Here is a 57,248-nt window from a genome sequence, read left to right on the forward strand (position 1 = left end):
TCGCATTCGTCGACATGAGCAGCCTGACCACGGCCGACCTGGCCGACCCCCTGCATCCCAATGACTCGGGCTACCAGAAGATGGCCGACGCCTTCCACCGCGGTGTCCAGTCCGCTGACAGCGCCGGGTGGCTGAAGAACCCCGCCCCCGCGCCCGCCCGCGTGCAGTCCGGCATCGCCGGCAAGTGCATGGACGTCAACGGCGCCAACACCGCCGACGGGACCGCCGTCCAGACGTGGAGCTGCGGCGACAGCGCCAACCAGTACTGGTCCGCCTACACCGACGGCACCCTGCGCTCCCTGGGCAAGTGCCTCGACGCCGCCGGCGGGGCCACCGCCAACGGCACCAGGGTACAGACCTGGACCTGCCACGGCGGTGCCAACCAGGTCTGGCAGCCCTACAACGGCGGCTACCGCAACCCCGCCTCCGGCCGCTGCCTCGACCTTCCGGGCTCCTCCACGACCGACGGCACACAGCTCGTGCTGTGGGACTGCAACGGCGGCTCCAACCAGAAGTGGACCACTCTGACCGCCGGATGAACCCCGCGCCCGGGATCCGAGCCCTCTCCGGGCTCGGATCCCGGGAGAACATCGGTGCCGGGCAGCAACCTGGTCGAACTCTTCGCCGTGGCTCCCGTCACCACCTCTGCTTCCCCCTGGCGGAGGGATCTGCTCGGTCCGCCGGAGTGGGTCGCTCGTCTGCCCGCCGGGCGCGGGCGGGGGAGGAGGCCAGTACCGGGGGTGTGAGCTTGGAGGGCTTCTCGAAACCGAGTGTGGTTTCGAGAAGCCCTCTCAGTCCTGGACGGTGCCGTCAGCCGAGGCGCCACTGCTGGTTGGTGCCGCCGTTGCAGTCCCACAGTGCGACCGTTGCGCCGCTGGCGGTGGAGGCACCGGTCACATCCAGACACAGGCCTGACTGGACGCTGGTGATGGTGCCGTTGGAGTTGAGGTTCCATTGCTGGTTGGTGCCGCCGTTGCAGTCCCATATCGCGACTTTGGCGGCGGCCGCGGTGCCGGTCGCGTCGAGGCACTTTGCGCCGCTGTAGACGGTGAGCTGCTTGGTCGACGTGCTGGTCCAGGTCTGGTTGGTGCCGCCGTTGCAGTCCCAGATCTGCGTCTGGGTGCCGTTGGTCTGCGAAGAGCCGGGTACGTCAAGGCACTTGCTCGAGCCGGTGGCGTGGACCGGACCTGTGGTGGTCCCGCCGGAGCCGTCGAGTCCGAAGAAGGTGATGGCCCTGCCCGCCATACCGCTGGCGGGCAGGGAGTGCCCGACACCCTGGAAGCTGTGCGCCTCGACCGGTGCCTGCGCGCCGGCGGAGCCGTAGCGGGTGCGGGTCCAGCCGGACTGCGGGGAGTCGGTGAAGACCGGAGTCTGGCTCACCCCGAGCACATTGGTCCACTGCTTGATCTCTTCACCGAAGTTCACGTAGTTCAGCGCTTCGTCCTCGGTACCGTGCCACAGCTGCATCCGCGGCCGGGCGCCGGTGTACCCCGGGTAGGCGCCCCGGACGAGGTCGCCCCACTCCTGCGGGGTCTTGGTGATCTTGCCGGTGGCGCAGTCGCTGTTCCAGCCGGAGCCGTCGGTGGTGGCGAAGCAGCCGAACGGCACACCCATGAATGCCGCACCGGCCTTGAACAGATCGGGGTAGTCGCCGAGCAGGACATTGGTCGTCATCGCGCCGGACGAGGCGCCGGTGACGTAGACCCGGCCGGGGTCGGCGTTCATGTTCTGCAGGGTGTACCGGACCATCTGGGCGATGCTCGTGGGGTCGCTGCCCCCGTCATGCTTGAGCGCCTGGGGCGAGGAGACGTCGAAGCACTGCCCGCTGACGTTCGCGTCCGGGTAGACGACGATGAACCCGTACTGGTCGGCCAGGCGGGCGAACTCCGTGTTGGAGTAGAAGGTGGGGGCCGTGCCGGTGCAGTAGTGCACTGCCACCAGCACCGCTGGGCGTGCCGGAGCGTTGTCGGGCTTGTAGACGTACATCCGCAGGTTTCCGGGGTTGCTGCCGAAGTTGGTCACCTCGGTCAGTGACGCGGCCGACGCGGTGGTGGCCGAGGCGCCGGTCAGGACGAGCGCCGCGATCAGCGGCGAGATCGCCATCAGCAGGGCTACCAGTACATCTCTGACGCTTCTCTTTTTGGACTTCCGGGACATGACGGTGTCCTTTCTGGAATCCGGCGCGGCCGGGGGATGGCCGGTGGTGAAGCGCTTCGACGCTTCCATTGGCATGACTGACTGGTCACGTAGTTGCCCGGCGCGTCCCACCACACGTGGATGAGGCCCGTCAGCGGCACTGGCGTGCCGTCTCGCGGGGGCTCTCGTGCGGGCCTCGGCCGTCACACGGGACGCTGCGGCATCGCCGGGTCGTGTCGTGGCGGGCGCTGCCCTAGTAACCGTAGATCATCTTGTAGGCGACCTCCGGGAGGAACTGTCCGGCCGAAGTGCCGGTTCCCACACCGCAGTTGCCGTCGGACTCGCCAGGGACCTTGATCCACAAGAGCATCTCGGCGCCTCCGCCCAGCTGCGTGGGGGTGCCGATACGGCGGCCAGAGGGGTTGCACCACTGGCCGTTGGAGCCGTTGCCGTTGCGGCTGGTGTCCACGACGAACGGCTTGGTGTAGCCGTACCGGGCGCCGAGTTCACTGTTGACGGCGGCGCCGTACGCGGTGTTCTCGGCCGTGGTCAGGTAGTTGGAGACGTTGAGCGAGAAACCGTGGGCCTGCCGCAGGCCCGCTTCGTGAAGGCGCCGGGCCATGGTCGCCGCGCTCGCCCAGGCCGGGTTGCCGGCGTCGAGGTAGACCCAGGTGTTGGGGGCCTGACGGTTGAACTCGGCGAGCGCGCCGGTGAGCATGCCCTCACGTTCGTCGATCTGGGCCTGGTTCATGCAGCCGTAGTCCCCGAGGGAGTCCGGTTCGAGGACAACGACGGCGGGGCGGCCGGCGATCCCGCCCGCGAACTGGGCGATCCAGCTCGCGTAGGCGGACGGCGAGGAGGCTCCGCCCGCGGAGTGCCCGCCGCAGTAGTCGCGGTTGTAGATGTTGTAGGCGACGAGGAGGGGCAGCTTGTCGCGGGCGTCCGCGGCGCCGACGTACGCGCCGGTGGCGGCGCCGATGGTGCCGCTCCAGGAGCCGAACCAGCGGGCCGTCGGTGTGTTGGCGATGGAGGCGTTGATCGCGGGTGTCCGGCCGTCACCGGGGTTGCCGGCGACCCACCGCTTCGCGCTGGAGTCGGGGTCTACATAGAACCCGTTGGTCATGGTCGTCGGGTCGGCCGCGTGGGCGGACGGGGCGGCGGCGAGGGCCAGCGGCAGTGAGGAGAGCGCTGCCGCCAAGGCGAGGAGTCTGCGGCGCATGACGGGTACCTCGGCTTTCTGACATCTGACGAGGGGTGCGTCCGGAGGTCGGCGGTGGGCGTGGGGAACGCTCCCGCCGGAAGCGCTCCCCACGGCACGGTCGGTCAGCAGGTCGAGTTGGTCTGGGTGAGGAGGCCGAGCCGCCATGGGAGGAGGTTGTAGTCGCCGCCCGCGTTGGGGTTCATGCCTTGGTAGAGGTACTGGAGCCGGCAGGAGGGGATGGTGAGGGTCTGGTCGTATCCGGCGCGGATCATCTCGCCGTGGCTGATGTCCCGGGTCCAGGCGCCGGAGGGGAAGGTGACGTTGTTGGCCCGGGCGAACGGGTTGCTCTCGGACGCGGCCAGGGGCGTCCAGGAGCCGGCCAGGCTGCCTGAGGTCCAGGAGCGGAAGTAGCGTCGGCCGTCGGAGCCGATGGCCTCGACGAGGAGCAGGTACTGGTTGGTGCCGTGCACCTTGTACACGTTGCTCGCTTCGAACAGGGCGTACTTGGAGTCCTGGGCCGCGATGACGGTGTTGGTGAATCCGTTGGGGAACTGGCCGGCGGCCGTCTGGGAGCGGTACAGGTGTCCGTTGTCGTCGGAGGAGAACAGGTAGCAGTTGGCGCTGTCGCAGATCACCCACATGTCGACCCAGTGGCCGTTGCCGATGTTCTGCCGGATGATGTCGGGCATCGACGCGTAGAAGTTGCGCGGGGCGCTCCACCCGTTGGGGTTGCTGATGTCGGGGTTGGTGGAGAACGAGGCGTTGCTGGTCTGGTAGACGAGGTACCACAGGCGTTGCTGGGCGTGGTAGAAGACCTGCGGTGCGGCCCGGTAGCCGGAGCCGATGGCGGTGCGGTCCAGGTAGTGGTGCGTGGCCGAGCCGGCCTGGGACCAGTCGGTGAAGTTCAGGTAGACCAGGTTGTATCCGGAGGAGCTGGCGACGCTCGCGAACACGTGGTACTTGCCGTTGTACTGGACGACCGTCGGGTCCTTGATCCCGGCGATGTTGTGGGTGGCGTCCGGCTTCGGCGCGATCAGCGTCCCGCTGGAGCTCCACGAGTAACGGCTGGGCAGAGCGGCGGCGTCGGTGGCACCGCGCGGGGCGGCGGGTGTGCCGCGGTTGGCGGTGGGCGGGCGTGCTGCGGGTGCCGCGGGTGTACCGCCCAGCGCGGTGAGCACCGCGTTGTACGCAGGCTTCTTGTTGCCGCCCCGGTCGAACAGCAGCGGGTTCTCGGTGGCTCGCCAGGAGTCGCTGTCGCGGATGCCCCAGACGGTGATGCCGGTGCAGCGCGCGACGTTCATGCAGGCCCTGACCGTGTTGGCGTACGCGGTCGGCGAGGCCTGCGCGATGTCCAGTTCGGTGATCTGGACGTCCACGCCGAGGGCGGCGAAGTTCGACAGCGTGGTCTGGAAGTTGGAGGGCGGGCCGCCGGTGCCGAAGTGGGCCTGGAGGCCGACGCAGTCGATGGGCACGCCGCGCGCCTTGAAGTCGCGCACCATGCGGTAGACGCCCTGGGTCTTGGCGTCGCTCCAGTTCTCGATGTTGTAGTCGTTGTAGCAGAGCTTGGCCGCCGGGTCGGCGGATCGCGCGGTGCGGAACGCCTGCTCGATGAAGCCGTCGCCCAGCAGGTTCTGGAACACCGAGGGGCGGTGCTGGCCGCTGCCGCCGTCGGCGAAGGCCTCGTTGACCACGTCCCAGGAGTGGATCCGGCCCTTGTAGCGGTTCATGACGGTGGTGATGTGGTTGTTCATCACGCCGCGCAGGGTGTTCGCGTCCCTGATGGAGCTGACCCAGCCGGGCAGTTGGGAGTGCCACACCAGGGTGTGGCCGCGCAGGCGCTGACCGCGGGCCTGCGCGCGGTTCGCGATCTGGTCGGCGGCGCCGAAGGTGAACTGCCCGCGCGACGGCTCGGTCGCGTCCCACTTCATCTCGTTCTCGGGCGTGACCGAGTTGAACTCACGGTCCAGGATGCCGGTGTACGTGCCGTCCCCGAGCCGGCCCGCGGCCACAGCGGTTCCGAAGTAGCGTCCTGACTGGGCCGCTTGGGCGCCCAGGGTAGAGGCGCGGACGGCGTCGGGTGCGGCGGTCGCGGCGACGGGTGTCACCAGTGCGCCGACGGCCAGCAGGGATAACACCGAGGCTCGGCGACGGCCGAGCCGTTTCAGCGGGTTCATGGTTCTCCTCGTACGGTCGGGTGGGGGGTAGGTGTGCGAACCTCCGATCGTTCAGGGGGTGGACAGCTCGAACCGCGTGACGCGGACCGCGCCGTCGAGCGCCTGTGTGGCGTGGTTGAAGAGGGCGAACCGGTAGCCCATGAAGAACCGCCAGTCGTTGCCCATGGCGAAGGCGGGTCCGAGGCGGGTGAAGGTGGTGCCGTCGGTGCTGTAGGAGAAGGTGCCGGGGCGTGCCGTGCCGGGGCGGACGTCCGCGGTCGCGCGCAGCCAGATGGGGCCGCCCGGGACGGGCGCGCTCGCGACCTCGGTGCCGGTGCCGGTGGTGTTCCAGTTGCCGTCCATGGTCAGCCCGTTGACCATCACCACTCGCGTCCTGCCGCCGTCGCGCTTGAGGCCGATCCAGGCGGAGGAGTCACGCAGCAGCGCGAGTCCGGCCCGGTCGCCGTCCCGCATCGCGGAGTGGTCGAGCTGGACGGTGGCGGTGGAGGTGGGGCCCTGGATGCGGTGCGTGAGGGTGTTGCGGGCCCAGTAGAGGTCGTCGGTGACGGTCGCGGTCCGCAGGGTCAGGCCGTTGCCGAGCGACCACTTGGTGTTGTCCGGGTTGTGGTTCCACTCCCATCTCGGGCTGAGGGTCGTGCCGTCGAAGGTGTCCACGCCGGTCATGGGGGTGACCTCGCGCGGTGGCGTGGGCACGACGGGGCTGGGATAGGAGGTGCCCCATGCGCCGTCCACGAGTCGCACGACGGGCCAACCGTCCGAGGTCCAGGTGACGGGCGCCAGGGCGGGCATCCGGCCGCCGGGGTAGGCGTCGACGAAGGCCATGTAGTACCAGGCACCGCTCTGCGTCTGCACCAGTCCGCCCTGGTGCGGGACGCCACCGCCGGGGATCGGCCCGTGCAGATCGAGGAGGACCTGTCGCATCGTGTACGGACCGAAGGGGCCGCTCGACGACTTCAGGATGTACTGGCCGTTCGCGGGCCGGGTCAGGAAGATGTAGTACTGCCCGTTGATCTTGTAGAAGCGGGATCCCTCGAGGGTGCCGACCCCGGACGGTGTGGTGAACACCTGCTGCGTGCGGACCTGTTCGCGGCCGTCGGGCGAGAGTTGGGCCACGCTGATGGTGGTGTTCCCGTAGGCCACGTAGAGGGTGTCGTCGGTGTCGACGAGCAGCCCCGCGTCGTAGTACGGGGTGCTGATCGTCGTCAGCCTGCTCCACGGTCCCTCGACGGCGGTGGCGGTGTAGACGAAGGTCCGGGCGAAGTCGATCTGGCCGAGCCAGTAGAAGGTCCGGTTGCCCGGCCGGTAGGCCAGCGACGAGGCCCAGATTCCCCGGACGTAGCCACGGGCGCCGTTGAGGTCGTACTTGGCGCCGAAGTCCAGCACCGGCACCGAGTGACCGGCGATCTCCCAGTGCACCAGGTCGTACGAACGCAGGACGGGTGCACCGGGCGAGTAGTGCATGGTCGAGGCCGAGGCATAGAAGGTGTCGCCGACGCGGATGATGTCGATGTCCGCGAAGTCCTGCCAGATCACCGGGTTGGTGTAGGCGGCCGCGGCCGCGAGGAGCGGGGCTTGATGAGGCCATGACATATGCACGGGTGGCGTTCTCCTTCTGTGGTCCAGCCGTGATGGCTGGAGTTGCCCGGAGGTGCCCTGCTCGGTTCGTGCGGAGTGGCTGCTCTGTATGCGCGATCTCGAACATGGATCGACTTGTCGAGCACCCAGGATGATAGGAGGTCGATGAGTCTCGTCAATACCCCTCGCATGAGTCGTTGGATGTCTCGAAACATTCGAAGCCTCGAAATGTCAGGAAGGCAAAGACATATCGTCTTTCAAGGTCCTGAAAGCCGCGTCGTGAAAGGCGGTTCGGTGGTAGGTCTTGACATGGTTGGCGGCCTCTCTAATATCCGTGAAGCTTGGTGTTTCCGAATCGCTCACGAAATTTCGAACCGCCTTTTCTGGTGGCGTCCCAAGGCCTCAACAACGGCTGGGCCAACAACGGCGGGGAGGACGTCACCTTCGTCGACGACATGCTCCGGCGTATCGAGGCGGACCTGCGCGTCGCTCTGGGATTCAGCTACGGCCCGCCATGTCGTACGCCCTCGCATGTTCCCGCGCGACCGTCTTCATCCCTCAGAACTCGCCGGAACCGGCGCAGGGCAGCCTGACGCACCGGGTCACCACCTGCTCGGGCTGCTCCGCCGGACATCCCGTCGCCTGGGCCGCGTTCGACGAAGGACACATCGCCGCCCCACCGACGGCCTACAGCCTCTGACCAGGTGTTCGCCCCGGTCGGTTCAGCCTTCGAGGGGTTCGTAGTGGAACCAGTCGAAGTGGACGGCGCCCTCGGCCGCGTACATGCCGATGACGCGGCCGGTGAAGCCGCCGGCGACCTCGGTCGACAGGTAACGGCCGTCGAGGGCCGCGAGTTCGGTGAACGTGCCGTCGGGTTGCTCGATGCCGAGGGAGACGATGTCGGGTCCGGTGCGCGGTCCGTGCGGAGGCGGTGGGTCCGAAATGGTGAGGGCGAGGACCAGTGGCCCTGCGGGTACGGCTTGTTCGGCCACGACCGTGCGCAGGGAGCCGACGCGCGCGATCACCCGTACCTCCGTCCCGGACGCCTCGATCGCGTAGTGGTGCCGCTCGTCGAGGCGGACAGCGAGGCCGCCGCGACCCTGCTCCGGGTCGACCAGGGTACGGGCCCGGCAGTTGAGGTGCTGCTGGCGGCGGCCGGTGAACACCGCGTCGGGTTCGTCCAGGGAGCCGCCCCGCGCATGGAGCGTCAGCCATCCGGGGCGCTCCTTGGTGGTGCACAGCTCGGCGGGGCGGTCCCGCACGGAGATCCAGGCCGGCCCGAGTTCGCTGAGCTCGAAGTCGTCGCGCCCTTCCTCGACGGGGACGGGGGAGAGCGGCCACGGGAGCGTGGAGAGGTCCGTGCCGACCTCGCCGACGACGGGCCAGTCGTCCTCCCAGGTCACGGGTGCCAGGAAGGTCTCGCGGCCGAGCACGTGCCAGCCGGGGGTGCCGCCGCGCGGCCGTACGCCGAGGAAGACCATCCACCACGAGCCGTCGGGGCCCTGGACCAGGTCGGCGTGGCCGGTGTTCTGGATGGGGTGGTCGGTGCCGCGGTGGGTGAGGACGGGGTTGGCCGGGCACGGCTCGAAGGGGCCGGTCGGCGCTGGGCCGCGGGCGATGGACACGCCGTGGCCGCGTTCGGTGCCGCCCTCGGCGATGAGCAGGTACCAGTAGTCGCCGATCCGGTAGAGGTGCGGTGCCTCCGGGGCCTTGGCGCCGGGGCCGCCGGACCAGAGCCCCTGCGGTGTGCCGTACGTCTGCCCGGTGGACGGGTCGAGGCGGACCTGTGCGACACCGGCGACGGTGCACCAGCAGGTGCCGTCCTCGTCCCAGGCCAGGTCGGGATCGATGCCCGGTACGCCCGGCGCCCGGATCGGATCCGACCATGGTCCGGCCGGGTCGGTGGCGGTGACGATCAGGTTGCCGCCGCCCTCGCTGCAGTTGGTGACGATCAGCCAGAAGCGGCCGTCGTGGTGGCGCAGGGTGGGGGCGTAGATGCCGCCCGAGGACGGCATGGAGGCCGGCAGACGCAACTGCTCCGGCCGGTCCAGGGCGTTGCCGATCTGCCGCCAGTGCACGAGGTCGCGGCTGTGGAAGAGGGGTACGCCGGGGAAGTACTCGAAGCTGGAGCAGGCGAGGTAGTAGTCGTCGCCGACCCGGCAGATGCTCGGGTCGGGGTGGAACCCGGGGAGCACGGGGTTGGTGGCGCGGGCGGGCTGGTTCTGGGCGGGCACCCTTGGTCGTCCTTTCGTCGGGTGGGCAGCGGGCACGGTACTCAGCGAGCGTCCGGCTGCGTGCGGGTGATGCGAAGCAGCGCCGCGGAGGGCGCGGTGGGCAGGGTCACGTTGAGGTCGGCGGTGTCCGGGTTCCAGACGGCAACGGCCTGACCCGCGGCGGGGTACAGCACCTCGGCACGGGCCGCGCCGCCCGACTGTTCGGGCAGCCGGAGGGTGGTGGTGGCCGCACCGCCCGGGCGGCGCCAGACGGTGAGGTAGGTGGTGGCGGGGGTGTGCAGGGCCAGGGCGATCCAGGGGTCGTCCCAGCCGGGAAGGCCGAGTGGCCAGGACGGCACGGCTTCCGCCAGGTCGGCGCGGATGGTCTTGTATGCGGCGACCGCCTCGTGGACCAGGGCGCGGGCCTCGGGCCCCAGTTCCGGCAGGTGGCCGGAGAGGTGGATGCGGCCGAGGAGGGCGCCGGCCATGGTGAAGGCGACCTCGTCGAGGGAGTCCTCCGGCTGCGGATAGGCCCACACGGCGCCCTGCTCGGGGGTGACGGCGGTGGGCGCGGAGGCCGCGATGGGCGCGTAGAGCCGCAGGTTCTGCTGGTCGCTGGTGGACTGCAGTTGCAGCCGCGACAGCAGGGCGTGGTCCCAGCGCATGCCGCCCGAGGCGCAGTTCTCCACCACCAGGTGCGGATGGCGGTCCAGGATGCCGTCGAGCCAGTCGAGGTGCGCCCGGTTGTGGCCGAGCAGACCGGCGCCCGGGGTCTCGCCGGGGTGGGCGCTGGTGCCGGAGCCGGGGTCGATGTTGTGGTCGAGCTTGAGATAGCCGACGCCCCACTCGCCGACCAGGCGGTCCACGACCTGGTCCAGGTGGGCACGGGCGGCCGGGTGACGCAGGTCCAGGTGGTGCCGGCCGGTCTCCGTGAGGCGGACGCCGTCGCGGCGGAAGAACGCCTCGTCGGGCAGGGACTTGGCCATGGGGCTGTCGACGCCGATGACTTCCGGCTCCAGCCACAGGCCGGGCACCATACCGCGTTCGCGGATGCGCTCCAGCACCTCGTGGATCCCCTTCTCGCCGGGGAAGCGGGAGGCGGCCGGTTCCCAGGCGCCGACGGTGGTCCACCAGCCGCCGTTGTCGCCGTCGTACCAGCCCGCGTCGATGACGAAGTACTCGGCGCCGGCCTCGGCCGCCGCGTCGATCAGCGGCAGCAGCTTGTCGGTGGTGGGGTCGCCCATCAGGCAGTTCATGTAGTCGTTGAAGATGACGGGCAGACGCCGGTGGTCGGCGTGCGGGCGGCGGTGGGCGCGGCGGTAGCGGGTCAGCGCGGCGAACGCGGCGTCGGGGCCGCCGTCGGCGCTGAAGGACAGGGCGGCGGGTACGGTGCGGAAGGCGGCGCCGGGTTCCAGGGGGTGGCGCCAGCCGTGGTGGGCGTCGGTGGGCCCGAACAGTGCCGCGTAGGCCGCCCGGTCGTGTTCTTGGCACTCCCAGCGCCAACCGCCGCCGTTGTGCTCGATCTGCCACACCCAACTGCGGCCGGTACGCCGGTCCGTGAGGCCGCCCATGGGCAGGTGTCCGCAACTGGACCAGGTGCCCTGGCCGTTCAGGGCGAAGCCGGCCTTGCCGTGCCCGTACTTCACGCGTCCGCTGACGCCGGGTGTGGTGCGGCGCATCGGCTGTCGCTGCCAGCGGCACTCGGCGAGCCAGTCGTTGTCCGCCCACAGCAGGTCGGCGGCGTCGACGGCCGCCGGGTCCCGCGGGGTGAGGCAGCCCACCGTGAGCGAGCTGACCGACTCCAGGTGCAGTGTGGTCCGCCCTTCGTTGCGCAGGATCACTTCGCCGCGGAGCACGGGGATGCCGTCCGGCGACCGGTAGGTCACCTCCGCGGCCAACCCGGTTTCCGGGTCATGGAGATGCACGGTCAGCGTGTGCCAGTCGCCGTCGCGGGCCGCGTGGTGGGCCCGGTGGCGCAGCCGCCCGCCGAGAGCGGTCCCGATCAGACGGCTGCCCGACCAGCCGCGGCCCTGCCCTGCGGCCGTCACCTCGACCAGCGGCAGGGACGCACCGGGGTCGCCGCCCGCTTCGCCGGGCAGTCCGAGATGCGCCAGACGGGCGCTGCCGTCGTCGCCGAGGACGAACTCGAGGTGCAGGGCGTCGTGACCCCAGCGGAAGCTCCGCTGTTCGTTCTCCATGGTGTCCTTTCCAGGTCAGTGGCCGGGCTGTGGGGCCGGTGTCTCGGTGCAGGCCGTGCTCGCCGTCGAACTCGACGGCGAGCACGGTGGTGTGCGGCGCGGTGATGCACAAGGGCAGCGCGGCGTCAGAAGCCCACGGCGCCCCAGGAGTGAGCCGTGTAGTCGCCCGGCCCGAATTCCCAGCCGGCCATGACGCTGTTGAGGTAGTGGTCGTTGGTGTAGAGGCCCTTGTTCAGGCCGTAGTTGAAGAACGGGGTGAGGCTGCCGGACCACCAGCCGGACCTGCTCCTGTCCAGGAAGCTGAGGGTGTGGTCGCCGTTCGGCCAGTTGTAGTCGTAGATGTCCCAGCTGCGGCCGCCCAGGGTGACATTGGTCACGGTCGGGATCGCGTTTCCGTTCCCGTCGTAGCGGTCGGCCAGCGGCTGGGTGTTGGACCAGTTGAGCCAGATCATCAGCTCGGTCTTGGAGTTGCGGTTGTTCGGCTCGGGGTAGGGGTCGATGAAGATGTCGTACGTGGCGTTGTACCGCGAGCCGGACTTCGGCCACGCCGACTGGCTGAACCACGAGTTGTTGTTGGGGCTGACGGCGCCGATCTTCTTGGGGAGTGTGGTCACCGGGGACGACCAGCCCCAGTCCTTGCCGTTGACCATGGCGACGAAGCCGGTGCCGGTCGAGGCGTTCACGCCCCAGGAGTTGTCGTTGGCGTACCACGTCGAGGCGTTGCCGCCGGTCGAGTAGTGCTTGAACCAGTACGTCTGTGACGCTGCCACTGCCGAGTTCGGCAGGGTGAGGACGAGAGCCAGCGCCGCGAGGAGCGCGGCCCAGCCGATACGGAATTTCATCAGCCCTCCGGAGTGTGTGCTGAGTGGGGGGATCACACAGGAGAGGAGAAGTCGGTCGTCCTGCCCTGGCGGCAGGGCTACGTCTGTCTCCCCTTCGGGACCGGGGGTGCGGAGCGCGGTGACCGGGAGTCAGACCTCACTTCGGGTCGCCGTAGATGACTCCGCGTCCGTTGGTCCCGAAGTAGACGCGACCGTGGATCCGGGGGTCTCCGGTCATGGTGTTGCCGGTCCAGGCGTACTGGTGGCGGTCGTCGTTGATGCGGGTCCAGGTCCGGCCCGCGTCGTCGGACCGGAAGATGCCGCGCACGCCGTGGATCTTGGAGCTGGTGTAGACGGCGGGGTACTTGGCGCCCGGCGCGGCCTTGCCGAATCCGACGACGTCGCCCTGGTCCACCGCCTCGAACCTGGTGAAGGACGTTCCGGAGTCGGTCGACCGCCACAGCCCGTACGGTGTGGGGGTGGCGGGCTTGGTGGTGCCGCCGGCCAGCCAGATGTCACCCTCGCGGCCCGGTACCGGCTTGAACCGGACGTTCCCCGCGGTGGGCAGACCGGTCGCCGCCGTGGCCTTGAAGCCCTTGCCGCCGTCCGTGCTGAGGTAGAAGGCGCCGGCGTCGTAGGCGTAGAACTTCGCCGGGTTCACCCGGTCCGAGCGCACCGAAGCCCCGGTCGGCAGGCCCTTCGACGCCGTCCAGGTCGCTCCGTGGTCGTCGGACCAGCTGACCGGCGCACCGGCCGGTGACCAGACGATCCGCCTGCCGTCGGCGCTGATGGCGACGGCCTGGTCCTCGGCTCCGGGCCCGGTGACGCCGGACGGCTCACTGCCCGACGGCGTCCAGGTTGCTCCGCTGTCGGCGGAGATGGCGAAGTGCTGGGTCCAGCCGCTGGTGGGGTGGCCGACCCGCACGATGGTGTGGGGCGCCAGCTCCGCGTAGTCGAGGGCTGGGGTGCCGCCGAAGGTCGGGCTGTCGTACATCTTCGGCGCCTTGCGGAAATCCGTGTGCCGGAAGCCGCCGACGTCGCCGACGCCGGAGAAGAGATGCGCCGGGCCGACGGGCGGGCTGATCACACACATGACAGCGGTTTCCTCCAACCCCTGGGCCCGCACGGACAGGTGCACCGTGCGGTCGCTGTCCCAGTCGGTCAGGTTGTCGGCGCCGTAGATCGTCGCGCCGGTTCCGTACACGAAGTGGTCGGAGTCGAAGGGGTCGATCTGGACGGACTCCATCATCCAGCCCAGCTTGGGGGTCATCTCGGGCAGCGACGGCGAGGCGTTCCAGGTCAGCCAGGGAGCGGCGGAGATGTCGATGTCGTAGCGCAGGGTGCGCTCGGAGTTCGTGCCCAGTTCCCACGCGGGGGTCCAGCTCGCGCCGCCGTCCGTGGAGCGGAAGAGGAGGCAGTCTGGGTACCACTTGACCTGGGTGGACACCATCAGGGTGTCCGGGTTCTGCCGGTCGATGGTCAGGCCGCTGTAGCCGTACTTGTTGTCGTCGCTGGTGGACGGGACCGGGCTGATGCGGGTCCAGGTGTCGGTGGCGGTGTCCAGCTTCCACACGTCGCCCTTGGACCCGTCGTAGGGGCCGGCGGTGTCGCTGGTCGCCAGGTACAGGTGGCCGCCGACGTGGTCGAAGACCGCGTGGTGCGGGATGAATCCGGTGGGCTGCCCGGGGACGCGTTCCCAGGTCGCTCCCGCGTCGGTCGACCGGTACAGGATGTTGTCCTTGTCGGCGACGGTGACGTAGAGGGTCCGGGTGGCCTTCCCAGGTCTGCCGGTGCGCTTGTCGAAGACGACTTGCAGCACGCCCAGGTTGTCGCCGTTGTAGCCGTCGGGGTCGGTGGGGTCGATGACGAAGTTGCCGACGTTGGGGAAGTTGGCGACCTTCGCGAAGGTCTTGCCGTGGTCGGTGCTGCGCCACAGCCCGTGGCCCCCGCGCACTCCCAGGTAGAGGATCCTGTTGCGGTTGGGGTCGATCACCAGCCGCTCGCCGATGCCCCGGCCGGGCATGTTGCCGCCCAGCCGGAACGGCAGGGGAGTGGTCTTCCAGGTGCGGCCGCGGTCGGTCGAGCGCAGGATCGCCGCCATGCTCGGGTCCCATTCGGGCATGGTGTAGGTGCCCGCCGCCAGGTAGACGCGGTCGGGGTCGACCTCGTCAGTGGCGATGCTGATGATGCCGGTGTGTCCGTACTCGTCCCAGCCGATCCAGTCGGTGAGGGGGATCCACCGTCTGGACTTCGTGTCGAGGCGGTAGGCGCCGCCGATGTCGGTCCGGGCATACACCAGTCCGGGCTCGCGCTGGTTGAAGACGATGCCTGTGACGAAGCCGCCGCCGACCATCTCGGCGTTGCGGAAGGTGTAGGGCGTGTGTCGGACCTTCCCGGCCCCGCGGGCGGATGCGGCGGATGTGACGGATGCGGCGGACGCACCGGAAGGGGCGAGCAGGGGGAGTGCGGCCGTGGCCGCGCCTGCGGCCAGCACGCCTCGGCGGGAGAGGTGCGGGGCATGGGTCATGACGGGTCCTTGCCTTTCGGGTGCGGGTCCGTGCGGGGCCTGCGCACAAGCAGCGGTCCGGCCGGCCGGCTCCAGAAGGCGATTCCGCGGGCCTTGTCCAGCGCGACGAAAGTGCGGGGATTGCCCTTCGCCGAAGCCGGAGTTGGTCTGCCGGACTTCGCCGGAGCTACTGATGGGGAGGTCCGCAGGACGGCTCGGCGGTTCAGCTCAAGGCTCATGTCGTTGCGGCCCTTCGTTTGCGTGGAGCCGTCCGGCGGGCGGGCCGACGCTGCGTCGTCCGGTGGTCTCGTGTCGGCAGGGCGGGAGCGATTCGACTCCAGTCGACGCGCTTCGACGTTTCGGTGACACTAAGGCCGTGTTTCCGGGGCGACAACGGCCCGGAAAGGTCACTTTTCGGTAACAGGCACGGTCGGGGTGAGGGCGCATCCCGCCCTCCATGCGGCTTCGCCTCAGATGAGCTGGCCTTCTGGATGAACGTCGACGCCCGAAGGGCGGCCCTCGACAGCCGGGCTACTTGTGATTGACACACGACTCAGCGTCATGTCAACGTCGAAGCGCTTCGACTCCATCACGACAGTGCGATCGAGAAAAGCCGTACGCCGCCCGGGTCCGCAGTCGCCCACGCTCCCCACGCCGTCTCCGTCGACCTCCTGCAAGGGACTTCTCAGGTGAGTACCGCCGCCACATCCCCCGAGCCACCCACCCCCGACCTGCCGTTCCGTGACCCCGCGCTACCTTTCGCCCGACGGGTCGACGACCTGATCTCCCGGCTGACGCTCGACGAGCGCATCGAGCTGCTCTACCAGTACTCGCCAGGAGTCCCGCGTCTCGGACTGGCCCCCTTCAAGACCGGTACCGAAGGGCTGCACGGCGTGTCCTGGCTGGGGCCGGCCACCGTGTTCCCGCAGGCGGTAGGCCTGGGAGCCACCTGGGACGAGGAGTTGCTGCACGAGGTCGCCTCGGCCGTCGGCACCGAGGCCCGCGCCTTCCACCAGCGCCCGGCCCTCAACGGCCATCGGCACAGCCTCCAGGTCTGGGCTCCCGTGGTGAACCTGCTGCGCGACCCCCGCTGGGGCCGCAACGAGGAGGGGTACGCGGAGGATCCGCTGCTCACCGGCAGGCTCTCCGTCAGGTTCTGCCGCGGGCTGGCCGGGGACCACCCGGTCTATCTGCGCACGGCACCGCTCCTGAAGCACTTCCTCGCCTACAACAACGAGGACGAGCGCGACATCACCTCCTCCGTGGTACCGCCCAGGGTGCTGCACGAATACGACCTCGCCGCCTTCCGCCCGGCGATCGCGTCCGGCGCCGCCACCGGTGTCATGCCGGCCTACAACCTCATCAACGGCCGCCCCTGCCATGTCAGTCCACTGCTCGAGACCGAGGTACGGCGCTGGGCCGAGCCCACCGGCCACGAGCTGTTCGTCTGCAGCGACGCCGGAGCCGTCACCAACCTCGCCGAATCGGAGCGCTACTTCGACGACCACCCCACCTCCCACGCGGCGGCGGTACGCGCCGGCGTCGACAGCATCACCGAACTGGACGAGGACGGCAGCATCACCCTCGGCCGACTCCGCACGGCGGTCGACCGCGGGCTGCTCACCGAGGCCGACATCGACCGGGCCGCGCGCCGCCACCTGTCGATACGCCTGCGCCTCGGCGAGTTCGATCCGGACCTCGACCCCTACGCCGGCATCCGCGACGACGTCGTGGACAGCCCCGCCCACCGGGCGCTCGCCCTGCGCGCCGCCACGGAGTCGGTGGTGCTGCTGAAGAACGACGGAGCACTGCCGCTGTCGCCGACACCCGGCCAACGCGTGGCGCTCATCGGTCCGTTGGCGGACACCCTCTTCGAGGACTGGTACAGCGGCACCATGCCGTACCGGATCACCATTGCCACCGGCCTGGAGGCGGCACTCAAGGAGCGCGGCGCCGAAGCGGTCCGCGCGGAGGGAGTCGACCGGATCACGCTGCGCGCCGCCTCCACCGGAGGCCTCCTGCGCGTGCCCGCGCTCGACCCCGGCGGGCCCATGGTGGCCGGTGCTCACTCGGACGAGCAGGAGGCGGGCGACAACGCCTGCCACGACCTGTTCGACTGGGGTGGAGGCGTGCTGACCCTCCGCAACGCCCGCACGGAACGCTACGTCACCCTCAAGGACGGCGACCTCACCCTCGCCGCCGACCAGACGCAGCCGAACGGCTGGTTCGTCCACGAGACCCTCCGGCTGGAACCCCAGCCCGACGGCACGGAACTGCTGCGCAACATCAGCAACGGCCGCTATGCCGCCGTGGACCCCGCCACCGGCCGTGTCACCCTCTCTGCCGAAGCCCCCGAGCAGGCGGAACGCTGGACCCGAACGGTCGTCAGGGACGGAATCGCCGAAGCCGTCGCGGCCGCCGCCTCGGCGGACGTCGCCGTGGTCGTCCTGGGAAACGACCCGCACATCAACGGGCGCGAGACCGAGGACCGTACGGGCATCTCACTGCCGCCCGTGCAGGAGGCCCTGCTGCGCGCCGTCACCACCGAGCGCCCCGAGTCGGTACTGGTCGTGATGAGCAGCTACCCGTACGCCGTCGACTGGGCGGACGAGCACCTGCCCGCCGTGGTGTGGACCTCCCACGGCGGGCAGGAGACGGGCCGGGCACTCGCCGCGATCCTGCTCGGCGAGGCCGAACCCTCCGGACGGCTCCCGCAGACCTGGTACCGCGGCGACGACCCGCTGCCCGGCCGCCTCGACTACGACATCATCAGCGCCGGCTGGACGTACCAGTACCACGAGGCCGCACCGCTGTACCCCTTCGGGCACGGCCTGTCCTACACCAGCTTCGCCTGCTCCGACCTGCGGCTGTCCGCCGGGGAAGCGGCGCAGGACGACACCCTGACCGTGAGCGTCGAGCTCACCAACACCGGGGCGCGCACGGGCACCGAGACCGTGCAGCTCTACACGCGCGCGCTCGACGCCCGCCACCGCGCGCCAAGGCGCAGACTGACGGACTTCCGCAAGGTCTCCCTCGCCCCCGGTGAACGGCGGCGGCTGGAGTTCGACCTGCCCGTCGCGGCCCTGGCCCACTGGTTCGTCCCGGCCGGCGCCCTCGCCGTGGAGCCGGGGCCGTACGAGATCCTGATCGGGCACTCGGCCGAAGCCATCGCCCTGACAGCGCCCCTCACCGTGACGGGGCCGGCCCTCCCTGCCCGCGCTCTCCTCGGCGGACGACTGGCCGCCGTCGACTTCGACGAGTGCGAGGGCGGCACGCTCGTCGACGCCAGCCGGGAGAAGGGGGAGGCGGTCACCCCGGCGACCGGTGACATCCACTGCGCACTGCGCTACGGCTCAGTCGACCTGGGCAGCCCGGCGGACGGGCCGCGGGTCATCACGGCCGAGGTGTCGTGCGCGACGGAGGAGGAAGCGACCATCGAGATCTACGCCGACGGCGCCCCCGGTGCCGGAACCCTGCTCGCCGCCCTCCGTGTCACCACCGGCACCGACAGCCGGTACGACTGGCGCACGGTCAGCGCGCGGATGCCGGAGGAGGTGACCGGGGTGCACGATCTGCATCTCGTTCTGCGGGGCGGTGTCCACCTGGCCGCGATCGCCGGCGGGACGTGGTGAGGAGCGGTGGGACGCGGTAAGGAGCGGTGGGACGCGGCAAGAAGACCGTCCGCTGCCGCGTATACCAGAGGAGGGCCGGGGCGGATATGCGACAGACCGCACGCCATGACGTCGTCTTCGTCGCCGGCACCGCCGCAGAGCATGAACTGACCTGGTCGCAGAAGGCCCATGAACGCGAAGGATGCCGCCCCCATCTCCACGGACCCCGCAACAGGAACGTACGGATGGGGCGGGCACTGCACGGCCGGCCCGACATGTCCGCGGTGCTGCGTTCCTTCGCCGGGGTCATGGCTCACTTCGAGGCGCTGCGCACGCTCTATCCACGTGACGCGGACGGGCACCCGAGCGCGGTCGTCGTGGCTTCCGGCGTGCTCCAGGTCGATGAGTACGCCTCCGACGCCCCGCCGACCTACGACGAGCTGAGCGCCTTCACGCTCCGACTGGCCGAGCCCGGATTCGCCCCGGACGACCTGCCGTTGCGGGCCGCCGTCATCACCGTGGACGACAGGCCCATCCACATCGCGCTGTCCTTGCACCACTTCTCGGCGGACACGACCGCTGCCCGGATCGCGGCCGAACACATAGCCCGACTGGCCGCCGATCCGGGTGCCGACCTCGGCCCGGGGTGGCGGCCGCGGCAGATCGCGGGCTTCGAAGCCAGTCCCTCGGGGTTGCGGCACGCCCATCGTGTCGACACCCATGACCGGGCCATGCTCCGTAGGTCCGCCATGCCCGAACTCCAGGTGGCCCCGAGCCACAGGGCCGCCGTCTACAACTTCGTATGCCTCGACTCCGCGGCGGTCGCCCTCGCGGCCGCCGGTCTGGCGAAGCAGTACCGGACATCCGTGACCGCCGTCCTGCAAGCCGCATACGCGTGCACGCTCGCCGAGCACCTCGGCATCGGCACCTGCGTGTTCAACACCGTGATGCCCAACCGACAGACCACCTTCGCCCGCGAGGCGGTGGCCCATATCGCCGGCAGGGCCCTCGTCCCGGTGGACACGTCCCTGGGCAGCGACCGGTTCCCGGCGCTGTGCCGAGCCGTGGACGCGGCACTCGTCAGATCCTCCTCCATCAGCCTGCGAGAGCCCGACCGCTACGCCAGATCCCTGGACGAGGTCTCCGCCGAACTGGGCCGCTCCGCACACAACCCGTACGTGGTCAACATCCGCCCCATAGCGCCCCGCACACTGATCCGGGCTCGTGCGGACAGGGCACCGCAGGACCTCGACCGAGCCATGGCATCCAGCCGTTACCGACGATTCCCCAAACTCGTCGACGCGTACTCCGGAAACCTCTCCTTCGATGTGTGGGGCATGTCCGAGACGGCCGGAATCAGTCTCGGGACGGATGCGATGTCGTTCGACGCGACGGATCTCGAACAGATACTGCGGTCCTTCGAGAGCCGGCTGGTCGGAGCCGCGCTCGGCGGTCACGTCGCGGGGAGCGGCTCCTTCGCCGGCGCGTAGAGCGCGGCGGAGTACGGATGGTCGAGGTCGAGATCACTCACGACGCCGGGTGTGCTGCCTGCAGTCTTCCGGGCAACGGTGCGGCGGTTGTCGATTCGAGCGCGCGTGGGCGCGGTGCGGCGAGACGGTCTGTGTTTCTCTCGGCGCCGTTGCCCGGCGGCTTGCCGGCTGCCGAAGCCCCGCTCGACGAGGTTCAGGCTGTTGCGTGTCGGCCAGGGCGGTCACGACGGCCGTACGTAAGCCGCCTCCGGCCCCTTCCTCCGGCGGTCTGTCGTTCGCCGGCGTGGTGCGGGGCAGCCCGCGATCCCGGCGAAGTTCAGATGGACCCGCAGCACGCGCAGCGCGGCGAGAACCTTATACGCGTCGTGCCGGGATTCCAGCGTCCTGGTGTGTCCTTGGGACGGCCGGGTCCCGAAGTCGGCTCAGCCGTGGGTGGCCACCTTGGAAGTCCCGGTTCCGGTGCAGGAGGGGCAGTCCCCGCAGCCTGGTCCGCTGTCGTGGGACTGCCCTCTTCTGGTCGGACCTCTGCCTGTGCGGCAGGGGTGGGGGGTTATGGGAGTGTGGTCCACTTCTGGTTGTTCTGGCCGTTGCAGGTCCACAGGATGGCCGGGGTGCCGTTGGCGGTGCCGGCCTCGTTGGCGTCGAGGCACAGCCCGGCGTGGATGTTGCGGATCGTCCCGTCGGAGCCGACGGTCCACTTCTGGTTGTTCTGGCCGTTGCAGGGCCAGATGACGACCGGCGTGCCGTTGGTGGTGCCCTGGTTGGAGGCGTCCAGGCACTTGTCGCCGTAGACCCGGATCTCGCCGCCCGCCCAGGTGGTCCACAGCTGGTTGGCGGCCGTGTGGCAGTCCCAGATCAGCGTCTTGGTCCCGGCCGCGGTGGAGGCGTTGTCCACGTCCAGGCAGCGGCCGGACCCGGTGCCGCGCAGGCGGGCGGTGGTGGCGGCCAGAGGGCTGCCGCCGGTCACCTTGAACACGGCGACGCCGTGGGCGGGGACGCTCGCCGAGATCTGGCCGGACGTGCTGGACGTGGTGCCGGTCCACAGGTCGGTGAGGGTGAACGAGCCGCCGGACAGGCCGGCTTGCGCGGCCGTGGTGGTGACCGTCGCGGTGCCGCTTCCGCGGTTGAACAGGCCGACCGCGACGGAGCCGTCCGCGAGGGGCTTGGCGAACACCTCGGTGCCGCCGTCGTCGCGCACCCGGCGCCCGCCCGCGCCCAGTGGATCCTGGTTCACGGACAGCAGGCGCGGGTTGCGCAGGATGGCGCTCACGTCGGCGGACATGGTGCGGATGTCGTTGCCGGCCATGAGCGGGGCACTCATGAGAGCCCACAGGGCGAAGTGGGAGCGGGACTCGGTCAGGGACAGGCCGGGACGGCCGACGACCAGCATGTCGGGGTCGTTCCAGTGACCAGGACCCGACTGCGCGGCCAGGGGCGCGGTGACGTCGAGGACGTTGCCGACGCCCATCGGGTAGCTGTTGGTGTTGTTGTTCTGCCAGATGTCCAGCAGGTCCTCGGTCGTCCGCCACAGGTCGGCGACCTCACCCCAGTTGAACTTGTCGCCGGTGATGGCGTGGAAGCTGTTGGGGTTGATGCTGTAGACGATCGGACGGCCGGTGGCGCGCAGGGCGTCACGCATCAGCGTGAAGCGCGCGATCTGCTCGTCGCGGGTGCCGCTGGAGGAGCACCAGTCGTACTTGAGGTAGTCGACACCCCATGAGGCGAACGTGGCGGCGTCCTGGGCCTCGTGGCCCATGCTGCCCGTGGAACCGGGGTAGGTGCCCACGCCCTGCGCGCACGTCTTCTCGCCCGGCGCCTGGTAGATGCCGAACTTCAGGCCCTTGCTGTGGATGTAGTCGCCGAGCGCCTTCATCCCGCTGGGGAACTTGGTCGGGTTGGCCCGAAGATTGCCCGCCGCGTCGCGCTGCGGGTCGAACCAGCAGTCGTCGACGACGACATACCGGTAGCCGGCGTCCTTCATGCCTGAGGACACCATCGCGTCGGCGGCCTCGCGGACCTGCGCCTCGGTGATCCCGCACCCGAAACTGTTCCAGCTGTTCCAGCCCATCGGCGGGGTGAGCGCGGGGCTGCCCGGCGCGGCCTCGGCGGTCGTGCCGGCGGAGGCGGTGACGCAGGCGCTGAGCGTCAGTGCGGTGGCGGTGAGGAGACGCAGCAGTCGTCTGTGTATGGGAACCATGGGGAGCCTTCCTGGCCCGCGAAGCGGGAGCCGCTTCGCGGGCCGTATGGACACGGTCATGAGCTTGTGATCATGTGCGCGCGGTCAGCGCTGCAGGGTGAGCACGCCCGGCCGGTACGGCAGCTTCAGGTAGTCGGTGCCGTCCGAACCGGGGGACCTGCCCTGGTAGAGGAACTGCAGGTTGCAGGGGTCGATGGTCATGGTCTGGTCGGGGTTGTTGCGGACCAGGTCACCGTGGCTGATGTCGTTGGTCCAGGTCTGGTTGCTGTTGGCCTTGCCCGCGAAGGGGCTGCTCTCGGTGCCGGACTGGACGGTCCACGGACCGTTCAGGCCGGGGGCCGTGAACGAGCGGAAGAAGCGCCCGTTCCTGCCCTTCGCCTCAACGATCATGAGGTACTGGTTCTGGCCCTGGACCTTGTAAACCTCCGGGGCCTCGAACAGGTTGTCCTCCGTGTCGCTCATGACCGTCGTGTACGACGAGCCGAAGCTGCTCGGGAAGTTCCCGAGCGGCATGACCGACCTGAAGATGCTGCCCTTGTCATTGGCGAAGAACAGGTACATGTTCTGGTCGTCGGCGATCACGGTCGGGTCGATCGGGCCGCCTACGGGGAGGCTGCCGGTGAACAGCGCCTGCGGCGCGGACCAGCCGTTGGGGTTGGTGGGGTCGCTGGACGTGCGGTAGGTGAAGGGCCAGGCGGTACCCCACCCATTGGAGACCAGCACCCAGATGTTCTTGGGCGCGAAGTAGAACAGTTTGGGCGCCACCGCGCCCTGGCTCATGCCGTTCTGGGGGGCCGAGGCCATGTCGGACCAGTTCGTGAAGGGACTGAACATCATCGAGTGCCAACCCGATTCCGAGGCGTACGTCCCGTAGACCAGGTGCTTGCCGTTGTACGTCACGGTCGTGAAGTCCTTCAGCGAGTACCACCCGTTCGACGGCTGCGCCAGCGGACCGGTCGAGCTCCACCGGTACGTCGACGGAAGAGCACACGTGCCGTTCGGCGGCGCGGACGGGCCGCTCCATTTCTGGTTGCTGCTGCCGGTGCAGTTCCAGAGCTGCACCGCCGTGCCGTTGGCCGTGGCGCCGCCGCTGACGTCCAGGCACAGTCCGGACTCCACGGCGACGATCGTGCCGTCGGCGTTCACCCGCCACTGCTGGTTCGTACCGCCGTTGCAGGACCAGATCACCGGTCGGGTACCGGCCGTGGTGGCGTGGCCCGGAACATCCAGGCATTTGTTGCCGTACACGCTCAGCTGGTTGTTGTCCGTCAGCGTCCACTGCTGGTTGGTCCCGCCATGGCAGTCCCAGATCTGCACGTTCGTGCCGTCGGTCTGGCCGGCGCCCGACACATCGAGACACCGGCCAGAAGCGACACCGCGCACGGCGCCGGTGGTGGCCGCCTGAGCCGGGTTGGCGACGAGCGTCGCCACCGAAGCGACCAGAGCGGCGAGCAGCAGAGACAAATGTCTGCGGCTGAAAGTACGTCTGAGCAAGGGGACCTCATTCCTTGGGTGAGCGGTCGACGCGTCGAGCAGACTGAAGGGTGGAGAGCGACCAAGATCTGGTTCCGCGGCGGCCTAGTTCCGCACGATGCGCCACCGGTTGTCGGCGGTGCCGTCGTCCGAGTCCTGGACTGCGAATGCGCCGACAGCGGTGGAGTTGTTCGCGATGGCGAGCAGCTTGCCGCTGTTCTCGTTGCGGATCTTGTAGGTTCCGTCTCCCTGGTCGAGCAGCACCCAGCGGTGGTCGGCGGTGCCGTTGTCCGACCACTGCAGGACGGTCGCGTCGTCTGCCGCCGACATGTCCAGGACGCCGAGCACCTTGCCGCTGTGGGCGTTGCGGAAGCGGACCGCGTTTCCGTCGGCGATCATTTGCCAGTCGTGGTCGGCGGTGCCCGAGTCGTTCCACTGCAGAGCGCGGCCACCGTCGGCCGTGGACATGTTCTGGATGCCCAGCACGAGACCGCTGCCCACGTTGGCCAGGCGGACGGTGTCGCTTGTGTTCCAGTAGACGGTGTAGTTGTGGCCGTGCGCGTCGTGGAACGGGCCCAGGTTGACGGTGGAGCCGTTGGCGGTGGCGGTGAAGGCGAGCGAACTGCCGCTGGTCCGTGTGATCGAGGACGTGTTCAGTGTCGGGAGGGAACTGAGCGCGGAGTCACCGTAGTTACCGGACAGGACCACCGGGCCGTAGGTGACAGCGGTGACGTTCGGGTTGTCGTTGGCCGCTCGCATGATGACCCGCATGGGCAGGCGGACGGTGACCGTGTCGCCGGAGGTCCAGGAGCGGGTCAGGGTGGCGTAGCTGCCGGGGGCGGTGGTGATGTTCTGCGCGACGCCGTTGACGCTGACGCTCGCCCCGGTGGTCCACCCCGGGATGCGCACGCGCATCGCCCAGGTGCCGCTGACATTGCCGGTGACCTTCAGGGTCGTGGTGTCGCCGACGGGGTACGTCGTGGTCTGGGTGACCGTGATTCCGCGCTCCGACCAGTTGAGCACCGAGGGCACGAACAGGTTCACGATCAGGGTGTTGTCACTGCGGAAGTAGATGGAGTCCATCAGCCTGGTGTGCATCTCCAGGCCCGTGCCCTGGCAGCACCAGAAGGTGCCGTAGTCGGTGCTCCAGGTGCCGCCGCCCACCGCGGGGCCCACACCGCGTCGGCCTCCCGGGTTGAGCGGGGTGAAGTAGGTGACGTGGCCGTGGTTGTCGGCCGGGTTCTGCTGGCCGATCATCTGGTTCAGCCACGCCCGCTCGTAGTAGTCGAACAGCGCGGCCCGGTTCGGGTCCAGCGCGAACAGTTCCCGGGTGAGGGTGAGCATGTTGAAGGTGTTGCAGCTTTCGCACGTGTCCTTGTTCAGGTAGCCGGCGATGGCGTTCGGAGCGCGGAAGTGCTCCGCCTGGCTGTTGCCGCCGATGGCATAGGTGTGCGCGTCGACGGTGAAGTTCCAGGCGTTGGTGGCGATGTCCCGGTAGCGGGTCGTGCCGGTGGCCTTGTACTCCCGGGCGGCCCCGATCCACTTGGGCACCTGCGTGTTGGCGTGCAGTCCGCTGAGCTGGTCCTGGTTGGCCGCCAGGGGGTCGAACACCGCGGCATGGTCGAACCGCCGGGCCACGGTGAGCCACCGTGCGTCGCCCGTCTGCTGATAGAGATCGGTCAGCACGGTGTTCATGCCGCCGAACTCGGTCTGCAGCATGGCCTGCATCTGCTGGCCGCTCAGCCGGCCGGTGCGCAAGTCGACCCATCCCGCCAGGGCGAGCAGCACGTCCCGGGCCTGTGTGCTGCCGATGTGGCGCCATACGTCCAGCAGCCCGGCGAGGGTCTTGTGGATGGTGTAGTACGGCACGCCCCGCGGGGTCCCCTGCTCGAGAGCGGTGAAGTCGGACTCGGGGAGGCCAGAAAGGTACCCGGCGTTGAAACCGGCGGCGCTGTTGTTGGCCTGGCACTTGGCCAACTCCGCAACCATGTGGGTTGCCTTGTCCCGGCAGGTGGTGTCCCCGGTCACCGCGTACAGCTGCGCCCAGGCCGTGAGGAAGTGTCCTTGGACGTGGCTGCGGAAGGGGAAGTCCGGTGCGTCCCAGCCGCCGGTGGCGGCCGCGCCGTTGGTGGACAGCCGGTGGTTGGCGCGGAAGTTGTACAGCAGCCGGTCGACATCGACGAACCGCAGGTAGTTCTGCGTGCGGCTCTGGTTGTCCAGCCACCGGCTCGCGGTGAGCCGGACCTGGCCGAGTTCGAAGGGATGCGCCAAGACCCCGATGTCGGCCCTTGCGGGAGGAACGGCCGCCGCGTGGGCGGCAGATGCCCCGATGAAGGATCCGGTCGCAGAGGCTGCGGCGGTGGCTCCGGCTACTTGCAACAGGCGCCGTCTGCTGAGGGAGGAGGACATCTTGCACCTTTCGACGACGAGAGAGCGATTGCTTGGTCGTTGGTGTGTCGGCTCATATGTCCGGTGGCCGGGTGCGGCGCGTGCGGGTTCCCTTCGGGATCCCCGGCCGGTGCCGCGGTGGACGGTCCATCGCTGGTTGGAGCTGCCGACGTCGCGGTACTGGATCAGCGCGACACCGTCGTCCGCGTTGCCTCCCTTGACGTCGAGCACCTTGCCGTTGTCGCGGTCGACCAGGACGAATTCGCCACCAGTGTGCGGGCGCAGCTGCCACTGCCGGCTCGCCCGGCCGGCGGCGGTCATCTGCCAGAAGTCATCGCATGGAAGGGCGGTCTTCCGACGCGAGACACCGCCTCGTACAGATACCGGGACGGCCAAGGAAGCGCCGTCCACGTGCCAAGCGGTGCCGGCGCCTTCCTCTGTTGGCCGGTGGGCTCACGACCGTGAAGCCAGTTCCTGCCCGAGCGGAGCTGGGGTTGCAGAAGGGCTGGCGCCTGGAAGGCGCGCGGTTCGGGGCATGGGGGGTGAGTTCCTTCCGGAGGCGGGACCGCTCTCGCACCGCGGATGACCGATATTCCGAACGCGGGTCGAATTGCCGGACGGGGTCGGCGCCGAACGTAGAGGGTGCCGCGTATGGAAGTCAACGTGTGCGGCAGTACGGCTTTTTCGTTATCCGGGCGGCGCGAAATGCGCAGGAACGGTACTCGTCGGAAACATTGACGGAACCATGGCGCAAACATATCTTCTGCTCGAAGTTCCGCACACTGGTCGCTATTTCGAACAACTGCGTCCCTCGTCACGGCGATCGGCCAAGCGGACGGGCCGGTTCCTGGAGGAAGAGTTGAACAGAACCGTGAGAACGCTGCTCGCCCTGCTGGGCCCGCTGTTGCTGGTCCTGCTGGGTGGCGCCGTCTTTCAGGGCACCGCCTCCGCCGCCACCCCACCGGCCGGGCAGGCGACGCGGTACACGATGACCGCGTTCACCAACAGCAGTGAGTCGAACCTGTACGTCTACGACTCGCCGGACGCCACCGGCTACACCCTCCGCAAGGGCCCGGCCTACACCCCGCCGTCCGGGCTGATCCGGGACCCCAGCATCTTCAAGCACACCGACGGCTTCTACTACCTCACTTACACCACCAACTGGACCGGGAACACGATCGGTTTCGCCCGGAGCACCGACCGGGTGAACTGGACGTTCCTGTACAACTACACGATCCCGATCAGCGGGCTGACCCGCACCTGGGCACCCGAGTGGTTCATCGACACCGACGGCAGCGTCAACATCATCGTGTCCCTGACATCGGCGAGCACCGCCACCCACTTCACCCCCTACAAGATCACGGCGACCAACTCCGCGCTGACCACCTGGTCGGCGCCCACCCAGCTGTCCGGCATCGGCCCGAACTACATCGACACCTTCATCGTCAAGGTCGGCTCCACCTACCACGCGTTCACCAAGAACGAGACGACGAAGTACATCGAATACGCCACCGCCTCCAGCCTCACCGGCCCCTACACCATGCGGAAGACGGGCAACTGGGCCGGCTTCGGCGACTGGGTCGAAGGCCCGGCCCTGGTCCAGCTCGACAACGGCGGCTGGCGCATCTACTACGACGGCTACCGCGCCGGGAAGTACTGGTACAGCGACAGCTACGACAACTTCGCCACCTGGACCACGCCCACCGAGCTACCCGGGCTCACAGGCTTCGCGCGTCACCTCACCGTGCTGAAGGAGACGGTCCCCGGCGGCGTCACCCTGCCCACCAACACCACCAGGTCGCTACGGTCGGCCAACTACCCCGACCGGTACGCCGTGGTGCGCTCCGACAGCCTCGGCCACATCGACCCGGTGAGCACCTCCAGCGGCACCGCCGTCAAGCAGAGCGCCACCTTCACCGTCGTACCCGGCCTCGCCGACGCCAACTGCTACTCCTTCCGCCACTCCTCCGGCCGCTATCTGCGCCACTGGGACTACCGGATCCGCTTCGACAGCAGCAACGGCACCGACACCTTCAACAAAGACGCCACCTACTGCGCCCGCCCCGGCAGCACATCCGGCTCCATCCGCCTCGAGTCGTACAACTACCCCGGCCGCTACATCCGCCACTACAACTACGCACTGCGCGTGGACCCCCACCAGAACACCGAGACCTTCCTGGCCGACAGCTCCTTCACGGTGGTCAGCCCCTGGACCTGACCTGACCTGTCCGACCCACCCCCTTGCCGGCCACCAACCCGCTTCCGACATCGGGGCGTTGCAGCCACGCAGGTTCTCCCGGGATCTGCATCGGGCACAGGCTGTCCTTGGTCAGCAGCGTCGGCTGACGGTGCGTGTGCCGGAAGCGTCCGAAGCCATGCCACCTCATGATGTCAGGGACTTCCTGGACGGGCTGGATACGTGGACGCTCGGTGTGCTGCTCACACTTCAACACGGGAGTGCGCTCGGCGACGTGGGATTGGGGACCAGTGTTCGGTGCACGTCTGCTTCGCAGCGTCGGCCATGGTGAGGATCAGGGAAAGGAGGGCATGCGCCCCAGGGCCGAAACCACAGGGTGCTGCGCGAGACAGCCCCGCACTTCGCGCTGCTCGACGGGGCCCTCGCCGAGTGCCTCCGGGCCGGTGACAGCCGCGCCGACTACCCGATCTGCGAGCGGTACGGCAAACCCGTCCCGGCCGACGGCGCCGACCAGGGTGCCGGCCGGCCCCGGGCCACCACCGGCCTCACAGGAGAGCGGGCGGCTTGCGGAGGCGTAGCCGGACTCACGTCGGCTCATTCTCCGGGGGCCTGCGTCTCGCGCAGCGCCTCGTCGGCGGTTTTGACCTCGGCGTAGTAATCCCGGTGCACCTTGTAGGTACGGTCCAGCTCGATGCTGTGGTACACCCCGGACGGCGTGCCGAACCAGAAGTCCCGGGGAAGCCGCTGCGCGCCCTTGCGGCTCACGATCAGAATCGCGCGGTCCGTGACCACGAACGTCCACACCCGCGCCGTGATCCATGAACCGGACTGCGCGATGAATCCCGTCTGTATCCGCTCACCGGGCTCAAGATGCGGTGCTGCCCGTTTGGCGATCATTTCGACGCGTCGCTGCTGATGACCCATGCGCTGAAGGCTAGCGGTCGGACGTCGTGAGGGGTCCCGAACCGACGAGGGTGTGACCTGGACATGACTGATATGACTGATAGGCTCCGCTGCCGATCATGGGCATGGTCATGTGGTGAACAGGGGCAGAGCCGGGGGCTCGACGGGGCGAGGGAGGCTCGATGCGAACGATTCCGAGGGTGGCCGTGTATCTGGCCGTCGGGGCTGTGCTCACCGGCTGCTCCGGCGGGGGCGGCACTGCGGAGAAGTCCGCGCGGGAGCTTCTCGACGAGGCCAATGACACGATGAGCGCGCTGCGTTCCGTGACCGTCGACATGAGCAACACCGTCGGCAGCGAGTCGGTGAGGACGAGGCTGAGGACGGATCTGAAGGAGCGCTGTACGGCCAGGACCACCTGGGCCCGGAACGGCAGTCTCGAACAGATCAGGATCGGTGAGACCGATTACGTCCGCCCCGACGAGACCTACCTCGAGAACTGGAGCGGCAGGTCGGTCGCCGACGTGCGGCCCAAGCAGTGGGCGAAGGTTCCCGCCGACGAGGCGCAGCCGGGCGATGGACTGGCCGCGTGCACCTGGCCGTTCGAGTCGTTCGGCAAGGCGACGAAGGGGGCGGCCGGCAGCGTCGGCGGGCGGGAGGCGATCGCTCTGCACGTCACCGACAAGGGGGACAAGGGCGGGGCGTACACCTTCTATGTGGCCACCACGGGCAAGCCGTACCTGCTGAAGACCGTCTACAAGGGTGGCGGGAACGTCACCACCACGTCGTTCAGTGCCTTCGACGAGCCGTTGGACATCCGGCCGCCCGCGGCGGAGCTGGTGGTGGACAAGGCCGACGTCGAGGGCTGAGGACCGAAGGATGGTAGAAGCGGGGCATGACCAACTCGCTCATCCAACCGGCCGGTGTCCGATGACCGCCGGCATCGACACCCCCGACGGCCGTGGCCGCACCGGACTCGACCAGGCGGGCCGGGATCTGACCGGCAACCCGCGGGTCAAGGTGCGGGACGTGAAACTGCTGTCCAGCCACTGGTACGTCGAGCGCGCCACCACCTTCGACTTCCAGCACGCCGACGGCACCTGGAGCACCCAGCAGCGCGAGACACACGACCGCGGCAACGGCGCGACCATGCTCCTCTACGACGCCGAACGTGAAACCGTCCTGCTGACCAGGCAGTTCAGGTTCCCCGTGTACGTCAACGGCCACCCCGACGGCATGCTCATCGAGACCCCGGGCGGGCTGCTCGACGACGATGACGAGCACCCCGAGATCGCCGTGCGGAGGGAGGTGGTGGAGGAGACCGGGCACACCATCGGCGACGTCCAGCACGTCTTCGACATCTACATGAGCCCGGGGTCCGTCACCGAACGCGTCAGCTTCTACGCCGCCGCCTACGGCACCTCCACCCGCACCCACGAGGGCGGCGGGCTCGACGAGGAGGGCGAGGACATCGAGATCCTCGAACTGCCCTTCCGCCGTGCCCTGGAGATGATCCGCACCGGGGAGATCGCCGACGCCAAGACGATCATGCTGCTGCAATGGGCCGCGCTGGAGGGACCTTTCGCCCGCCCTTGACTTGAAGTGCGCTTCAAGATGAAGACTCCCGTTCGTGCCCCGAGAACCGGGCGCACGAACGGGAGGGGACCCACCCATGAAGTACCGCACCATCGGCACCGCCCCGCACACCCGCCGCGAGGTCAGCGTCCTCGCGCTCGGCGCGATGCTCTTCGGCTCGCGCACCGACGAGGAGACCTCCTTCGCCGTGCTCGACCGCTTTGTCGAGGCAGGCGGCACCTTCATCGACACCTCCGACAACTACGCCTTCTGGGAGGACGGCGGCCAGGGCGGACAGAGCGAGGAACTCCTCGGCCGGTGGCGCCGCAGCCGTGGCGTCGGCGACGAGCTCGTCATCGCCACCAAGCTCGGCGCCCGCCCGCTGGCCCCGGGGACGGACTACGTCAACAACCCGGAGGGCCTGTCGGCCAAGGTCATCCGTGAGTCCGCCGAGCGCAGCCGCGACCGGCTTGGTGTGGCGAAGCTCGATCTGCTCTACGCCCACATCGAGGACCGCAAGGTCCCGCTCCAGGAGACCGTCGAGGGGTTCGCGGAGCTGGTCGCCGAGGGCACCGTGGGGCTCCTCGGCGTCAGCAACCACGCGATCTGGCGGGTCGAGCGGGCCCGCGCGCTCGCCGTGGAGGCCGGACTGCCCGGCTACGAGGTGCTGCAGTACGCCCACAGCCATCTGCGGCCCCGCGTCGACGTCCCCGAGGGCCTGTTCCCCGACGGCAGCCTCGGCCACGCCGGCCCGGAGCTGCTGAGCTATCTGCGGGCCGAGCCCGGTCTGACGCTGGTCGCCTACTCACCGCTGCTGAAGGGCGCGTACACCCGCCCGGACGTAGCGCTGCCCGGTGACTTCGACCACCCGGGGACCCCGGCCCGCCTGAAGGTCCTGCGCGAGGTCGCCCAGGAGACCGGCGCCACCCTCAACCAGGTCGTCCTGGCCTGGCAGATCGGCGCCGAACTGCCGATCATCCCCCTGGTCGGGGCGTCGTCCGTTGCCCAGCTGGAGGAGAGCCTGGCTGCCGTGGACCTGGAGCTGACCGCCGACCAGCGGGCCCGGCTCGACGCGGCCCACTGAGCCCTCCCGGAGTACGCTCCGAAGAGGAGCCGAAGGAGAGTGCGCCATGCCTCTGTTCCCCAACGAGCGCAATGTCCGTACGACCCCCGAAGGCCTCCTGTGGGAGCCCAGCGAGCGCTGGGTACGCGGCCTCAAGGGTGATGTCACCGTCGTCGACAGCCGGCACCCCGTCCTGGTCTGGGAACCCGATCTGCCCGTCCCGTGCTACGCGTTCCCGCGTGAGGAGGTCCGCACCGACCTCCTCCGCCCGGCCAAGAACCCGACACCGGGCAAGCACACCGGCTCGCAGATCTTCTACGACCTCGCAATCGACCTCGAAGCCGACGGAGCGCTGGTGGAGAACGCGGCGTGGACCTTCCCCGCCGGCGACCTCGCCGACCACATCGCCTTCGAGTGGTTCTGGCGCTGGGGGACCGGCCTCGACCATTGGTACGAGGAGGAGGAAGAGATCTTCATCCACCCGCGCGACCCGCACAAACGGGTCGACGCCATGCCCAGCAGCCGCCATGTCCAGGTCGAGATCGACGGCACGGTCGTCGCGGACACCCACTGTCCGGTGCTGCTGTTCGAGACCGGACTGCCCACCCGGTACTACATCCCCCGCGAGGACGTACGGCTCGACCTGTTCGAGCCCACCGACCATCGCACCGGGTGCCCGTACAAGGGCACGGCCCAGTACTGGAACTGGCGCGGCGAGGGAGAGGTCCCGCGGAACATCGTCTGGAGCTACGCCGAGCCGCTGGCCGCGGTGGCTCCCGTCCAGGGGCTCGTGGCCTTCTACAACGAGGCGGTCGAGATCACCCTGGACGGCGAGCGCCTGGAGCGGCCCGTCACACCGTTCACCGCGAGCCTCAAGTCCTGACGAGCAGCTGGAAGTCGAACGCGTACCGGGACGCGCGGTAGATGTGCGTCCCGTACTCGACCGGCCGGCCCGTGTCGTCGTACGCCGTGCGCTGCATGGTCAGCAGCGCGGCGCCCTCCTTCTCGTCAAGGCGTCGCGCCTCCTCGGCGGTGGCGCAGCGGGCGCCGATGGTCTGGCGGGCGCTGTGCAGGGTGATGCCGACGGCCCGCATCATCCGGTAGAGGCCGGTGGCCTCCAGCCGGGCGGTGTCGAGGTCGAGCAGGGTCGCCGGCAGGTAGTTGCAGAGGATGGCCACCGGCTGGCCGTGCGTGCAGCGCAGCCGTTCGAGGAGGATGACCTCCGCGTCCTCCGCGATGCCCAGCGCGGCGGCGACGTCGGCGGTCGCCGGGACGCGTTCGTTGCGGACGACCTGCGTGGTCGGGCCCTGTCCGGCAGCCTCCAGGTCGTCGTACAGGCTGCTGAGCTCCAGCGGGCGTTTGACCTGGCTGTGCACCACCTGGGTGCCCACCCCGCGCCGCCGCACCAGCAGCCCCTTGTCGACGAGCGACTGGATGGCCTGCCGGACGGTGGGCCGGGACAGGCCCAGCCGCACCGACAGGTCCACCTCGTTGCCCAGGAGGTTGCCCGGGGCGAGGACCCCGTGCTCGATCGCCGCCTCCAGCTGCTGCGCGAGCTGGTAGTACAGCGGCACGGGACTGCCCCGGTCCAGGGCGAAGTCCACCGCGTCCAGCGCGGAGGCGGACGCGGTGCGTGCCGGGCCGCGGGTCTTCGCCATGGGACGACCTCCCTGTCAGGGTGTCAGGAGTTGCTGGGGAAACCGAGGTTGATGCCACCGTCGGACGGGTCCGGCCAACGCGTGGTGATCACCTTCCCCTGGGTGTAGAAGGCGATGCCGTCGTTGCCGTAGATGTGCAGATCGCCGAAGAGCGAGTCCTTCCAGCCACCGAAGGAGTGGTAGCCGACCGGCACCGGGATCGGCACGTTCACGCCGACCATGCCCGCCTTGACCTCCAGCTGGAAGCGGCGGGCGGCGCCGCCGTCCCGGGTGAAGATCGCGGTGCCGTTGCCCCAACGGGAGTCGTTGATCAGCTTGATGGCCTCGTCGTACGTCTCCGCACGCACCACCGCGAGCACGGGACCGAAGATCTCGTCCCGGTACGCGTCCGCCGTCAGCGGCACCCTGTCGAGGAGGGATACACCCAGGAAGAAGCCGTCCTCGTGGCCGTCCACCGTGTAACCGGTGCCGTCGACCACGACCTCCGCGCCCTGCTCGGCAGCCGAAGAGACATACGACGCCACCTTGTCGCGGTGCTCGCGCGTGATCAGCGGGCCCATCTCGGAGGCCGGGTCGTTGCCGGGGCCGATCTTCAGGTTCTTCGCCCGCTCGGCGATCTTCGCGACCAGGTCGTCGCCCGTGTCACCGACCGCGACCACGACCGACACTGCCATGCAGCGCTCGCCCGCCGAACCGTACGCGGCGTTGATCGCCTGGTCGGCGGCGAAGTCCAGGTCGGCGTCGGGCAGGACCAGCATGTGGTTCTTGGCGCCGCCGAGCGCCTGGACGCGCTTGCCGTGCTCGACCGCCTTGAGCTGGATGTACTTCGCGATCGGCGTCGAGCCGACGAAGGAGACCGCCTCGATGTCCGGGTGCTCCAGAAGCCGGTCCACGGCGACCTTGTCGCCCTGTACGACATTCAGCACGCCCTCCGGCAGCCCCGCCTCGGTGGCCAGCTCGGCGAGCCGGTACGACGCCGACGGGTCCTTCTCGGACGGCTTCAGCACGAAGGTGTTACCGCAGGCGATGGCCAGCGGGAACATCCACATCGGCACCATGGCGGGGAAGTTGAACGGCGTGATGCCGGCGACCACGCCCAGCGGCTGCCGGATCGAGGCCACGTCCACCCGGGTCGACACCTGCGTCGACAGCTCGCCCTTGAGCTGCACGGAGATCCCGCAGGCCAGCTCTACGATCTCCATGCCGCGCGCGACCTCGCCGAGGGCGTCGGAGTGCACCTTGCCGTGCTCGGCGGTGATGAGTTCGGCGATCTCGTCGCGGTGGGCGTCTAGCAGCTCGCGGTACTTGAACAGGATCGCGGTGCGCTTGGCCAGGGACGACTGGCCCCAGCTCTCGAACGCGGCCTTGGCGGAGGCGACGGCGGCGTCCACCTCGTCGACGGTCGCGAAGGCGACCTGCTTCTCCTGGGCGCCGGTGGCCGGGTTGTAGACGGGGCTGAAGCGGCCGGAGGTGCCCTCGACCGGCTTGCCGTCGATCCAGTGGGTGATGGTCTTCATGGTGCGAAAGTGCCTTTCGTAAGGGGGAGTTCAGAGGTGACGGCGGCGGTCGGCGACATGGCTGTCGTACCGTTCGCGGGCCTCGACGGCGGCCTCGCGGTCGGCGACCTCGGCCACGGGCACGTCCCACCAGGCCTCGGGGCCCGGCGAGGTCGGGTTCAGGATGTCCGTCTCGACGTACACACAGGTCGGCCGGTCGGAGGCGCGGGCCTTGGCCAGCGCCGCGCGCAGCTCGCCCACCGTCTTGGCGCGCAGCACGTCCATGCCGAGGCTGGCGGCGTTGGCGGCGAGGTCGACCGGGAGCGGGGCGCCGCTGAAGGTGCCGTCGGCGGCGCGGTAGCGGTAGTCGGTGCCGAAGCGCTCGGCGCCGACCTCGTTCGACAGCCCGCCGATGGAGGCGTAGCCGTGGTTCTGGATCAGGACGATATTGACCGGCAGCCCTTCCTGGACGGCGGTCACGATCTCCGTCGGCATCATCAGATATGTGCCGTCGCCGACCAGCGACCACACGGCGACGTCCGGGGCGGCCTGCTGGATGCCGATCCCGGCCGGGATCTCGTAACCCATGCAGGAGTAGCCGTACTCCAGGTGGTACTGGCGCGGGGAGCGCGACCGCCACAGTTTGTGCAGGTCGCCCGGGAGTGAACCGGCCGCGTTGATCACCACGTCGTCGTCGCCGACGATGGCGTCCAGTGCGCCGAGCACCTGGGTCTGCGTCGGTACAGCGCTCTCGTCGTCGGCACGGTAGGCGGCCTCGACCACCGCCTCCCAACGCTCCTTGCCGGTGCGGTACTCGGCCTCGTAAGCCGCCTCCACACGATGGCCGGAAAGCGCCTCCGTCAATGCCGTGAGCCCGGACCGCGCGTCGCACACCAGCGTCCGCGCGGCCAGCTTGTGCGCGTCGAACCCGGTGATGTTGAGGTTGAGGAAGCGGACGTCCGGCCGCTGGAAGAGGGTGCCGGAGGCCGTGGTGAAGTCGGTGTACCGCGTGCCCACGCCGATCACCAGGTCCGCGGCGCGGGCGATGTCGTCGCTGACCGAGGTGCCGGTGTGGCCGATGCCGCCGAGGTCGGCCGGGTGGTCGTAGCGGAGCGAGCCCTTGCCGGCCTGGGTCGAGGCGACCGGGATGCCGGTGGCGTCGACGAAGGCCTTCAGCGCGTCCTCGGCCTCGCTGTGGTGGACACCGCCGCCCGCGATGATCAGCGGACGCTCGGCAGCGCGGATCGCCTCGACGGCCGTCGCCAGTTCGACCGGGTCGGGCGCGGGGCGCCGTACGTACCAGACGCGGTCGGCGAAGAACTCCTCCGGCCAGTCGTAGGCCTCCGCCTGCACGTCCTGGGGGAGGGCCAGGGTGACCGCGCCGGTCTCGGCCGGGTCGGCGAGGACGCGCATGGCGTTGAGCGCGGACGGGATCAGGGCCTCGGGGCGGGTGATCCGGTCGAAGTACCTCGACACGGGCCGCAGGGTGTCGTTGACCGACACGTCCGCCTCGGTCGGGTGCTCCAGCTGCTGGAGCAGCGGGTCCGGGGCGTGCGAGGCGAAGTAGTCGCCGGGGAGGAGCAGGACCGGCAGACGGTTGATGGTCGCCAGGGCCGCGCCCGTCACCAGGTTCGTCGCGCCCGGGCCGATCGACGTCGTCACGGCCTGCGCGGAGAGGCGGTTGAGCTGGCGGGCGTAGCCGACGGCCGCGTGCACCATGGACTGCTCGTTGCGGCCCTGGTGGTAGGGCATCACGTCCTCGCCCGCCTGGAGGAGGGCCTGCCCGAGGCCGGCCACATTGCCATGGCCGAAAATGCCCCAGGTGCCGGCGATCAGCCGATGCCGTACGCCGTCGCGCTCGGTGTACTGGGCGGACAGGAACCGCACCAGCGCCTGGGCGACGGTCAGGCGAACGCTCGTGGGTTGGCTCATCGGGGACCTCACTGGGACGGAGCGGTGTAGAGGGGCAGTCGGGGGTCGACGGGCTGGTCCGGCCAGGTGCCGCGGATCCAGGCGTGGTCGGGGTGGTCGCAGATCAGCCAGGCGCGCTCGGCCTCGGGACCCGCCATGACGTTGAGGTAGTACATGTGGTGGCCGGGCACCGCCATCGAGGGCCCGTGCCAGCCGTCCGGGATCAACACGACATCGCCGCCGCGCACCTCCGCCAGGACGTCGGTGTTACGGCCCTGTCCGGAGGGGGAGACCCGCTGGTAACCGAGGCCGGGGATGCCCTCGTGGTCGGCGAACTCGAAGTAGTAGATCTCCTCAAGGACCGACTCCTCGCCGGGCCGGTGCTCGTCGTGCTTGTGCGGCGGGAAGGAGGACCAGTTGCCGCCCGGCGTGATGACCTCGACCGCGATGAGCTTGTCGCACTCGAAGACCCCGGCCGCGCCGAAGTTGTTGACCTGACGGCTGCTGTTGCCCGTGCCGCGCAGCTCCACCGGCACCGACGACGCCGGTCCGTAGCGGGCGGGCAGCCGCCGCGAGCAGCGCGCGCCGGTCAGCGCGAACCGGCCGCCGCCGGTGGACGTCACGGTCGCACGGGCGTCCCTCGGCACATAGGCGAAGTCGCTGACCCCGCTGAACACGCCCTCCCGGCCCGTCAGCTGGAAGGTGTCATGGCCGAAATCATCCGTCGCCTCGACCGTGCAGCCGCCGTTCAGCGGCAGCACGATCCACTCGCTGTCACCGGTCTCGAAGGTGTGCGAGCCGCCGGGCGGCAACTCCAGGACCTTCAGGCTGGAGTAGCCCCAGCCGGCCTTCTCGGGCGTGACGTCCACGACGTACGGGCCGCCGAGCGCCTTTCCCGCGGGAAGGTGATACGTCATCGCGTCCTTAAGAGTCACAGTCGTTCCTCCGCGTCACAGTCCGGGTCACAACAGGCCGACGGCCGTGTCCACCGCCGTCTCCACGCTGCCCTCGGCCGGGTAGAGCAGCGAGCGGCCGACGACCATGCCCTGGACGGTGGGGAGCCTGAGCGCCTTGCGCCAGCGCTCGTACGCACCCTCCTGGTCGCCCCCTACTTCGCCGCCCAGCAGGACGACCGGGAGCGTGGACGTCTCAAGAACTTCCACCATGTCGTCGGGGTCATCGGTGACGGGCAGTTTCAGCCAGGTGTAGGCCGAGGTGCCGCCGAGTCCGGACGCGATGGCGATCGACTTGGTGACGGCCTCGGCGGACAGGTCGTTGCGCACCTGGCCGTCGATCCGCCGGGAGAGGAACGGCTCGACGAACAGCGGCAGCCGCAGCGCCGCCATGTCGTCGATGGCACGGGCCGTGGTCTCCAGGGTGGTCAGCGAGCCCGGGTCGTCGTAGTCGATACGGACCAGCAGCTTGCCCGCGTCGAAGCGGAGCCGGGCGATGTCCTCGGCGCGATGGCCGGTGAAGCGGTCGTCCATCTCGAAGGACGCGCCCGCCAGGCCCCCGCGGTTCATGGAGCCCATGACGACCTTGTCGTCGAGGACGCCGAGCAGCAGCAGGTCCTCCAGGATGTCCGCCGTGGCCAGCACTCCGTCGACGCCGGGCCGCGACAGCGCCGTGCAGAGACGTTCCAGCAGATCGGCCCGGTTCGCCATGGCCAGACGCCGGTCGCCGACGCCGAGCGCGCCGCGGGCCGGGTGGTCGGCGGCCACGATCATCAGGCGGCCGCTGTCGCCGATCAGCGGGCGGCGCACCCGGGAGGCGGCGGCCTCCGCGATCGCCTCGGGGTGCCGGGCTCTGACCGCGGTGAGGTCGGGGATGCTGATGCTCAAGGAAAGCTCCGTTCAGGGAAAGCGTGGGCGGCCGTCACGACGCCGGTGCGAGGAGGGCCTCGACCTCGGACTCGGTGGGCATCGCGGAGGAGCAGGCGAGGCGGGAGGCGACGAGCGCGCCGGCGGCGTTGGCGTGGCGCATGATCTTCTCCAGCTCCCAGCCGGACAGCAGGCCGTGGACCAGCGAGCCGCCGAAGGCATCGCCCGCGCCGAGCCCATTGGCGACCTCGACCGGCACCGGCGGCACCTCGGCCTCCGTGCCGTCCCGGTGCACCGCCAGGACGCCCTTGGGGCCCTGCTTGACGACCGCCAGCTCCACACCGGCCGCCAGCAGTGCCTCGGCGCATGCCCGGGGCTCACGGACGCCGGTGGCGACCTCGCACTCGTCGAGATTGCCGACGGCGACCGTGGCGTGCCGCAGCGCCTCGGCGTAGTACGGGCGGGCCTGGTCGGGGTCGCGCCAGAACATGGGGCGCCAGTCGAGGTCGAAGACCGTGGTGCCGGCCTTGTCGCGCGCCTTGAGGGCGGCGAGCGTGGCGGAGCGGCTCGGCTCCTCGCTCAGACCGGTGCCGGTGATCCAGAAGACCCGGGCCGCGCGCACCGCCCAGTAGTCGAGCTCGTCGGAATGTATCTCCAGGTCAGGGGCCTTAGGCTGCCGGTAGAAGTACAGCGGGAAGTCGTCCGGCGGGAAGATCTCGCAGAACGTCACCGGCGTCGGATACGCCGCCACGGGCGTCACCCAGCGGTCGTCGACGCCGAAGTCCTTCAGGGCTTCGTGCAGGTAGGCGCCGAAGGGGTCGTCGCCGGTGCGCGTGATCACGGCGGTGCTGCGGCCGAGCCGGGCGGCGGCCACCGCGACGTTCGCGGCGGAGCCTCCGAGGAACTTGCCGAACGTCTCCACCCGCTCCAGAGGGAGGCCGGACTGCAAGGGGTAGAGGTCGACTCCTATTCTTCCCATCGTGATCAAGTCGAAGGACTCGGCTGACTCGGCCATGCTTGACGCTCCTAGAGCTGGACAGGGGGTGCGGCTCCCCAGGGGCCTGCCGCCTCCCAGGTGTAGGACGTGGAGGCCGATGCTGTCAATACTTTGTACTTACATTCGGACCTGAGTGTGAAATGATGTCTTAACAAAGTATTGACAGCGGACGCATCTAGGGATTGGATCCCGTCCCAGCGAGGCAGCCGTGTTCCACGGCACACGACACGGGCAGTTCAAGGGCCCGGGTCATGGATCCCAGTGATCACACCCTTTCCCCCGTCGCACACCCCGTCGCACAGTGAGGTGCTGGAAAGATGGACCGCTCTTACCCCCGTTCCCGCAAGTTGGCCCCCATGGTGGCCGTAGCAGCAGCGGCAGCGCTGACTCTCGCAGGCTGCTCCAGCAGCTCCGGTGGCAAGGAGGCCGAGGAGGGTGGGGCGAACGCCTCTGCCGGCAAGGCCAACACCCCCCGGATGACCGTCGCGCTGGTGACGCACCAGGCGCCCGGTGACACCTTCTGGGACATCGTCCGCAAGGGCGCCGAAGCGGCCGCCGCCAAGGACAACATCAAGCTGATCTACTCCGCCGACCCGAACGCGGGCAACCAGGCCAACCTGGTGCAGAACGCGATCGACCAGAAGGTCGACGGCATCGCGATCACCCTTGCCAAGCCGGACGCGATGAAGGACGTCGTCAGCAAGGCCACGAAGCAGAACATCCCGGTCGTCGGCCTCAACTCCGGCGTCAGCGAATGGCAGAAGCTCGGCCTGATGGAGTTCTTCGGCCAGGACGAGACGGTGGCCGGCGAGGCGCTCGGCAAGCGCCTGAACGAGTCCGGCGCCAAGAAGGCCGTCTGCGTCATCCAGGAGCAGGGCAACATCGGTCTCACCCAGCGCTGTGACGGAGTGAAGAAGACGTTCGAGGGCACGACCGAGATCCTCAACGTCAACGGCACGGACATGCCGTCCGTGAAGTCCACGATCACCGCCAAGCTCAAGACGGACAGCGACACCGACTACGTCGTCGCCCTCGGCGCCCCGTACGCGCTGACGGCCGCTCAGTCCGTGGACGAGGCGGGCAGCAAGGCGAAGGTCGCCACCTTCGACCTGAACAAGCAACTGACCGGAGCGATCAGCAAGGGCGACATCGAGTTCGCCGTCGACCAGCAGCCCTACCTCCAGGGCTACCTGGCGATCGACTCCCTGTGGCTCTACAAGAACAACGGCAACTACATGGGCGGCGGCGAGGCACCGGTGCTGACCGGTCCGGCCTTCGTCGACAAGACGAACGTCGAGAAGATCGACGCGTTCGCCGCGAAGGGCACTCGGTGACGAACATGACCCAACAGGCTGAGCCGGCGGTGACCACACCGCCGGCCCCCGGCCCTGGCAAGGAAACCGACGGGCGGACCCGGCAGCGCCCCCTGGCACTGCGGCTCCTCGCCCGTCCCGAGGTGGGCGTCTTCCTCGGCGCCGTCGCGGTGCTGGTCTTCTTCCTCATCACGGCGCCACCCGTGCGTGACGGCAGCTCGATGGCCAACATCCTGTACCAGTCGTCGACGATCGGGATCATGGCGCTGCCCGTGGCCCTGCTGATGATCGGCGGCGAGTTCGACCTGTCGGCCGGTGTCGCCGTGATCACCTCGGCGCTGACCGCGAGCATGCTCAGCTACCAACTGACCATGAACGTCTGGGTCGGTGTGATCGTCGCGCTGATCGTGTCGCTGGCGATCGGTCTGTTCAACGGCTGGATGCTGGTCAAGACCGGCCTCCCCAGCTTCCTGGTCACCCTCGGCACCTTCCTGATCCTCCAGGGCGTGAACCTCGCGGTGACCAAGCTGGTCACCGGCAACGTCGCCACGGACGACATCAGCGACATGGACGGCTTCGACCAGGCCAAGGCTCTCTTCGCCTCATCCTTCGAGGTCGGCGGCGTCAACGTGAAGATCACGGTGGTGTGGTGGCTCGTCTTCGCGGCCATCGCGACCTGGGTCCTGCTGCGCACCAAGTACGGCAACTGGATCTTCGCCGTCGGCGGCAACAAGGCCAGCGCCCGCGCCGTCGGTGTCCCGGTGACCTTCACGAAGATCTCGCTGTTCATGCTGGTCGGCTTCGGCGCCTGGTTCGTCGGTATGCACCAGCTGTTCTCGTTCAACACGGTGCAGTCCGGTGAGGGCGTCGGCATCGAGCTGATCTACATCGCCGCGGCCGTCATCGGCGGCTGTCTGCTGACCGGTGGCGCCGGCTCGGCCATCGGCCCGGTCTTCGGCGCGTTCATGTTCGGCTTGGTCCAGCAGGGCATCGTCTACGCCGGCTGGAACCCGGACTGGTTCAAGGCGTTCCTCGGCGTCATGCTCCTCGGCGCCGTCATCATCAATCTGTGGGTCCAGCGCACGGCGACCCGGAGGTGACCCGAATGACCAGCAAAGAAACCGGCACCCACGGCGCCGTCCTGGAGGACAAGGCCCCCGAGAAGGACACCCCGATCGTCGAGCTGCGCAACGCGGGCAAGGCGTACGGCAACATCCGCGCCCTGCACGGCGTGGACCTGAAGGTGTTCCCCAACCAGGTCACCTGCGTCCTGGGCGACAACGGCGCGGGCAAGTCCACCCTCATCAAGATCATCTCCGGGCTGCACCAGCACACCGAGGGCGAGTTCCTCGTCGACGGCCGGCCGGTCCGCTTCTCCACCCCGCGTGAGGCGTTGGACAAGGGCATCGCCACGGTCTACCAGGACCTGGCCGTCGTGCCCCTGATGCCGGTGTGGCGGAACTTCTTCCTCGGCTCGGAGATGACCAAGGGCCCCTGGCCCGTACGCCGTCTCGACATCGAGAAGATGAAGAAGACCGCCGATCACGAATTGCGTGAGATGGGCATCGTCCTGGACGACCTGGAGCAGCCCATCGGGACGCTGTCGGGTGGCCAGCGCCAGTGTGTGGCGATCGCCCGCGCCGTGTACTTCGGCGCCCGTGTCCTGATCCTGGACGAGCCGACCGCCGCGCTCGGCGTCAAGCAGTCGGGTGTGGTGCTGAAGTACATCGCCGCCGCCCGCGACCGCGGCCTGGGCGTCATCTTCATCACCCACAACCCCCACCACGCCTACATGGTCGGCGACCACTTCAGCGTCCTGCGCCTGGGCACCATGGAGCTCAACGCCTCCCGCGACGAGGTCAGCCTCGAAGAGCTCACCAACCACATGGCCGGCGGCACCGAACTCGCCGCACTCAAGCACGAGCTGGCCCAGGTACGCGGCGTCGACGTCGAAGAACTCCCCGAGGAGTCCGACCTCACCGCGACCGTGGCCTCCTCGGAAGGGAAGTCCTGACATGGCACCTGCGCTGGACCGCATCCGGGTCGGCTCGGCCCCCGACTCCTGGGGCGTCTGGTTCCCCGACGACCCCGTACAGGTGCCCTGGGAACGCTTTCTCGACGAGGTCGCCGAGGCCGGCTACGACTGGATCGAGCTGGGCCCGTACGGCTATCTCCCGACCGACCCGGCGCGTCTGACCGACGAGATCAACAAGCGCAACCTCAAGGTCTCGGCCGGCACGATCTTCACCGGCCTGCACCGCGGCCCCTCCGTCTGGGAGTCGACCTGGCAGCACGTCAGCGAGGTCGCCGCGCTCACCCAGGCCATGGGTGCCGAGCACCTCGTCGTCATCCCGTCCTTCTGGCGGGACGACAAGACCGCCGAGATCCTGGAGCCGCCGGAGCTCACCGCCGAGCAGTGGGCCCACCTCACCAAGGGCATGGAGCGGCTCGGGCACGAGGTGAAGGAGACGTTCGGCCTCGACATCGTCGTGCACCCGCACGCCGACACGCACATCGACACCGAGGCCCATGTCGAGCGCTTCCTGGACTCGACCGACTCCGACCTGGTCAACCTCTGCCTGGACACCGGTCACTACGCCTACTGCGGCGGCGACAGCGTCAAGCTGATCGAGACCTACGGCGAGCGCATCGGCTATCTGCATCTCAAGCAGGTGGACCCGGAGATCCTCGCGGACGTGGTCAAGAACGAGATCCCGTTCGGCCCCGCCGTCCAGCGCGGCGTGATGTGCGAACCCCCGGCCGGCGTACCGGCGTTGGGCCCGGTCCTGGAGGCCGCGCAGAAGCTGAACGTGGACCTGTTCGCCATCGTCGAGCAGGACATGTACCCCTGCGAGCCGGACAAGCCCATGCCCATCGCGGTCCGTACCCGCAAGTTCCTGAGGTCCTGCGGCGCCTGACGACCCGAAAGGACAGCCATGACTGAGCGCGCCACACTCGGAGTCGCAGTCATCGGTACCGGAAAGATGGGCGCGGACCATGTGCGCCGCATCCAGGAGGTCACCAGCGGGGCACGGGTGACCGCCGTCGTGGACGTCGACGCGGAGCGCGCCAAGTCGGTCGCGGCCCGTGTCGACGGCTGCACCGCGCACACCGACCCGGCTGCCGCGATGGCGTCGGCCGACGTCGACGCGGTGATCATCGCCTCACCGGGCCCCGCCCACGAGGCGGCCCTCCTCACCGCCTTCGAGCACGACCTGCCGGTGCTGTGCGAGAAGCCGCTCACCCCGGACGCGGAGTCCGCGCTACGGGTCGTGGAGGCCGAACGGAAGCTCGGCAGGCGCCGGGTCCAGGTGGGCTTCATGCGGCGCTACGACGCCGAGTACATGAAGCTCAAGTCCCTGCTGGAGACAGGGCAGTTGGGCCGCCCGCTGATGCTGCACAACCGGCATCGCAACGTGGCCAGCCCACCCGGCTGGACCTCCGAGATGCTCATCAACGACTCCGTCACGCACGAGATGGACGTGACCCGCTGGCTACTCGGCCACGAGATCACGGCCGTCACCGTGCTCGCCCCGACCCCGTCGGGGAACGCCCCGGACGGCATCCGCGACCCGCAGTTCGTGATCTTCGAGACGGACGGCGGCGCCATCGTCGACGTCGAGATCTACGTCAACTGCGGCTTCGGCTACCAGGTCCAGGCCGAGGTCGTCTGCGAACGCGGCACCGCACGCGTCGGCGACGGCCACGCCATGGTCACCAACGCGGCAGGGCGTTGGGGCGGCATCATCACCCAGGACTACATCGAGCGCTTCGCCGACGCCTACGACCGTGAGGTCCAGGCCTGGGTGGACGCCACCCGGCGCGGCGAGGTCACCGGCCCGAGCACCTGGGACGGCTACGCCGTGGCCGCGGTGTGCGAGGCGGGCGTCAAGGCGTTGGAAGAGGGCGGCCGGGTCGAGGTGGAGCTGGTCGAGCGGCCCGCGCTGTATCTCTGACGAACGGACCGCGCCGTACCTCCGACAACGAGAAGGAGGGCCGGGGAGACTCTCCCCGGCCCTCCTTCGTGCCCGGCCTCAGACTGCGAGCGACGTACGCGGTCGCGGCGCGAGCCCCGCCGCCCGGTAGGCCTCGTCGATCAGCGTCATCGTCGCCAGCGCGTCCCCCGCGTCCAGCGGCAGCGGCGCGTCCCGGCGGATGTGCGCGGCGAACGCCTCCAGCTGGTAGGTGTACGACGAGCGGGTGCCGAGCCGCTCCGTGCGCTCACCGTCCGCCGTACGCACCACGACCCGGTCGTCCTGGTGCGGCAGCACGAAGTTCGGCGCGAACGCCTCCCCGCGCGAGCCGACGATGCGGCAGCTCATCTCCAGCGTGTCGTACGCCATGTGGCAGCGCGCCGAAGCGGTCGCCCCGCCCGGGTAGGCAAGCTCGGCGTCCAGCCACTCGTCGACACCGGGCGCGCCCGACCGCTCCCCGCCCCGCGCCGACACCAGCCGTGGCGCGCCGCCCGCCCAGGGCGCGAGCATCCGCACCGCGTGCAGGCTGTAGCAGCCGAGGTCCATCACGGCGCCGCCCGCGAGCGGCAGCGACCAGCGCGGATCGGTGTCACCGGGCGCCGGGATCGCCACCAGCGTCTCCACCCGCTGCAGCTCGCCCAGTTCACCGCTCTCCAGGATCGCGTGCAGGCGCCGGGTGACCGGGTGGAAGAGGTAGTGGAACGCCTCCATGAAGACGGAGCCCGACTTGGTGGCCGCCTGCAACACCTCGGCGGCCTCCTCGGCGTTGCTCGCCGACGGCTTCTCCGTCAGGACGTGCTTGCCGGCCGCGAGCGCGGCGAGGTTCCACGGCCCGTGCAGACCGTTGGCGAGCGGGTTGTAGACGACCTCGACCTCGGGGTCGGCGAGCAGGCCGGCGTAGGAGTCCACCACCCGTTCGACGTCGTGCTCGTCGGCGAACGCCTCGGCGCGGGACCGGTCGCGCGCGGCCACCGCCACGAGGCGGTGACCGGTCGTCCGGGCCGGTCCGACGAGGGAGAGTTCGGTGATGCGTGCCGCGCCCAGCACGCCGATGCGCAGCGGTTCCCGGCCCGAGTCGTTCATCCCTGCCGTACCTCCTCGATCGTGACGGGACGGTGCTCGTGCAGCGACAGTGTGCACGCGTCGGCGATCCAGCCCGCCTCCAGCGCGTCCTCGATCGTGCACGGGGAGGGCCGGGTGCCGGCCACGACCTCGGTGAACGCGGTGAGTTCGGCGCGGTAGGCGGCGGTGAAGCGGTCCATGAAGAAGTCGTGCGGGGTGCCCGCAGGGAAGGTCACGCCGGGCTCGACCGAGCGCAGCGGCAGCTTGTCCTCCAGGCCGACGGCGATGGAGTCCTCGAACCCGTGGATCTCCATCCGGACGTCGTAACCCCGGGCGTTGTGGCGGGAGTTGGACACCACGGCGATCGTGCCGTCGTCCAGGGTGAGGATCGCGCCGGTGGTGTCGGCGTCGCCCGCCTCCTTGATGTAGTCGGCGCCCTTGTTGCCGCCGACCGCGTACACCTCGGTCACCTCACGCCCGGTCACCCAGCGGATGATGTCGAAGTCGTGCACCGAACAGTCCCGGAAGATGCCACCGGAGGCGGCGATGTACGCGGCGGGCGGCGGCGCCGGGTCCAGCGTGGTCGAGCGGACCGTGTGCAGCTTGCCCAGCTCACCGCTCTGCACCGCGGCACGGGCGTTGACGAACCCGGTGTCGAAGCGCCGGTTGTAGCCGATCTGGATCGGCACGTCGCTGCCCTGGACGGCCTTCAGCACCTGGACGCCCTCGGCCATGGTCTTGGCGACGGGCTTCTCGCAGAAGACGGGGATGCCCGCCTCGACGCCGGCCAGGATCAGCGCGGGGTGGGCGTCGGTCGCGGCGGCGACGACGATGCCGTCCACGCCCGCGTTGAGCAGGGCCTCCGGCGAGTCCACGACCTCGGCCCCGAACCGCTCCGCGGCGGCCTTGGCGGCGTCCGCGAACGGGTCGGTGACGACGAGGGAGTCGACCGCGTCGAGTCCGGAGAGGGTCTCGGCGTGGAAGGCGCCGATACGGCCGAGGCCGAGGATTCCGATACGCATGGGTGTTGCTCCTTGAAAGCGGTTTTACGGGGAGGTGGGGAAGGTCAGTCGAGGCCGCCGAGTACGTTCTGGTCCCAGTCGATCACCGAGCCGGTGACCACCCCGGACCGCTCCGACAACAGGAACACGACGAAGTCGGCGATCTCGTCGGGCTGGCCCAGCTTGCCCATGGGCAGCTTCGCGGCGGCCTCCTCGCGCCAGTCGTCCGAGGCCCCGTGGAACGCCTTCTGCGTGGCGTCCTCGCCCTCGGTGGCCGTCCAGCCGATGTTCAGCCCGTTGATCCGGACCCGGTCCCAGCGGTGCGCGTGCGCGGCGTTGCGGGTCAGCCCGATGAGGCCGGCCTTCGCGGCGACGTACGGCGCGAGGAACGACTGCCCGCCGTGTGCCGAGGACGTGATGATGTTGACGACGGTGCCGGGCGCCTTGCGCGCGACCATGTCCGAGACGGCGGCCTGCATCGCGAAGAACGGTGCCTTGAGGTTGATCGCGATGTGCTGGTCGAACAGCTTGGGCGTGGTGTCGAGGAGCGTGCCCCGGGAGGTCAGCCCCGCCGAATTGACGAGGCAGTCGATACGGCCGTACGCGTCGACGACCTCGGCGACGGACGCTTTGGCCCGCTCGGCGTCCGACAGGTCGGCCCGCACGAACATGGCCTTGCCCCCGGCGGCGGCCAGCTCGGCCACCAGCGCCTCACCGGGCTCGGAGCGCCGCCCGGTGACGGCCACGACCGCCCCCTCACGGACGGCGGCCCGCGCGATGGCGGCACCGACGCCCTGGCTGCCGCCGTTGACGAGGACGACCTTGTCGTCGAGAAGTCCCATGCTGTTTCCGGGTCCTTTCAGCTCTGGCGCCGCTCGGCGCCGGCCCGCAGTTCGTCGCGCAACGCCTCCGGCGTCCAGGCCTCGCGCAGCGCACGCCGTACGACGTCCGCCTGCGACGGCGGGGCCAGCCCGTCGACCGGCGGGTCGCTGTCGAGGTTGGTGGGGAAGGGGTAGCCCTCGGCGCTCGCGGCGATCACACGCGCCGCCCACGCGTCGTCCGCGCCCTCGCCCAGCCGCTTGACGAGCACCGGGTAGACGCCGTTGGCGATGGCCTCGCGGTCCACGGTCTCCATGGCCCGCCCGAACGCGGAGGACACCTGGAGCAGGTTCGCCATGCGCCGGATGTCCGCCGACCGGTTGGTGCCGGCGGCGTGGAACAGCGCCGGGTTGAAGAAGGCCGCGTCTCCCTTGGCGAGCGGGAGCTGGGCGTGACGCGTCTCGAAGTACTCCTGGAACTCGGGCAGCCGCCACGCGAGGTAACCCGGCTCATAGGTCTGGGAGTGCGGCAGATACATCGTCGGCCCCGACTCCACCGGCATGTCGCAGTGCGCGACGGCGCCCTGGAGGGTGAGCACGGGGGAGAGGCGGTGCACATGGGCCGGATAGGCGGCGGCGACCTCGTCGGAGAGGAAGCCCAGGTGGTAGTCGCGGTGCACGCTCTGCGCCGCGCCGCCCGGGTTGACCACGTTGACCTGCGACGTCACCTGGTAGCCGGGGCCGAGCCAGGCCGTCGAGACCAGGGCCAGGATGTCGTTGGCGTAGTAGTCGGCGAACGCCTCGGGGTCGTGGAGGGCCGCCTTCTCCAGCGCGTTCCAGACCCGGTCATTGGCGCCGGGCTTGGCGAAGTGGTCTCCGGCGGTCGCGCCCGAGGCACGCTGCTCGGCGATCAGTGCGTCGAACACGGCACTGAGCCGGTCGACGACGCCGCGGTCGGGGAAGGCGCCCTTGAGGACGACGATGCCAGGGCCGTCGGACAGGGCACGGGCCAGCTCGGCCCGCACCGCACGGTCGTCCCCCGCCCCGCGCAGCCGGTCGCTGTCGTAGACCAGGACATCGCGCTCCACGGCGGAGGCATAGGGGTAGTCGGCGAGGTCGGTCGTCCGCTCGACCAGCTCACGGAACTCCGCGAGGTCGCAGTCGCGCTCGGACAGCCAGGCCCGGCGGTGTACGGAGGTGAAGGACATCTGCATCGGCGTCCTCTCGGTGGCAGGGGCGACTCGGCGATGACGGGGGTTGGCTCAGCGATGACGGGTGCGGCTCAGCGGTGACAGGGGCGACTCAGCGGTGCCATTCTTGTCATGACAATCCCCTCGAACAACCAGCAGGCGACCATCAAAAACCCCTCAAGGAGCCGTCGTATGGGCCACCCCTTCCCGATCCGGGAGATCGCACGCCAGGCGGGCCTGAGCGAGGCCACCGTCGACCGTGTCCTCAACGGCCGGGGAGGGGTACGCGAGAACACCGCGCGGGAGGTCCAGCAGGCGATAGCCGACCTGGACCGGCAACGCACCCAGGTCCGGCTCCTCGGCCGCACCTTCATGATCGACATGGTGGTGCAGGCGCCCGAGCGTTTCACCACCGCGGTTCGCTCCGCGCTGGAGGCCGAGATGCCGTCCCTGCACCCGGCGGTCGTCCGCTCACGCTTCCACTTCCGAGAGACCGGGCCGGTGGAGGAGCTGAGCCGGACCCTGGACCGTATCGCCCGGCGCGGCTCGCAGGGCGTGATCCTCAAGGCGCCCGATGTCCCCGAGGTGACCGCCGCCGTCGCCCGGCTCGCGGAAGCCGGTATCCCGGTGGTGACCCTCGTGACCGACCTGCCCTCCACCGCCCGCCTCGCCTACGTCGGCATCGACAACCGGGCCGCGGGGGCGACCGCCGCGTACCTCATGGGGCAGTGGCTGGGGGATCGGCCCGGCAATGTGCTGACCAGCCTCAGCAGTGGGTTCTTCCGCAATGAGGAGGAGCGGGAGATGGGGTTCCGTAGTGCCATGCGGACGCTGCATCCCGAGCGCACGCTGGTGGAGATCGCCGAGGGGCAGGGGTTGGACGCGACGCAGTACGACCTTGTTCGGGCCGCGTTGGAAAGGGACGCGGACATTCGGGCTGTCTACTCGATCGGGGGCGGCAATATCGCGACGCTGCGGGCGTTTGTGGATGCGGGCCGTGAATGTGCCGTCTTCATCGCGCATGACCTTGACCACGACAACACGAAGCTGTTGCGGGAGCATCGGCTGTCGGCGGTGCTTCACCATGACCTGCGGCAGGACATGCGGGAGGCGTGCCATGTGGTGATGCGGGCGCATGGGGCGCTGCCCCCGGCCGGGGTGACCATGCCTTCGGCGATTCAAGTGGTCACGCCGTACAACATGCCGGGTTAGGTCATTCGCCCGGGAAGACGATTCCGCACCGGCGTCTGATCGCGTCCATCACCCGCAGCGTGGCGACCGAGTCCGTCAGAGGGCGGAGCGGGGTCTCAAGGCGTCCCTCCTTGATGCGTCTCGCCACCTCGGCGGCCTCGAAGTGCAGGCCCTCATGCGCGATACGCGGTTCGGTGTACGTCCGTGCCGTACCGCCGCCCGCCGGGGTGAACACCACATCCCCCGGCTGGTAGAAGGGCCCCGGCAGCTGGAGCGTGCCCTCGGTGCCCGCGATCACCGCCGTAGTCGGCGTGTCGCTGAACAGCGTCGTGTGGACGACGGCCTGCTCACCGCGCCCGGTGCTCAGCACCGCCCCGACCTGGCCGTTCACCCCCGCCGGATGTGCCTGGCCGGACGCCTGGACGATCTCCGCCGGACCCAGCACCCACGTCGCCAGCGACACCGGATACGTGCCCAGGTCCAGCAGCGGGCCGCCCGCGAGATCGGCGCGCAGGATGCGGTGACCCCCGGCCGGGTCGAAGTACTCGCCCAGATCCGCCAGCACGGAGCGGACCTCGCCGAGCATCCCGGAGTCGAGCACCTGCCGTACGACGTCGAAGCGCGGCAGGAAGAAGGTCCACAGTGCCTCCGCGCAGAACAGGCCGCGCTCGGCGGCGAGTTCGGCGATCTCGGTGGCCTGTGCCGCGTTCAGGCCGAGCGGCTTCTCGACCAGCACATGTTTCCCGGCCTCCAACGCCAGCCGCGCGCAGGCGAGATGGGCGGTGTGCTCGGTGGCGACATAGACGACGTCGATCGACTCGTCGGCCACCAGCTCCTCGTACGAGCCGTACGCGCGCGTGACGTCGTGCCGTACGGCGAACTCCTCGGCGCGTGCTGTGTCGCGCGAGGCGACGGCGGCGAAGCGCTGGCGGGTGTGGCGGCGGGCCGAGCCGATGAAGCGCTCGGCGATCCAACCGGTGCCCAGGACACCCCAGTTGAGGGTGGGGGCGGCCATCGGATCCGGGGTGCGGGGCGAGGGCGGTGCGGGCAAGGCTGGGCTCCTACAGGGTCGGGACGGAGACCGGCACGGTCCTGCCGCCCTCCCGCATGGACGCGATCACCGCCTCGGCGACCACGGAGGCGGTCAGGCCCTCACGGGCGGAGGCCAGTGGGGAGGGACGCCCGGCGACGACCGCGTCGATCCACGCCTTCAGCTCCAGCCGGTAGGCGTCGGCGAACCGGGGCCGCCAGTCGGCCGGGTAGCCGGTGGAGCGGGTGCGGTCGGTGTGGCTCACGACCAGTGCGGGGTCGGCGAGTTGGAGCGCGCCGCGCTCGCAGACGACCTCGCAGCGGACCTCGTAGCCGTAGCGGGCGTTGAGGAACGTCTCGACGGTGGTGAGGGTGCCGTCGGCCGTGTGCAGCAGCATGATCTGCGGATCGCGCAGACCGGGAGACGACTCGCCCTCCGGCGCGTGCCAGGAGACCGCGGTGACGGGGGAGTCCAGCAGCCAGGGCACGATGTCGAGCTCGTGGATCGACGACCCCGTGACGCTGAACTCGCTGACCGCGCCCGGCGCCGAGGTCACCCCCCGGCTCACGCAGTGCACCACCCGCACCCTGCCGCTCGCGCCCTCGCCGAGCGCCGACTTCAGCGCGACGTACGCCGGGTCGAACCGGCGCATGAACCCGACCGAGACCAGCCCGCCGCCCGCCTCGTCGTCCTCGCGCACGACCTCCACGCACTCGGCGACGGTCGGCGCCAGCGGCTTCTCGCACAGCACCGGCTTCCCGGCGCGCACGGCGGCCACGGTCAGCTCGGCGTGCGTGGAGTCGTGCGAGGCGATGACCACGGCGTCCACGGCGGGGTCGGCGATCAGCGCCAGCGCGTCGGGGCTCACCCGCGCTCCCGGTGCAGTGTCCGCGACAGCGCGGGAGCGTGCCTCGTCGACGTCCGTCACCGCCACGATCTCGGCGTCCGAGACATGGCCATGGAGCAGCCGCACATGGTCCGCGCCCATCACCCCGGCGCCGACCACACCCACCCGGACCGTCATCCCGCCACCTCCACCCACGAACCGCTCTCGGCCGATCGGGACATGGCGTCCAGGACGGTGGCGCTGTGCACGGCGTCCGCGAGGGTCGCCCCGTGCGGAGTGCCCTCGGCGATCGAGCGCAGGAAGCGCTGGGCCTCGATCACCTTCAGATCGTCGTAGCCCATGCTCGTCGCGGCACCCGGCTGGAACGCTCCGTACTCACCATGTGCCGGGCCCACATACACCGTGCTGACCGGCTGGTCCTGGTAGCTGGTGCCCCGGCTGATGCCGAGCTCGCCCATGCGGCGGAAGTCCCAGAACACCGCGCCCTTGGTGCCGTGCACCTCGAAGCCGTAGTTGTTCTGCTCGCCGACCGACACCCGGCAGGCCTCCAGGACGCCGCGGGCGCCGGAGGCGAAGCGCAGCAGACAGTTGACGTAGTCCTCGTTCTCGACCGGGCCGAGCTCACCGGTGGCGAGGGTGTGCCCGGCGGTGGCGCCGGTCGGGCGGGCGCGCTCGGGTACGAAGATCGCGGTGTCGGCGGTCAGCGAGGCGATGTCACCGAGCAGGAAACGGGCCAGGTCGGCGCCGTGCGAGGCGAGGTCGCCGAGCACTCCGCTGCCGCCGCGGTCACGCTCGTAGCGCCAGGTGAGAGCCCCTTGCGGGTGAGCCGCGTAGTCGCTGAAGAGGCGGACCCGGACGTGGGTGACAGTGCCGAGCTCGCCGGAGGCGATCAGGTCGCGGGCGGCCTCGACGGCGGGCGCGTTGCGGTAGTTGAAGCCGACCGCGCTCTGCACACCCGCCTTGGCGGCCGCGTCCGCCACCGCGCGGGCGTCCTCGGCGGTCAGGCCGACCGGCTTCTCGATCCAGATGTGCTTGCCGGCCTCGGCCATCGCCACGCCGATCTCCCGGTGCAGGAAGTTCGGGGCGGTGATGCTGACGGCCTGGACACGCGGGTCGGCGACGACGTCACGCCAGTCGCGGGCGGTCGAGGCGAACCCGAATTGTGCGGCGGCCTCCTCGGCCCGGCCGGGTACCTCCTCGGCGACGGTCACGGGCCGTGGGCGCAGGGGAAGCGCCGGGTAATGGTGCGCGACACGGGCGTAGGCCTGGGTGTGCACCCGCCCCATCCAGCCGAATCCGACGACGGCGACGCCGAGCGTGTCCACCATTGCAGCCCCTGCCTTGCATATTTGGACCGGTCCATTTTCTGTCCAGGCCACGATGGGCGCGCCCTGCTGCCGGTGTCAACCCTTCCCGCGCCCTTTGACAAGCGGACAAGGTGCATGGAACGGTCCATGTCCATGAGACCGCCGACGATCCGTGATGTGGCCGACCGGGCCGGCGTCTCCAAGTCGCTGGTCTCGCTCGTGCTGCGCGGCTCTGAGCAGGTGCGCCCCGAGAAGCGGGAAGCGGTGCTACGGGCCGTACGCGAACTCGGCTACCGCCCGAACGCCGCCGCCCGCAGCCTCAGCGAGCAGCGCACCCGCACGGTCGGCGTCCTCCTCAACGATCTGCGCAACCCCTGGTTCGTGGACATGCTGGAGGGCCTCAACTCCCTCCTGCACGACAACGGCCTGCACATGCTCCTGGCCGACGCCCGCCTCAACCGCCGCACCGGCCAGGACCCCGCCGGACCCTTCCTGGACCTGCGGGTCGACGGCCTGGTCGTGGTCGGCACCCTGCCCGACCCGGCCGCACTCGGCGCGGTGGCAGAACGGCTCCCGGTGGTGGTCGCGGGCGCGCGCGAGCCGACACTGCCCGGCGTGGACATCGTCGTCAACGACGACGAGCGGGGCGCCCGCCTGGTCACCGAGCACCTCATCGGACTCGGCCATCGGCGGATCGCGCACATCGCGGGATACGGGGCCGTCGGCGAACTGCGCCGGCGCAGCTTCGAGGCGACGATGCGGGAGCACGGCCTCGCGGACGAGGCGGTCGTGGAGTCCAGCGACATGACCGAGGAGGGCGGCTACCGCACGACGGTACGGCTGCTGAGCCGCGCCGACCGGCCCACGGCTGTCTTCGCGGTGAACGACATCGCCGCGATCGGCGCGCTGTCGGCGGCCGAGGAGTCGGGGCTACGGGTGCCGCGCGACCTGTCCGTCGTCGGCTACGACAACACGAGCATCGCCCGCCTGCGCCATGTCTGGCTCACCACCGTCGACAACGCCAGCCACGAGGTCGGCCGCCGCGCGGCCCGCTGTCTGCTCGACCGGTTCGAGGGCGCCGGGGGAGCGGGTGAACTCCATCTCGCGAAACCGACGTTGGAGATCCGGGGTTCGACGGCGCCCCCGGTCGTGGGCTGATCGCTCACAGATTGATCGAGTACGCCTTACGCAGCGTCTCGTGCACCGTCCACGTCGTACGGTCGCCCTCGCGCAGCACGGCCATGTCGCCCGGCCCGACCTTCAGCGTCGGCCCGCCCTCGACCTCGATGGTGGCCGAGCCGCTGATCACGACGAACAGCTCGTCCGCCTCGGTGTCGGTGACCACGCCGGGCGTGATCTGCCAGACGCCCCGCACCTGACGCCCGTCCTCGGACTCCCAGACCACCTTCCCGGTCACCTCGGGCGTCCCGGAGAGGATCTGTTCGGGTGCGAGGGGCTCGGGTTCGAGGTCGGCGTCGGGGATGTGCAGTACGAAGCTGTGCGTCATGCGGCGACCTTATCCGCCGCCACGGACAGCGCCCTCGGTCCCACTCGCGCCCAATACGGCGGACAAAATTGTTGACAATTCTGTTTGGCTAGATTTACGTTCGACAGGCACTCACTCAGGGAGGGCACATGCCGAAAGAAGCCCGTCCGAGCACCGGGGAGCAGGCCAAGCAGCATGCGCTCGCGCAGCTGCGGCAGGCGATCCTGCACGGCGAGATGGCACCGGCACAGCGGCTGGTGGAGAACGAACTCGCCGAGCAGTTCGGTGTGACACGGGCCAGCATCCGCGCGGCACTGATCGACCTGGAGGCCCAGGGCCTGGTCGAACGGATCCGCAACCGCGGCTCGCGGGTCCGGGTGGTGACCGTGGAGGAAGCGGTCGCCATCACCGAGTGCCGCATGGTGCTGGAAGGGCTCTGCGCGTCCAAGGCAGCCGTCGCCGCCAGCGACGAGCAACTGACCGTACTGGCGGATCTGGGTACGGCCATGACCAAGGCCGTGGCCGACGGCGAGCCGATGACGTACTCCGAGCTGAACCAGGAACTGCACGCCAGGATCCGGGAGTTCTCCGGCCAGCGCACGGCCGTGGAGCTGCTGGAGCGGCTCAACGCCCAACTGGTGCGCCATCGCTTCCAGTTGGCGCTGCGGCCGGGTCGTCCCCAGCACTCCCTGAACGAGCACCTGGCCATGATCGAGACGATCACGGCCAGGGACCCGCAGGCGGCCGAGGAGGCCGTCCGCGCCCACCTCACCAGCGTGATCGAGGCGCTGCGCGACTGACGCGACTGCGCGGGGTGGGCGCCCATCTGTCACCAAGGAGATCAGAGAATGACTCAGGCCAACGCGCCCGCCGGTCCACCCCGCTCGACCCTCGTCATCACCGCGCACGCCGGCGACTTCGTGTGGCGGGCGGGCGGCGCCATCGCCCTGGCCGCCGCCCGGGGCGAGAAGGCCACCATCGCCTGTCTGACCTTCGGTGAGCGCGGCGAGTCCGCCAAGGCCTGGCGCGAGGGCAAGCAGTTGACCGAGATCAAGGCGATACGCCGCGACGAGTCCGAGCGCGCCGCCGCCACCCTCGGCGCCGAGGTCCGCTTCTTCGACGCCGGCGACTACCCGCTGGTCGCCGACGCCGAGCTGACCGACCAGCTCGTGGCCGTCTACCGCGAGACCCAGCCGGACGTCGTCCTCACCCACCCCACCGAGGACCCGTACAACGGCGACCACCCGGTCGCCAACCGCATGGCCCTCCAGGCCCGCATCCTCGCCCAGGCCATCGGCTACCCCGGCGAAGGCGACATCATCGGCGCCCCGCCGGTCTTCTACTTCGAGCCCCACCAGCCCGAGATGAGCGGCTTCAGGCCCGAGGTCCTGCTCGACATCACCGACGTGTGGGAGACCAAGCGCAAGGCCATGGAGTGCCTCGGCGCCCAGCAGCACCTATGGGACTACTACACCGACCTCGCCGTACGCCGCGGCGTCCAGCTCAAGCGCAACGCCGGACCCAACCTGGGCCTGGCCCACAAGACCATGGCCGAGGCCTATATGCGCCCCTACCCGCAGATCGCGAAGGAGCTGGCATGAGCGGCGTCATCGTCACCAACCCCCCGAAGGCGCAGCTCAAGGACGTCGACGCGCTGGCCCGCTTCGGCGTGGCGACGGTGAGCGAGGCCATGGGCCGAACGGGCCTGCTGGGCCCGGAGATCCGCCCCGTCCAGCAGGGCGTACGAGTCGCCGGCACCGCCGTCACCGTGCTCGGCTGGCCCGGTGACAACCTCATGATCCACGCCGCGGTGGAGCAATGCGGCGAGGGCGACATCCTGGTCGTCACGACCACCTCGCCCTGCACGGACGGCCTGTTCGGCGAGCTGTTCGCCACCGCCCTGAAGCGGCGCGGGGTACGCGGAGTCGTCATGAACACCGGCATCCGCGACACCCAGGAACTGCGCGACATGGGCTTCGCCGCCTGGTCCCGCGCGGTCTCCTCGCAGGGCACCGTCAAGGCCACGGGCGGCTCGGTCAACGTGCCGATCGCCATCGACGGCCAGGTGATCCGCCCGGGTGACGTGATCCTCGCCGACGACGACGGTGTCGTGGTCGTCCCGCGCGAGCGGGCGGCGGAGACGGTCGAGAAGTCCGAGGCCCGCGAGGCCAAGGAGGCCGCCACCCGCGCCGCCTTCATCGAGGGCCAACTCGGCCTGGACCGCTACGGGTTGCGCGAGACGCTGAAGCGGCTCGGCGTCGAGTACAAGTCGTACGACGAGTACGAGCAGTACGCGGGGGAGCGACCGTGACCGCCGGGGTGCCCTGTCTGCTGATGCGGGGCGGCACTTCCAAGGGTGCCTACTTCCTCGCCGAGGACCTCCCGGCCGAACCCGCCCTGCGGGACGAGCTGTTGCTGCGGATCATGGG

At 69.7% G+C, this 57,248-nt stretch carries 46 protein-coding genes and 1 pseudogene (1 of these 47 running past the window's edge); 20 read left to right on the forward strand and 27 right to left on the reverse strand.

Annotated features, from left to right (window positions below):
• Positions 1-539: ricin-type beta-trefoil lectin domain protein (locus IE325_RS42555; RefSeq protein ID WP_190075577.1), on the forward strand; the 539-nt coding region annotated here is incomplete at its 5' end.
• 271 nt (positions 540-810) lie between these two features.
• Here the strand turns inward: IE325_RS42555 and IE325_RS42560 are convergent.
• The 4 genes from IE325_RS42560 to IE325_RS42575 all read right to left on the reverse strand — a co-directional run bounded on the left by IE325_RS42560 (position 811) and on the right by IE325_RS42575 (position 7,101).
• The gene (locus tag IE325_RS42560; protein ID WP_190075578.1) at positions 811-2,157 is read right to left on the reverse strand and encodes an extracellular catalytic domain type 1 short-chain-length polyhydroxyalkanoate depolymerase; all 1,347 of its coding nucleotides are present in this window, start codon (positions 2,155-2,157) and stop codon (positions 811-813) included.
• 232 nt (positions 2,158-2,389) lie between these two features.
• Positions 2,390-3,355 carry a glycoside hydrolase family 6 protein gene (locus IE325_RS42565; RefSeq protein ID WP_190075579.1) on the reverse strand — a complete coding sequence of 322 codons (966 nt, stop codon included), beginning with the start codon at positions 3,353-3,355 and terminating at the stop codon, positions 2,390-2,392.
• Positions 3,356-3,459: 104 nt separating this feature from the next.
• The gene (locus tag IE325_RS42570) at positions 3,460-5,511 is read right to left on the reverse strand and encodes a glycoside hydrolase (protein ID WP_190075580.1); all 2,052 of its coding nucleotides are present in this window, start codon (positions 5,509-5,511) and stop codon (positions 3,460-3,462) included.
• Between the two features lie 51 nt (positions 5,512-5,562).
• Complete coding sequence (locus tag IE325_RS42575) at positions 5,563-7,101, reverse strand: glycoside hydrolase family 43 protein (RefSeq protein ID WP_190075672.1); 1,539 nt, start codon at positions 7,099-7,101, stop codon at positions 5,563-5,565.
• A gap of 371 nt (positions 7,102-7,472) precedes the next feature.
• Between IE325_RS42575 and IE325_RS42580 the strand changes: the two are divergent.
• A pseudogene (locus IE325_RS42580) lies at positions 7,473-7,765 on the forward strand (cellulose binding domain-containing protein); the annotation flags it as partial.
• 43 nt (positions 7,766-7,808) lie between these two features.
• Here the strand turns inward: IE325_RS42580 and IE325_RS42585 are convergent.
• From IE325_RS42585 to IE325_RS42600, 4 genes are all read right to left on the reverse strand, one after another.
• Positions 7,809-9,320: a glycoside hydrolase family 43 protein gene (locus IE325_RS42585; RefSeq protein WP_190075581.1), complete on the reverse strand. Its 1,512-nt coding sequence runs from the start codon at positions 9,318-9,320 to the stop codon at positions 7,809-7,811.
• A gap of 41 nt (positions 9,321-9,361) precedes the next feature.
• Complete coding sequence (locus tag IE325_RS42590; RefSeq protein ID WP_190075582.1) at positions 9,362-11,497, reverse strand: alpha-galactosidase; 2,136 nt, start codon at positions 11,495-11,497, stop codon at positions 9,362-9,364.
• 125 nt (positions 11,498-11,622) lie between these two features.
• On the reverse strand, positions 11,623-12,339 hold the full coding sequence (locus IE325_RS42595) for a GH12 family glycosyl hydrolase domain-containing protein (RefSeq protein ID WP_190075583.1): 717 nt from the start codon (positions 12,337-12,339) through the stop codon (positions 11,623-11,625).
• A 136-nt stretch (positions 12,340-12,475) separates the two neighbouring features.
• Positions 12,476-14,845, reverse strand: coding sequence for a sialidase family protein (locus IE325_RS42600; protein WP_190075584.1), 2,370 nt, complete (start codon positions 14,843-14,845; stop codon positions 12,476-12,478).
• A 668-nt stretch (positions 14,846-15,513) separates the two neighbouring features.
• Between IE325_RS42600 and IE325_RS42605 the strand changes: the two genes are divergently transcribed.
• Together IE325_RS42605 and IE325_RS42610 are read left to right on the forward strand one after the other, a co-directional pair.
• A complete protein-coding gene (locus tag IE325_RS42605; protein ID WP_190075585.1) occupies positions 15,514-18,456 on the forward strand; it encodes a glycoside hydrolase family 3 protein in 2,943 nt (980 codons plus the stop codon).
• Positions 18,457-18,542: 86 nt separating this feature from the next.
• Positions 18,543-19,925 carry a condensation domain-containing protein gene (locus tag IE325_RS42610; RefSeq protein ID WP_190075586.1) on the forward strand — a complete coding sequence of 461 codons (1,383 nt, stop codon included), beginning with the start codon at positions 18,543-18,545 and terminating at the stop codon, positions 19,923-19,925.
• A 550-nt stretch (positions 19,926-20,475) separates the two neighbouring features.
• Here the strand turns inward: IE325_RS42610 and IE325_RS42615 are convergent.
• The 3 genes from IE325_RS42615 to IE325_RS42625 form a co-directional block, all read right to left on the reverse strand.
• A complete protein-coding gene (locus IE325_RS42615) occupies positions 20,476-22,122 on the reverse strand; it encodes a glycoside hydrolase family 27 protein (protein ID WP_190075587.1) in 1,647 nt (548 codons plus the stop codon).
• A gap of 84 nt (positions 22,123-22,206) precedes the next feature.
• Positions 22,207-23,616 (reverse strand): non-reducing end alpha-L-arabinofuranosidase family hydrolase, encoded by a 1,410-nt coding sequence (locus IE325_RS42620; RefSeq protein ID WP_190075588.1) that lies wholly within the window; start codon positions 23,614-23,616, stop codon positions 22,207-22,209.
• An 84-nt stretch (positions 23,617-23,700) separates the two neighbouring features.
• Entirely contained in the window at positions 23,701-26,304 is a 2,604-nt protein-coding gene (locus tag IE325_RS42625; RefSeq protein ID WP_190075589.1) for a beta-L-arabinofuranosidase domain-containing protein, read from the reverse strand.
• A 538-nt stretch (positions 26,305-26,842) separates the two neighbouring features.
• Here IE325_RS42625 and IE325_RS42630 point away from each other — a divergent pair.
• Entirely contained in the window at positions 26,843-28,201 is a 1,359-nt protein-coding gene (locus IE325_RS42630) for a glycoside hydrolase family 43 protein (protein WP_190075590.1), read from the forward strand.
• 313 nt (positions 28,202-28,514) lie between these two features.
• Here the strand turns inward: IE325_RS42630 and IE325_RS42635 are convergent, their stop codons facing one another.
• Positions 28,515-28,778: a hypothetical protein gene (locus tag IE325_RS42635; protein WP_190075591.1), complete on the reverse strand. Its 264-nt coding sequence runs from the start codon at positions 28,776-28,778 to the stop codon at positions 28,515-28,517.
• Positions 28,775-29,104, reverse strand: coding sequence for a hypothetical protein (locus IE325_RS42640; protein ID WP_190075592.1), 330 nt, complete (start codon positions 29,102-29,104; stop codon positions 28,775-28,777). The genes IE325_RS42635 and IE325_RS42640 overlap by 4 nt, the downstream gene beginning before the upstream one ends.
• A gap of 161 nt (positions 29,105-29,265) precedes the next feature.
• On the opposite strand from IE325_RS42640, the gene IE325_RS42645 reads away from it, so the two are divergent.
• The 4 genes from IE325_RS42645 to IE325_RS42660 all read left to right on the forward strand — a co-directional run bounded on the left by IE325_RS42645 (position 29,266) and on the right by IE325_RS42660 (position 32,601).
• Positions 29,266-29,949, forward strand: coding sequence for a hypothetical protein (locus IE325_RS42645; protein ID WP_190075593.1), 684 nt, complete (start codon positions 29,266-29,268; stop codon positions 29,947-29,949).
• Between the two features lie 61 nt (positions 29,950-30,010).
• Positions 30,011-30,676, forward strand: coding sequence for an NUDIX domain-containing protein (locus tag IE325_RS42650; protein ID WP_190075594.1), 666 nt, complete (start codon positions 30,011-30,013; stop codon positions 30,674-30,676).
• A gap of 76 nt (positions 30,677-30,752) precedes the next feature.
• Positions 30,753-31,739 (forward strand): aldo/keto reductase, encoded by a 987-nt coding sequence (locus tag IE325_RS42655; RefSeq protein WP_190075595.1) that lies wholly within the window; start codon positions 30,753-30,755, stop codon positions 31,737-31,739.
• A gap of 46 nt (positions 31,740-31,785) precedes the next feature.
• Positions 31,786-32,601, forward strand: a complete 816-nt coding sequence (locus IE325_RS42660; RefSeq protein ID WP_190075596.1) for a DUF427 domain-containing protein — start codon at positions 31,786-31,788, stop codon at positions 32,599-32,601.
• On the opposite strand, the gene IE325_RS42665 is transcribed toward IE325_RS42660, so the two are convergent.
• Genes IE325_RS42665 through iolC form a run of 6 tightly spaced genes read right to left on the reverse strand, consistent with a single transcriptional unit; the run spans position 32,591 to position 39,618 of the window.
• A complete protein-coding gene (locus tag IE325_RS42665; protein WP_190075597.1) occupies positions 32,591-33,376 on the reverse strand; it encodes a GntR family transcriptional regulator in 786 nt (261 codons plus the stop codon). The genes IE325_RS42660 and IE325_RS42665 overlap by 11 nt on opposite strands.
• A 23-nt stretch (positions 33,377-33,399) precedes the next feature.
• A complete protein-coding gene (locus tag IE325_RS42670; RefSeq protein ID WP_190075598.1) occupies positions 33,400-34,893 on the reverse strand; it encodes a CoA-acylating methylmalonate-semialdehyde dehydrogenase in 1,494 nt (497 codons plus the stop codon).
• 30 nt (positions 34,894-34,923) lie between these two features.
• Positions 34,924-36,804 (reverse strand): 3D-(3,5/4)-trihydroxycyclohexane-1,2-dione acylhydrolase (decyclizing), encoded by a 1,881-nt coding sequence (gene iolD / locus IE325_RS42675; protein WP_190075599.1) that lies wholly within the window; start codon positions 36,802-36,804, stop codon positions 34,924-34,926.
• 8 nt (positions 36,805-36,812) lie between these two features.
• Positions 36,813-37,700 (reverse strand): 5-deoxy-glucuronate isomerase, encoded by an 888-nt coding sequence (gene iolB, locus IE325_RS42680; RefSeq protein WP_190075673.1) that lies wholly within the window; start codon positions 37,698-37,700, stop codon positions 36,813-36,815.
• 45 nt (positions 37,701-37,745) lie between these two features.
• Complete coding sequence (locus IE325_RS42685; RefSeq protein ID WP_190075600.1) at positions 37,746-38,624, reverse strand: Cgl0159 family (beta/alpha)8-fold protein; 879 nt, start codon at positions 38,622-38,624, stop codon at positions 37,746-37,748.
• Positions 38,625-38,658: 34 nt separating this feature from the next.
• Complete coding sequence (iolC, locus tag IE325_RS42690) at positions 38,659-39,618, reverse strand: 5-dehydro-2-deoxygluconokinase (RefSeq protein ID WP_190075601.1); 960 nt, start codon at positions 39,616-39,618, stop codon at positions 38,659-38,661.
• A gap of 299 nt (positions 39,619-39,917) precedes the next feature.
• Between iolC and IE325_RS42695 the strand changes: the two genes are divergently transcribed.
• The 5 genes from IE325_RS42695 to IE325_RS42715 are packed head-to-tail and all read left to right on the forward strand — an operon-like array spanning position 39,918 to position 44,869.
• Positions 39,918-40,934, forward strand: a complete 1,017-nt coding sequence (locus tag IE325_RS42695) for a sugar ABC transporter substrate-binding protein (protein WP_190075602.1) — start codon at positions 39,918-39,920, stop codon at positions 40,932-40,934.
• Positions 40,935-40,939: 5 nt separating this feature from the next.
• Positions 40,940-42,013 carry an ABC transporter permease gene (locus IE325_RS42700; protein ID WP_190075603.1) on the forward strand — a complete coding sequence of 358 codons (1,074 nt, stop codon included), beginning with the start codon at positions 40,940-40,942 and terminating at the stop codon, positions 42,011-42,013.
• Positions 42,014-42,018: 5 nt separating this feature from the next.
• Positions 42,019-42,927 (forward strand): ATP-binding cassette domain-containing protein, encoded by a 909-nt coding sequence (locus tag IE325_RS42705; RefSeq protein WP_190075604.1) that lies wholly within the window; start codon positions 42,019-42,021, stop codon positions 42,925-42,927.
• A 1-nt stretch (position 42,928) separates the two neighbouring features.
• The gene (locus IE325_RS42710; protein WP_190075605.1) at positions 42,929-43,831 is read left to right on the forward strand and encodes a sugar phosphate isomerase/epimerase family protein; all 903 of its coding nucleotides are present in this window, start codon (positions 42,929-42,931) and stop codon (positions 43,829-43,831) included.
• Positions 43,832-43,849: 18 nt separating this feature from the next.
• Complete coding sequence (locus IE325_RS42715) at positions 43,850-44,869, forward strand: Gfo/Idh/MocA family protein (protein WP_190075606.1); 1,020 nt, start codon at positions 43,850-43,852, stop codon at positions 44,867-44,869.
• A 78-nt stretch (positions 44,870-44,947) separates the two neighbouring features.
• Here the strand turns inward: IE325_RS42715 and IE325_RS42720 are convergent, their stop codons facing one another.
• Genes IE325_RS42720 through IE325_RS42735 form a run of 4 tightly spaced genes read right to left on the reverse strand, consistent with a single transcriptional unit; the run spans position 44,948 to position 48,976 of the window.
• The gene (locus IE325_RS42720; protein ID WP_190075607.1) at positions 44,948-45,970 is read right to left on the reverse strand and encodes a Gfo/Idh/MocA family protein; all 1,023 of its coding nucleotides are present in this window, start codon (positions 45,968-45,970) and stop codon (positions 44,948-44,950) included.
• A complete protein-coding gene (locus tag IE325_RS42725; RefSeq protein WP_190075608.1) occupies positions 45,967-46,971 on the reverse strand; it encodes a Gfo/Idh/MocA family protein in 1,005 nt (334 codons plus the stop codon). The genes IE325_RS42720 and IE325_RS42725 overlap by 4 nt, the downstream gene beginning before the upstream one ends.
• Before the next feature lie 44 nt (positions 46,972-47,015).
• Entirely contained in the window at positions 47,016-47,792 is a 777-nt protein-coding gene (locus tag IE325_RS42730) for an SDR family oxidoreductase (RefSeq protein ID WP_190075609.1), read from the reverse strand.
• 17 nt (positions 47,793-47,809) lie between these two features.
• The gene (locus IE325_RS42735) at positions 47,810-48,976 is read right to left on the reverse strand and encodes a phytanoyl-CoA dioxygenase family protein (RefSeq protein ID WP_190075610.1); all 1,167 of its coding nucleotides are present in this window, start codon (positions 48,974-48,976) and stop codon (positions 47,810-47,812) included.
• Between the two features lie 174 nt (positions 48,977-49,150).
• On the opposite strand from IE325_RS42735, the gene IE325_RS42740 reads away from it, so the two are divergent.
• Positions 49,151-50,170 carry a LacI family DNA-binding transcriptional regulator gene (locus tag IE325_RS42740; protein ID WP_190075611.1) on the forward strand — a complete coding sequence of 340 codons (1,020 nt, stop codon included), beginning with the start codon at positions 49,151-49,153 and terminating at the stop codon, positions 50,168-50,170.
• 1 nt (position 50,171) lies between these two features.
• On the opposite strand, the gene IE325_RS42745 is transcribed toward IE325_RS42740, so the two are convergent.
• Genes IE325_RS42745 through IE325_RS42755 form a run of 3 tightly spaced genes read right to left on the reverse strand, consistent with a single transcriptional unit; the run spans position 50,172 to position 53,354 of the window.
• On the reverse strand, positions 50,172-51,200 hold the full coding sequence (locus IE325_RS42745; protein ID WP_229912461.1) for a Gfo/Idh/MocA family protein: 1,029 nt from the start codon (positions 51,198-51,200) through the stop codon (positions 50,172-50,174).
• Positions 51,201-51,210: 10 nt separating this feature from the next.
• Positions 51,211-52,203 (reverse strand): Gfo/Idh/MocA family oxidoreductase, encoded by a 993-nt coding sequence (locus IE325_RS42750; RefSeq protein WP_190075612.1) that lies wholly within the window; start codon positions 52,201-52,203, stop codon positions 51,211-51,213.
• Positions 52,200-53,354 carry a Gfo/Idh/MocA family protein gene (locus IE325_RS42755; protein ID WP_190075613.1) on the reverse strand — a complete coding sequence of 385 codons (1,155 nt, stop codon included), beginning with the start codon at positions 53,352-53,354 and terminating at the stop codon, positions 52,200-52,202. The genes IE325_RS42750 and IE325_RS42755 overlap by 4 nt, the downstream gene beginning before the upstream one ends.
• Positions 53,355-53,486: 132 nt before the next feature.
• Here IE325_RS42755 and IE325_RS42760 point away from each other — a divergent pair, with 132 nt between their 5' ends.
• Complete coding sequence (locus IE325_RS42760; protein WP_190075675.1) at positions 53,487-54,491, forward strand: LacI family DNA-binding transcriptional regulator; 1,005 nt, start codon at positions 53,487-53,489, stop codon at positions 54,489-54,491.
• A 4-nt stretch (positions 54,492-54,495) separates the two neighbouring features.
• Here IE325_RS42760 and IE325_RS42765 read toward each other — a convergent pair whose 3' ends face one another.
• Entirely contained in the window at positions 54,496-54,840 is a 345-nt protein-coding gene (locus IE325_RS42765) for a cupin domain-containing protein (protein ID WP_190075614.1), read from the reverse strand.
• 128 nt (positions 54,841-54,968) lie between these two features.
• Here IE325_RS42765 and IE325_RS42770 point away from each other — a divergent pair, with 128 nt between their 5' ends.
• The 4 genes in view from IE325_RS42770 to IE325_RS42785 are tightly spaced (at most 48 nt apart) and all read left to right on the forward strand, a layout consistent with a single transcriptional unit that may run on beyond the window.
• On the forward strand, positions 54,969-55,619 hold the full coding sequence (locus IE325_RS42770) for a GntR family transcriptional regulator (RefSeq protein ID WP_190075615.1): 651 nt from the start codon (positions 54,969-54,971) through the stop codon (positions 55,617-55,619).
• A gap of 48 nt (positions 55,620-55,667) precedes the next feature.
• Positions 55,668-56,420, forward strand: coding sequence for a PIG-L deacetylase family protein (locus tag IE325_RS42775; protein ID WP_190075616.1), 753 nt, complete (start codon positions 55,668-55,670; stop codon positions 56,418-56,420).
• Positions 56,417-57,130: a 4-carboxy-4-hydroxy-2-oxoadipate aldolase/oxaloacetate decarboxylase gene (locus IE325_RS42780; protein ID WP_190075617.1), complete on the forward strand. Its 714-nt coding sequence runs from the start codon at positions 56,417-56,419 to the stop codon at positions 57,128-57,130. The genes IE325_RS42775 and IE325_RS42780 overlap by 4 nt, the downstream gene beginning before the upstream one ends.
• Positions 57,127-57,248: the beginning of a 4-oxalomesaconate tautomerase gene (locus IE325_RS42785; protein ID WP_268256396.1), read on the forward strand. Its footprint extends 961 nt past the window's final position; only the first 122 of its 1,083 coding nucleotides appear in the window; the start codon lies at positions 57,127-57,129; its stop codon lies off the right edge, out of view. The genes IE325_RS42780 and IE325_RS42785 overlap by 4 nt, the downstream gene beginning before the upstream one ends.

Source organism: Streptomyces lanatus, from assembly GCF_014655715.1.
Lineage (GTDB): Bacteria > Actinomycetota > Actinomycetes > Streptomycetales > Streptomycetaceae > Streptomyces > Streptomyces lanatus.

What these genes read in the sequence shown, in the direction of transcription:
- IE325_RS42560 (WP_190075578.1), bottom strand. Translation starts at nt 2,157, where the DNA reads ATGTCCCGGAAGTCCAAAAAGAGAAGCGTCAGAGATGTACTGGTAGCC.
- IE325_RS42565 (WP_190075579.1), bottom strand. Translation starts at nt 3,355, where the DNA reads ATGCGCCGCAGACTCCTCGCCTTGGCGGCAGCGCTCTCCTCACTGCCG.
- IE325_RS42570 (WP_190075580.1), bottom strand. Translation starts at nt 5,511, where the DNA reads ATGAACCCGCTGAAACGGCTCGGCCGTCGCCGAGCCTCGGTGTTATCC.
- IE325_RS42575 (WP_190075672.1), bottom strand. Translation starts at nt 7,101, where the DNA reads ATGTCATGGCCTCATCAAGCCCCGCTCCTCGCGGCCGCGGCCGCCTAC.
- IE325_RS42590 (WP_190075582.1), bottom strand. Translation starts at nt 11,497, where the DNA reads ATGGAGAACGAACAGCGGAGCTTCCGCTGGGGTCACGACGCCCTGCAC.
- IE325_RS42595 (WP_190075583.1), bottom strand. Translation starts at nt 12,339, where the DNA reads ATGAAATTCCGTATCGGCTGGGCCGCGCTCCTCGCGGCGCTGGCTCTC.
- IE325_RS42600 (WP_190075584.1), bottom strand. Translation starts at nt 14,845, where the DNA reads ATGACCCATGCCCCGCACCTCTCCCGCCGAGGCGTGCTGGCCGCAGGC.
- IE325_RS42610 (WP_190075586.1), top strand. Translation starts at nt 18,543, where the DNA reads ATGCGACAGACCGCACGCCATGACGTCGTCTTCGTCGCCGGCACCGCC.
- IE325_RS42615 (WP_190075587.1), bottom strand. Translation starts at nt 22,122, where the DNA reads ATGGTTCCCATACACAGACGACTGCTGCGTCTCCTCACCGCCACCGCA.
- IE325_RS42625 (WP_190075589.1), bottom strand. Translation starts at nt 26,304, where the DNA reads ATGACCGCCGCCGGCCGGGCGAGCCGGCAGTGGCAGCTGCGCCCGCAC.
- IE325_RS42635 (WP_190075591.1), bottom strand. Translation starts at nt 28,778, where the DNA reads ATGAGCCGACGTGAGTCCGGCTACGCCTCCGCAAGCCGCCCGCTCTCC.
- IE325_RS42640 (WP_190075592.1), bottom strand. Translation starts at nt 29,104, where the DNA reads ATGGGTCATCAGCAGCGACGCGTCGAAATGATCGCCAAACGGGCAGCA.
- IE325_RS42645 (WP_190075593.1), top strand. Translation starts at nt 29,266, where the DNA reads ATGCGAACGATTCCGAGGGTGGCCGTGTATCTGGCCGTCGGGGCTGTG.
- IE325_RS42650 (WP_190075594.1), top strand. Translation starts at nt 30,011, where the DNA reads ATGACCGCCGGCATCGACACCCCCGACGGCCGTGGCCGCACCGGACTC.
- IE325_RS42655 (WP_190075595.1), top strand. Translation starts at nt 30,753, where the DNA reads ATGAAGTACCGCACCATCGGCACCGCCCCGCACACCCGCCGCGAGGTC.
- IE325_RS42660 (WP_190075596.1), top strand. Translation starts at nt 31,786, where the DNA reads ATGCCTCTGTTCCCCAACGAGCGCAATGTCCGTACGACCCCCGAAGGC.
- IE325_RS42665 (WP_190075597.1), bottom strand. Translation starts at nt 33,376, where the DNA reads ATGGCGAAGACCCGCGGCCCGGCACGCACCGCGTCCGCCTCCGCGCTG.
- IE325_RS42670 (WP_190075598.1), bottom strand. Translation starts at nt 34,893, where the DNA reads ATGAAGACCATCACCCACTGGATCGACGGCAAGCCGGTCGAGGGCACC.
- iolD (WP_190075599.1), bottom strand. Translation starts at nt 36,804, where the DNA reads ATGAGCCAACCCACGAGCGTTCGCCTGACCGTCGCCCAGGCGCTGGTG.
- iolB (WP_190075673.1), bottom strand. Translation starts at nt 37,700, where the DNA reads ATGACGTATCACCTTCCCGCGGGAAAGGCGCTCGGCGGCCCGTACGTC.
- iolC (WP_190075601.1), bottom strand. Translation starts at nt 39,618, where the DNA reads ATGGCCGAGTCAGCCGAGTCCTTCGACTTGATCACGATGGGAAGAATA.
- IE325_RS42695 (WP_190075602.1), top strand. Translation starts at nt 39,918, where the DNA reads ATGGACCGCTCTTACCCCCGTTCCCGCAAGTTGGCCCCCATGGTGGCC.
- IE325_RS42700 (WP_190075603.1), top strand. Translation starts at nt 40,940, where the DNA reads ATGACCCAACAGGCTGAGCCGGCGGTGACCACACCGCCGGCCCCCGGC.
- IE325_RS42705 (WP_190075604.1), top strand. Translation starts at nt 42,019, where the DNA reads ATGACCAGCAAAGAAACCGGCACCCACGGCGCCGTCCTGGAGGACAAG.
- IE325_RS42710 (WP_190075605.1), top strand. Translation starts at nt 42,929, where the DNA reads ATGGCACCTGCGCTGGACCGCATCCGGGTCGGCTCGGCCCCCGACTCC.
- IE325_RS42715 (WP_190075606.1), top strand. Translation starts at nt 43,850, where the DNA reads ATGACTGAGCGCGCCACACTCGGAGTCGCAGTCATCGGTACCGGAAAG.
- IE325_RS42720 (WP_190075607.1), bottom strand. Translation starts at nt 45,970, where the DNA reads ATGAACGACTCGGGCCGGGAACCGCTGCGCATCGGCGTGCTGGGCGCG.
- IE325_RS42725 (WP_190075608.1), bottom strand. Translation starts at nt 46,971, where the DNA reads ATGCGTATCGGAATCCTCGGCCTCGGCCGTATCGGCGCCTTCCACGCC.
- IE325_RS42730 (WP_190075609.1), bottom strand. Translation starts at nt 47,792, where the DNA reads ATGGGACTTCTCGACGACAAGGTCGTCCTCGTCAACGGCGGCAGCCAG.
- IE325_RS42735 (WP_190075610.1), bottom strand. Translation starts at nt 48,976, where the DNA reads ATGTCCTTCACCTCCGTACACCGCCGGGCCTGGCTGTCCGAGCGCGAC.
- IE325_RS42740 (WP_190075611.1), top strand. Translation starts at nt 49,151, where the DNA reads ATGGGCCACCCCTTCCCGATCCGGGAGATCGCACGCCAGGCGGGCCTG.
- IE325_RS42750 (WP_190075612.1), bottom strand. Translation starts at nt 52,203, where the DNA reads ATGACGGTCCGGGTGGGTGTGGTCGGCGCCGGGGTGATGGGCGCGGAC.
- IE325_RS42755 (WP_190075613.1), bottom strand. Translation starts at nt 53,354, where the DNA reads ATGGTGGACACGCTCGGCGTCGCCGTCGTCGGATTCGGCTGGATGGGG.
- IE325_RS42760 (WP_190075675.1), top strand. Translation starts at nt 53,487, where the DNA reads ATGAGACCGCCGACGATCCGTGATGTGGCCGACCGGGCCGGCGTCTCC.
- IE325_RS42765 (WP_190075614.1), bottom strand. Translation starts at nt 54,840, where the DNA reads ATGACGCACAGCTTCGTACTGCACATCCCCGACGCCGACCTCGAACCC.
- IE325_RS42770 (WP_190075615.1), top strand. Translation starts at nt 54,969, where the DNA reads ATGCCGAAAGAAGCCCGTCCGAGCACCGGGGAGCAGGCCAAGCAGCAT.
- IE325_RS42775 (WP_190075616.1), top strand. Translation starts at nt 55,668, where the DNA reads ATGACTCAGGCCAACGCGCCCGCCGGTCCACCCCGCTCGACCCTCGTC.
- IE325_RS42780 (WP_190075617.1), top strand. Translation starts at nt 56,417, where the DNA reads ATGAGCGGCGTCATCGTCACCAACCCCCCGAAGGCGCAGCTCAAGGAC.